The sequence below is a fragment of the Bradyrhizobium sp. 138 genome (assembly GCF_023074075.1).
Lineage (GTDB): Bacteria > Pseudomonadota > Alphaproteobacteria > Rhizobiales > Xanthobacteraceae > Bradyrhizobium.
The window spans coordinates 57,672-115,342 of record NZ_JADPKT010000071.1 but is presented as its reverse complement, the minus strand read 5'-3'; the positions used below and the strand labels follow the sequence as shown (position 1 = coordinate 115,342).

Genomic DNA, 57,671 nt, shown 5'->3' with positions numbered 1-57,671 from the left:
TTATCATGATCTCGGACAGGCCGTGCCGGACGGCTTTCTGCCGCGCTTGAAGTCGCAGGTGCTGACGACGTTCGCAGCGTCGCTTCAGCCGGTCCCCGGCATTGCGGGCGTGATGTCCGATTTGTCCGTGCCGTTTTGCGTGGCCTCATCCAGCGACTTTGACCGCGTCGCGCTCTCTCTCGGCGTCACCGGACTGCGGGCACATTTCGGGAATCGGATCTACACCGCGCAAATGGTCAGGCACGGCAAGCCTGCGCCCGATCTCTTTCTCCTCGCGGCGGAGAAGATGGGGGTGCAACCTGCGCGCACCCTGGTGATCGAGGACAGCGTCAGCGGCGTGGAGGCGGGCAAGGCGGCCGGCATGACCGTCTGGGGATTTGTCGGCGGCAGCCATTATCGCGGACGCGACGGCCGCGCTATATTGTCCGGCGCGGGGGCCGACCGGGTGTTCGCGCGCATGATCGATTTCTGGGAGGCGTGAGGCCGTATGGCCGGCGAGAACGACAGATCGCGACTCGACGATGCCGCCCGCGCTGGCTGGCTCTATTTCATTGCCGGTCACACCCAGGACGAGATCGCAAGGATGCTCCAGGTCTCGCGCGCCTCGGCGCAGCGGCTGGTCTCGCTGTGCCTCGCCGAGCGCCTCATCACCTTCCGGCTCGAGCATCCGATCGCCGCCTGCATGGAATTGGCGGCGCGCCTGAAGGAACGCTTTGATCTCGTCCATTGCGAGGTGGTGCCGGCCGACGCTGCTGCGCCGCAGGCCACTGCGGGCATTGCCGAGCGTTGCGCCAATCTGCTCGATTCGACGCTGCGTTCGGAGACGCCCGTGATCGTCGCGCTCGGCACGGGCCGGGCGGTGCGCGCCGCGGTCGAGCGCGTCACGCCGATCGACCGGCCTAACCACCAGATCGTCTCCCTGGTCGGCAATATCTCCGCCGACGGCTCGGCGAGCTTCTACGACACCGTCGGCCGGCTCGCAGACCGCACCGGCGCGCGGCATTATCCGATGCCGCTGCCGTTCCTGATGTCGTCCGAGGACGAGCGCAACAAGATGGTCCGCATCGAGCCGATCGCCAAGGTGAAGGCGGTCGCGGCCAAGGCGGATCTGCGGCTCGTCGGCATCGGCCAGATGGACCAGAAGGCGCAGGTTCACATCGACGGCTTCGTGACCCGCGACGAATTGTTCGAGATGATGCGGCTGGGCGCCATCGGCGAGATCACCGGCTGGGCCTATGATTCCAAGGGACGTCTGCTCAAGTCCGGCACCAACAAGCGCCTGACTAGCATCCCGCCGGAAGTGCCGGCGAAGACCACGACGATCGGTGCCGCGGTGGGCGCGGCCAAGGTGGTGGCGATCGCGGCGGCGCTGAGCGGGGGGCTGATCAACGGGTTGATCACCGACGAGACGACGGCAAAGGCGATCCTGGAGCGGTAGGGGTAAGACGGCGCCCCAATGGTGCTGCGCTCCTCTCCCGCTTGCGGACCCCGCTTGCGGGAGAGGGTTGGGGAGAGGGTCTGTCCGTTGGCAAGACTCCCCAAGAGGAGATAGCCCTCACCCGTATCGCATCTTCAATGCGATACGACCTCTCCCGCAAGCGGGAGAGGTGGAGCAAGCCGTTGGCGCCGGTTTCGAACAACTGCCGCCACTCCGCAGCGCCCGCATCCATCCCCTCCCGCACCGCAGCACTCATAAGTTGCGCAAATGCCCGCGCGCCTGCTTGACAACCGCCATTCCTCCGTTGAACATACGCCCAACGCGTGGGCATATGCTCAAAACGCGAGTTGAGGGAGGTCACCGTGAAACATGTCCTGGGCGCCGTCTGCGGCGCGTCTGCACTTTTGCTGGCCGTCCCCGCGATGGCCGAAACGACCCTGACGATCGCCACCGTCAACAATGGCGACATGATCCGCATGCAGGGGCTGACGGCCGAATTCACCAAGAAGAACCCCGACATTTCGGTGAAATGGGTGACGCTCGAGGAGAACGTGCTGCGCCAGCGCGTCACCACCGACATTGCGACCAAGGGCGGTCAGTTCGACGTGCTCACCATCGGCACCTATGAGGTGCCGATCTGGGCCAAGAAGGGCTGGCTGGTACCGCTCGCCAATCTCGGCGGCGATTACGACGTCGCCGACCTCCTGCCCAAGATCAAGGATGCGGTCTCCGTCGACGGCAAGCTCTATGCCGCGCCGTTCTATGGCGAGAGCTCGATGGTGATGTATCGCACCGATTTGTTCGAGAAGGCCGGCCTGAAGATGCCGGAGAAGCCGACCTGGGATTTCGTGATCGATGCGGCCAAGAAGCTGACCGACAAGAGCGCCGGCACCTACGGCATTTGCCTGCGCGGCAAGGCCGGCTGGGGCGAGAACATGGCGTTCCTCTCGGCGATGGCCAATTCCTACGGCGCGCGCTGGTTCGACGAGAAGTGGCAGCCGCAGTTCAACACGCCGGAATGGAAGACGACGCTGACGACTTACGTCAATCTGATGAAGGAGGCCGGCCCTCCCGGCGCGAGCTCCAACGGCTTCAACGAGAATCTGGCACTGTTCAATGCCGGCAAGTGCGCGATGTGGATCGACGCCACAGTGGCGGCATCCTTCGTCACCAACCCGAAGGACTCCAAGGTCGCCGACAAGGTCGGCTTCGCGCTGGCGCCCAACACCGGGCTCGGCAAGAACGCCAACTGGCTGTGGGCCTGGAATCTGGCCATCCCCGCCGGCTCCAAGAAGACGGAAGCGGCCGAGAAGTTCATCGCCTGGGCGACGAGCAAGGACTACACCAAGCTCGTCGCGTCGAAGGAGGGCTGGGCCAACGTGCCGCCGGGCACGCGGACCTCGCTCTACCAGAACCCCGACTATCTGAAGGTCGCCCCGTTCGCGAAGCTGACGCTGGCTTCGATCGACGCGGCCGATCCGAACAAGCCGACGGTGAAGCCGGTGCCTTACGTCGGTGTGCAATACGCCGCGATCCCCGAATTCCAGGGCATCGGCACCCAGGTCGGTCAGCAATTCTCGGCCGCGCTAGCGGGATCGATGACGGTCGATGCCGCGCTCACCGCGGCGCAATCGGCGACCGAACGCGAGATGAAGCGCGCCGGCTACATCAAGTGAACCCGAGCTCTGCCTCCTGAGCTCCGACTTGCGGCCATCCAAAGTCATGGATGGCCGCCTTCTTCCCGCCAGCGGAGAAGCGTTGATGGCAACCCGGCAGACGCAGTTCCTTGCGCGCTCGCTCCTGACGCCGGCCGTCGGGCTGCTGTTCATCTGGATGATCGTTCCGCTGGCGCTGACGATCTATTTCTCCACGCTGCATTACAGCCTGCTCGATCCCGGCTCGGAGTCGTTCGTGGGTCTGGAGAACTTCCGCTACTTCCTCACCGATCCCGCGTTCCTCGCTTCGCTCCAGAACACGCTGGTGCTGGTCGGCTCGGTGCTCGCGCTGACCATCCTGCTCGGTATTCCGCTGGCGCTGTTGATGGATCAGCCGGTGATCGGACGCAATTTCGTGCGGCTGATGGTGATTGCGCCGTTTTTCGTGATGCCGACGGTCAGCGCGCTGGTCTGGAAGAACCTGCTGATGCACCCGGTGTCCGGCCTGTTCGCCTGGCTGGCCGCTCTGTTCGGCCTGACGCCGATCGACTGGTTCAACGATGTGCCGCTGTTTGCGGTGATCCTGATCGTGACCTGGCAATGGCTGCCATTCGCGACGCTGATCCTGCTGACGGCGCTGCAATCGCTCGACGAGGAGCAGAAGGAGGCCGCCGAGATGGACGGCGCCAGCGCCGTGTCGACCTTCATCTACATCACGCTGCCGCATCTCGCGCGGCCCATCACGGTGGTGATCCTGATCGAGACCATCTTCCTGCTCACCGTGTTCGCCGAGATTTTCGTCACGACCGGCGGCGGGCCGGGCCTGCAGACCACCAACATCGCCTTCCTGATCTATTCGCAGGCGCTGATCCAATTCGACGTCGGCAGCGCCTCCGCAGGCGGCCTCGTCGCGGTGGTGATTGCCAACATCGTCGCCTTCTTCCTGGTCCGCATCGTCGGCCGCAATCTGGAGGCGTGACACATGGCACGGATGGCGACGACGCGGCGGGTGGTGGTCTCGACGATCGGGGCGTGGTTCTTCGGCTTCCTGATCTTCTTCCCGATCCTGTGGATGATGCTGGCGAGCTTCAAGACCGAGCTCGAGGCTTTCGCCATCCCGCCATCGTTCCTGTTCTTCCACTGGACCACGGAGAACTACGCGACCGTGCAGGAGCGCAGCGACTATGTCCACCACGCGATGAATTCGATCATCATCGCCGGCGGCTCGACGCTGATTGCGCTGTTGATCGCCATTCCGGCGGCCTGGTCGATGGCGTTCTCGCCGACCAAGCGCACCAAGGACATCCTGCTCTGGATGCTCTCGACCAAGATGATGCCGCCGGTCGGCGTGCTGGTGCCGATCTACCTGATCTACAAGAGCTTCGGTCTGCTCGATTCCCGCATCGGCCTCGTCTTCATCCTCTGCCTCGGAAATCTGCCGATCGTGATCTGGATGCTCTTCACTTATTTCAAGGAAATCCCGCGCGACATCCTCGAAGCTGCGCGCATGGACGGCGCCACCATCGGCCGCGAGCTGGTCTACGTGCTGACGCCCATGGCGATCCCGGGGCTGGCCTCGACGCTGCTGCTCAATTTGATCCTCGCCTGGAACGAGGCGTTCTGGACGCTCAATTTGTCCACCTCGAACGCTGCGCCGCTCACCACGTTCATCGCTTCGTATTCCAGCCCGGAAGGGCTGTTCTGGGCAAAATTGTCGGCGGCCTCGACGCTGGCGATCGCGCCCATTCTCGTCCTCGGTTGGTTCAGCCAGAAGCAGCTCGTGCGCGGGCTCACTTTCGGCGCGGTGAAGTAGAGGGGCTGCCGGATCATGGGTCAGATCACACTTCAGGGCGTGCAAAAATCCTTCGGCCCCGTGCACATCATCAAGGGCGCCGACCTCGATATCGCTGACGGCTCCTTCGTGGTCTTCGTCGGCCCCTCCGGCTGCGGCAAGACCACGCTCTTGCGATTGATCGCGGGGCTAGAGGACGTCACCGGCGGCAGCATCCTGATCGACGGCAAGAACGTCGTCGACACGCCGCCCGCCAAGCGCGGCCTGTCGATGGTGTTCCAGTCTTACGCGCTCTATCCGCATATGAGCGTGCGCGGCAATATCGGCTTCGGCCTGAAGATGGCGGGCCTTGCCAAGGACGAGATCAACCGCAAGGTCGAGGCGGCCGCAGCGACGCTCAACCTCACGCCTTATCTTGATCGCAAGCCGCGCGAGCTATCCGGCGGCCAGCGCCAGCGTGTGGCGATCGGCCGCGCCATCGTGCGCGAGCCCAAGGCGTTCCTGTTCGATGAACCGTTGTCCAACCTCGATGCCGCGCTACGTGTGCAGATGCGCATCGAGGTGACCAGGCTGCAGAAGCAGCTCGGCACCACCGCGATCTATGTCACCCACGACCAAGTCGAGGCCATGACCATGGCCGACAAGATCGTCGTGCTCAATGGCGGCAAGATCGAGCAATATGGGTCGCCGCTGGAACTCTACGAGCGGCCCGCCAACCTCTTCGTCGCTGGCTTCATCGGCTCGCCCAAGATGAATTTCGTCACTGGAGAGCTCGCCAAACAGCAAGGCGCGGCGACGATCGGCGTGCGACCGGAGCATCTGAAGATCGAGTGCGAGGGCGCCAGCGGCTGGCCGGGAACCATCGCCGTCGCCGAGCATCTCGGCAGTGACACCTTTCTCTATGTCGATGCCGGCGCGCTCGGCATGCTGACGGCGCGCTATATCGGGGAATTGAGCCTGCATGCCGGCGACCGCGTGTCGCTGCTGCCGGACCCCGCGCGCATCCATCGCTTCGACGAGGGCGGCAACGCGCTTCGAGGCTGACAAGAAACGGCAAGAAGACGGCAAGAAACGGAAAGACCATCATGTACCTGGAAAAATTCAAGCTGAGCGGCAAGACCGCGTTCATCACCGGCGGCGGGCAGGGCATTGGGCTGGCCTGCGCCGAAGCGCTGGCTGAGGCCGGCGCCAGGGTCATCATCGGCGACCGCGACAGCAAGGTCGCCGACAGCGCGAAAGCCAGCCTGAAGGCGAAGGGCTTTGACATCGAGACCGCGATCATGGACGTCACCGACACCAAGCGCGTGGCGGAGGTCGCGAACGATCTCGTCGCCCGTCACGGCAAGGTCGACATTCTCGTCAACAATGCCGGCATTGCTCGCAGCGAAACCCCCGCCGAGACGGTCACCGATGAGCACTGGCTGAACGTCATCGACGTCAACCTCAACGGCACCTTCTGGTGCTGCCGCGAATTCGGCAAGCACATGCTCAAGGCCAAGAGCGGCGCCATCGTCAATGTCGGCTCGATGTCCGGCTTCATCGTCAACAAGCCGCAGGAGCAGTGTTTCTACAACGCTTCCAAGGCCGGTGTGCATCATCTGACCAAATCGCTGGCTGCCGAATGGGGCGCGCGCGGCATCCGCGTCAATGCGGTGGCGCCGACCTATATCGAGACGCCGCTCAACGCTTTCGTGAAGAGCAACGCCAAGATGTACGACGCCTGGATCGGTGGAACCCCGATGGCGCGGATGGGGCAGGTCGAGGAGATCGCCTCCGTCGTGCTGTTCCTGAGCTCGGAAGCCGCGAGCCTGATGACCGGCAGCATCGTGCTGGTGGATGGCGGCTACACTTGCTGGTAGGCTTGCGTCAAAACTGACGAAGCTGGAGCGACAATGCCGCGAGCGTATATCGGCGTCGACGTGGGGACCACGAGCACGCGGGCAGGGGTGTTTGACGAGGCCGGGACTCTGCTCGCGACCGCGCGGCACCCGATCAGGATCTGGCACGAGGCCGGCGACATCGTCGAGCAGTCATCCCAGGACATCTGGGACGCCTGCACGACCTCGGTGCGGGCGGCGATGGCGGAAGCAGCCATCGCGCCCGACAGCGTCGGCGGCATCGGCTTTGACGCCACCTGTTCGCTGGTTGTCCTCGATAAGCAGGGCGGGCCACTCACCGTCAGCGTGTCCGGCGACAAGCAGCGTAATGTCATCGTCTGGATGGATCATCGTGCCATCGCCGAGGCGCGGCTGATCAACGAGACCGAGGATGCCGTGTTGCGCTATGTCGGCGGCTCGATCTCGCCCGAGATGGAGATGCCGAAGCTGCTATGGCTGAAGCGGCACCTTCGCGGGAGCTTTGACGGCGCCGGCCACTTCTTTGATCTCTCGGATTATCTGACTTGGCGTGCGACGGGTTCGCTGCAGCGCTCGACCTGCACCGTCACCTGCAAATGGAACTATCTCGCCCATGACGGCGGCGGCTGGAGCGCGCAATTCTTCAAACGCATCGGCCTGTCGGATTTCGTCAACGAGAAATATGTTCGCGTCGGCACCGAGATCGTCGCCCCCGGCACGCGGCTCGGCACGGGTCTCACCCGCGCGGCCGCGGCCGAGCTTGGCCTGTCGCCGGGCATACCGGTCGGTGCCTCGCTGATCGACGCCCATGCCGGCGGCATCGGCGCGATTGGCGGACGCGACGGTGGGGGCGGGGCGAGCGATGTCTGCGACCGGCTCGCCTACATCATGGGAACGTCGGCCTGCATCATGGCAACGACGAAGGACCCGTGCTTCGTGCCGGGCGTGTGGGGACCTTATTATTCCGGCATGGTTCCGGACTTCTGGCTCAACGAGGGCGGCCAGTCTGCCGCGGGCGCGGCGATCGACCATCTCCTCAAGTCGCATCCGGGCCATGCCGAGGCGAGCGCGGCGGCACGCAGCGAGGGCGTCGACCTCATCGACTTCCTTGAGCGTCGCATCATCGCGCGTGCCGGCGATGCCAGTCGTGCCGCGCTGCTCGCCCGGGATATCCATGTGCTTCCTGAGTTCATCGGCAACCGCTCGCCCTACGCAGACCCCGATACGCGCGCGGTGATCGCGGGGCTTGATCTCGACACTGATATCGCCTCGATGGAGCGGCTGTTCGTCGCCGGCCTGTGTGGGCTGGCCTATGGACTTGCCGAGGTGATCGAGGCCTTTGCCGCGCATGGCGTGCGCTCCAGCATCATGATCATGGGCGGCGGCGCCAGTCGCAGTCCGCTGGCACGGCAGATCATGGCCGACACGACAGGGCTCACCGTTGCGCTGCCGCAGACGAAGGAACCGGTGCTGCTCGGTGCTGCGATGTTAGGCGCGGTGGCCGGCGGTGCCTATGCCTCGATCGGCGAGACCATGGCAAAAATGTCGGCGCTGGGACGCAAGAGCGAACCGACCGCGCCTGACATGGCGGCGTTTCACACGCGCAAGCGCGAGGTCTACAAGCTGCTGCGCGAAGTCGATCGCGGCAGCCGCGCGGCGATGCGCGACATCGCGAGAGGTTGAAGACATGCTGATTGCCTGCGGCGATGCGCTGATCGATTTCGTCCCGACGCGAAACGCCGAGGGGCGCGAGGCAGTGATGCCTGCGGTCGGCGGATCGTGCCTGAACGTTGCGATCGGCATGGCGCGGCTCGGCGCGCCGACCGGGTTCGTCGGCGGCATCTCGACCGATCTGTTCGGGCAGATGATCGCCGATCACGCCGCAGCCTCCGACGTCGACCTCAGCCTCGCCACCCGCAGCGACCTTCAGACCACGCTCGCCTTTGTCCGCATCGTCGCGGGCGAGTCGCATTATGCCTTCTACGATGCCGAGACCGCGACGCGAAACTGGGCCTACCGGCGCGGGTCCCTTCCCTTCGATACGGTTGAGGCCGTTCATGTCGGCTCGACCACGCTCGTCAACGACCAGGGCGCCGCCGAGACCAAAGCGCTGATCGCGGATGCGCGATCCTCCTCGACGATCTCCTTCGATCCGAACTGCCGGCCCAATCTGGTCAAGGACAAGCCGGCCTATCTGGCGCGCATGGCCGAGTTCGCCGGCAGCGCCGATCTCATCAAGATGTCGGACGTGGACTTCGCCTACCTCTTCGGCGACGAGCGTTACGAGCAGCGAGCGAGCGCGCTGCTGGGGCAGGGTGCGAGCCTCGTCGTCATCACCCGCGGCAACAACGGCGCAATCGCGTGGCACGCGGGGGCAGGAGCGATCGAGGTCACCTCGCCCCAGGTCGAGGTCGCCGACACCATCGGCGCCGGCGACAGCTTTCAGGCGGCGCTGCTGTTCGCCCTGCACAAGCAGGGAAGGCTCACCCGGCCGCAGCTGAAGACCATCAGTGCCGATGAGCTCCGCCGCGCGCTGTCCTTTGCCGCCAATTGCGCCGGCCTGACCTGCACCCGCCCGGGGGCAGATCCGCCGTGGAGCCGCGAGGTCACCTGGTCCTTGTAGTCCCTCACAGCGGCGCGACGGCCTTCTCGGCGCATTTGAGGAAAGTTCGGATCAGCGGACTCTGAGAATCCCGCCGCCAGCAGACTGCGATATCGATGGAATCGGTGGCGTCGCGCAGCGGCCTGAACACGATGCCGCGTGGCGCGCCGAGCTGCGCGCAAGCTGGCAGGATGGCGAGACCTTCACCGGCCAGAACCAGGCTCATCGCCGAATGCACCGTCTCCACCCGGCTCGCAATCGGCATCACGATTTGATGCCGCCGCAGCAAGGCCGCGACCGCGGAGGAGGCGGGGTCGTGGTCTGGCCACGGCAGCGCGATCAGCGGGCGGCCCTGCAATTTCGCCATCGGCACCGCGCCGAGGCGGGCGAGCGGTGAGCGGATCGGCATCGCCAGCATGAACGGCTCCGCGCCGATCCGCGCCACCTGGATCTCAGGGTGATGGATCGCCGGCATGCACAGCGCGACCGTGACGCTGCGGTCGAGCAGCCGCGCCTCGCGGGTCGAGGCGCTAAGCTCGGCGAAGTCGAGGTCGACGCCGGGAATCGAGCGGCGCAGCTCGGGGATCAGGCGCGGCAGCACCGCATTGGCCAACACGAACATGTAGCCGACCGACAGCCGGCCGCGCTTGCCGGCGGCGACCGCGCGCGCGGCTTCGGCGCCGTCAGCAGCCAGTGCCAGCGCCTCGCTCGCGCGCGCCAGGAGCGCTTGGCCAGCCTCGGTCAGGTCCATGCCACGGGTGCCGCGGCGGAACAGCGGCGCGCCGATCTCGGCTTCCAGCTTGCGAATCTGGACGGAAAGCGGCGGCTGCGCCATCCGCAGCCGCTCGGCGGCCTTGCCGACGCTGCGCGCCTCGGCGACGGCGACAAAATAGCGGAGCCGGCGAAGATCCATTGGCATACCGAAAACATATGGGTTGAGGATCAAAATGGTATTGGACGGCGAGTTAACAAAACTGTCATTCTGGCTGTCAATGGCTGGGCCAACGGGGGCTCGCCCCGGAGCGCGATGTCACGATGAACGGCGATCCCTGCCTCTTGTCCGCAACCGAACTGCGCGGACTCATCGCCGCAAGGAAGATTTCCCCCGTCGAGATCACCCGTGCCGTGCTCGCGCGCGCCGAGGCGCTGCAGCCCGAGCTGAACTGCTTCATCACGCTCTGTGGCGACGAGGCGATCACGCAGGCGCGGGCGGCGGAGCGCAAGGTGATGGCGGGCGAGGCGCTCGGCCTGCTCCATGGCATTCCCGTCACCGTCAAGGACATCGTCAACACCAGGGGCTTGAAGACTACCTTCGGCGCCGTTCCCTACAAGGACAACGTGCCGACCGAGGATGCCATCGCGGTGGCGCGGCTGCGCAGTGCGGGCGCGATCCTGATCGGCAAGACCACGACGCCGGAATTCGGCAGCAAGTGCCTGACCGATTCACCGCTGTTTGGCCGCACCCGCAATGCATGGGACGCGTGCCGTTCCTCCGGTGGCTCCAGCGGGGGCGCGGCTGTTGCGGTTGCCAGCGGCATCGCGCCGCTCGCGATCGCGACCGACGGCGGCGGCTCGACGCGAATTCCCGCCGCCTGCAACGGCGTGGTTGGCTTGAAGCAGAGCAACGGCGTGATCCCGCACAGCCAGGCGCTGGACGTGTTCGGCAACCAGACCTACGTCACGCCGACCACCCGCACCGTCGCCGACACCGCGCTGATGATGCAGGCGATGGCGGGCGAGGACGCCTGTGATCCCTGGTCGATCGGCGTTCCCGTGCCTGATTTCGTCGGCACGGCTGGCGCGCGCGGCGATCTGCGTGGCCAGCGGATTCTGTACTGCCTGACGCCGCCCGGCCGCCCGGTGTCCGCCGAGGTCGCCCGCAGTTTCAAGGCGACCCTCGACCGGCTGGCAGGGTTAGGGGCCGAGCTCGAGGAATTCTCCGGCGAAGGTTTCGACATCGAGCCGATCTGGCGCGCCATCAACCACACCGTCTGGCGCACGCGCTTTGCAAAACTCGCAGCCGAGCACAAGGATGAGATGAGCGAGGCTTTCCTGAAGCAGCTCGCGCTCGCCACCGACGTCAGCGGCGTCGACTACCAGGAGGCGATGTTCGCGCGCACCGCGCTGTTCCGCCGGGTGCAATCGCTGCTTGCGCGCGGGCACGTCTTGGCGATGCCGACCCTGACGCGCACCGCGCTGCCGATCAACCAGGATTTGTTCGGCAGCATCGAGATCGACGGCAAGCATTTCGACAGTGTCCGGCCGAACTGGTTTCCCTGGACCATGCCGTTCAACATGACCGGCCATCCCGCCGTCAGCCTGCCCTCGGGGTTCGGCCGCGACGGCCTGCCGATCGGGCTCCAGCTCGTCGGCCGCTTCCGTGCCGACGCCGAATTGCTGCGCGTGAGCGCACTGTTCGAGGCTTCTGCCGACCTTCTGTCCCGCTGGCCGGCTTGAGGAGATGGGCATGCAGCAAAGAGCTTGCCTCGGGCGCCCGGACATGTTGATCGTGTCGCAGCTGAGCCCTGAAGCCGAGCGCGCATGAGCGTCTTTGTCCTCCGACGTGTCCTGACCTTGCTGGCGACGCTGATCGGCGCCTCGCTGATCATCTTCCTTGTGCTCGACGCGCTTCCCGGTAACGCCGCGCAGATGCTGATGGGCGCCGATGCCTCGCCGGACGCGGTCCGTGCGCTCACCGTCAAGCTCGGGCTCGACCAGCCGCTGGCGGTTCGTTATTTGCAGTGGATCAAAGGCCTCCTCGTCGGCGATCTCGGCACCTCTTATGTCTACGGCACGCCGGTGGCCAGCCTGATCGCCGAGCGGCTGGTGCTGACGATCCCGCTCGCCATCATGGCCATGACGATCACGGTCACGCTGGCGCTCTCGGCCGGCATCTACACCGCCGCCAATCACAACAAGCTTGGCGACGTCGGTGTGATGTCGCTGACGCAGGTCGGCATCGCGCTGCCGAATTTCTGGTTCGCGATCCTGCTGGTCCTCTTGTTCTCCGTGCGGCTGCAATGGCTCTCGGCCGGCGGCTTCGCGGGCTGGGAGGACGGCATCTGGCTCGGCGTGAAGTCGCTGCTGCTGCCGGCGATCTCGCTCGCGGTGGTGCAGGCGGCGATTCTCGCGCGCGTCACCCGCTCGGCCGTGCTGGAGGTGCTGCGCGAGGATTTCGTCCGCACCGCACGCGCAAAGGGGCTCGGCAAGCGCGAAGTGCTGTGGAGCCACGTGCTGCGCAATGCGATGATTCCCGTCATGACGGTGATGGGACTGCAATTCGCCAATCTGCTGGCCGGCACCATCGTGATCGAGAACGTGTTCTACCTGCCGGGCCTCGGCCGCCTGATCTTCCAGTCGATCGCCAACCGCGACCTCATCGTGGTGCGCAACTGCGTGATGCTGCTCGCGACCATGGTCGTCATCGTCAATTTCGTCGTCGACGTGCTCTACGCCTTCATCGATCCCCGGATCAAGGTCCACGACCTGTGAGCGAGCCCCTAACCATTGACGTGCCGCTCGCAACGCGCCCGCTGCCGGCCCGCACGTTCTGGCGCCGCGCGTTGCGCCACCGCAGCTTCGTGATCGGTGGTGCGCTGAGCCTATTGGTGCTTGCCTCCGCGATGCTGTCGCTAGTGTGGACGCCGTGGTCGCCCTACGAGATCGACATCGCTGCAAAACTCCGGCCGCCCTCGGCATCGCACTGGCTCGGCACCGATTCTTTCGGCCGCGATATCGTATCGCTGCTGCTCGCCGGCGCCCGCTCCACCATCATGGTCGGTATCATCGCCGTCAGCATCGGTCTGACCTTCGGCGTCACGCTCGGCTTGACCGCGTCGGCCCGGCGCGGCTGGACCGAAGAGATCATCATGCGCTTCTCCGATTTCACCTTCGCCTTTCCGGCCGTGCTGTCCGCGATCATGCTCGCCGCGGTGGCGGGGCCGGGCATGGTGACCTCGATCGTCGCGATCGGCATCTTCCAGATCCCGACGCTGACACGGCTGACGCGCGGCTCGGCCAACGCGATCTGGGCGCGCGAATTCGTGCTGGCCGCGCGCGCCGCGGGCAAGGGCAAATTCCGCATCACCATCGAGCACGTTTTGCCCAACATCCTGTCGATCCTGATCGTGCAGGTCACCATCCAGTTCGCGCTTGCCATCCTTGCCGAAGCCGCCTTGTCCTATCTCGGCCTCGGCACGCAGCCGCCGCAGCCGTCGTGGGGGCGGATGCTGAACGATGCGCAGACGCTGCTGTTCCAGTCGCCGATGCTCGCGGTTTATCCGGGCGCTGCGATCGCGATCGCGGTGCTCGGCCTCAATCTTCTCGGCGACGGATTGCGCGATCTGCTCGATCCCAGACTGGCGCGGGAGCGATGACGATGGGTGAGCGCTCCAACATGCCGCTGATTGAGGTCACCAATCTCGGCGTCCGCCTCAATACCAGCCGCGGGCCGGCACACGCCGTGCGCGGCGTCAGCTTCGCCTTGAAGCGCGGCGAGACGCTCGGCCTCGTCGGCGAATCCGGCTGCGGCAAGTCGGTCACCGCGATGTCGCTGATGGGGCTGCTGCCTGACAGCGCCGTGGTCTCGGGCAGCATCAAGCTCGACGGCAACGAGATCGCGCTGTTGCCGGACGCGGATTATTGCCGCCTGCGCGGCAACCGCATCAGCATGATCTTCCAGGAGCCGATGACCGCGCTCAATCCGATGCACACGATCGGGCATCAGGTCGCTGAGCCACTGCGGCGTCACAAGAAGCATACGGCGGCACAGGCGCGCAACGAGGCGATCGCCTTGCTCGATCGCGTCGGGCTGCCCGACCCGGCGCGGCGCGTCGATGCCTATCCACACCAGTTTTCCGGCGGCCAGCGCCAGCGCATCACCATCGCCATGGCGCTCGCCTGCGAGCCCGATTTGTTGATCGCGGACGAGCCGACCACCGCGCTCGACGTCACCATCCAGGGCCAGATCCTCGACCTCATCGCCGACCTCGTCGAGGAGCGCGGCATGTCGATGATCCTGATCTCGCACGACCTCGGCGTCATCGCCGAGAATGTGCAGCGCATGATGGTGATGTATGGCGGCACCGTCGTCGAGAGCGGGCCGACCGACGAGGTGTTCCGGCGGATGGGACATCCCTATACGCAGGGCCTGTTCCGTGCCCGTCCCAAGCTCGGCGCGCGCAAGGGGACGCGGTTGAAGACGATATCGGGCACCGTGCCGGAGCTCGCCGATCTGCCCTCGGGGTGCACCTTCTCCGACCGATGTCCCCTCGTGATCGATCAGTGCCGCGCCGCGCTGCCGGCGATGGTCGACGTCGGACCCGGACACTTCGTACGTTGCATCAGGACGGATGTCTCGATGGCAGAACGCATCGGAGCACTGACCGCATGAGCACCGCGCCGCTTCTCGACGTGAAGGATCTCGAACAGCGCTACGCCCTGCCGCGGGAAAGCCTGTTTCGCCCGCCGGGGCAGGTGCGTGCGCTCAATGGCGTGACCGTGCAGGTTGCCGCGGGAAAGAGCCTCGGCGTCGTCGGCGAATCCGGTTCGGGCAAGTCGACCTTCGCGCGGCTGGTGATGGCGTTGGAGCGGCCGACATCGGGGCAGGTCGCGCTGCTCGGCCGCGATCTCAATCGCATCTCTGCCGACGAGCTGCGTCGCGCCCGCCGCGATTTCCAGATGGTGTTCCAGGATCCCTACGGCTCGCTCGATCCGCGCCAGACCATCGCGCGCATCGTCGCCGAGCCGCTGACGGTGCTGGAGGGGGCCGATCGCGCCACGTTCCGTGAACGCGTCGCCGCGGCGCTGCGCCAGGTGGGTCTGCGCGATGCCGACATGGACAAATATCCGCACGAATTCTCCGGCGGTCAGCGTCAGCGCATTGCCATTGCGCGCGCGCTGATCACCCAGCCCAAGCTGATCGTCGCCGACGAGCCGGTCTCCGCGCTCGACGTCTCCGTGCAGGCCCAGGTGCTGAACCTGATGCAGGACCTCCAGGAGCAATTCGGCCTGAGCTTCATCCTGATCAGCCATGACCTCGCCGTCGTCGACTATCTCTGTGACGAGATCGCGGTGATGTATCTCGGCCGCATCGTCGAGCAGGGCCGGCCCGAAGATCTGTTCGAGCATTGCGCCCATCCCTACACGCGGGCGCTGCTGGAGGCGGTGCCGCGGGCACGTGCCGGTGGCGGCCGGCGGCGGCGCGGGGGCCAGGCGATCGCCTCGCAATCGGCGGCCACGACCGGATGCCCCTATGTCACGCGCTGTCCGCTCGCCGACCAGCATTGCCGCGAGGTTCCGCCTGAGTTACGCAAGATGGGCGAGGGACACCTTGCCGCCTGCCACAAGGCCGAGGCCGTGATGGCGTTGCCGCAGGCGGGCATGGAGGGTTAGTGTTCGAAGCAGGATTGGCGTAGGCTTAAGAACGGAACAGGGCCGGGGAGTTACGAGATGTTCAGGAAACTATCGATCGTCGCCTTTGCCGCCGCGCTCGTCGCGGCGCCTTTGCCCGTGCTGGCGCAGAGCAAGAAGGACAGCGTCGTCATGGCGATGGCGCTGGAGCCGCCGGGGCTCGATCCGACCAACGCGGCCGCTGCCGCGATCGCCGAGGTCACGCTCTACAACATCTACGAGACCCTGACCAAGATCAACGAGGACGGCTCCGTCTCGCCGCTGCTGGCCGAGAGCTGGACCGCCTCGCCTGACCTGAAGACCTATACGTTCAAGCTGCGCAAGGGCGTCAAATTCCACAATGGCGAGGCGTTCGATTCCGCCGCGGTGAAGTTCTCGTTCGAGCGCAACGCGGCGCCGACCAGTACCAACAAGGACAAGAGCCTGTACCAGGCTTTCGAGAAGGTCGAGGCGCCCGACGCCGACACGATCGTGATCACGATGAAATATGGCGAGCCGAACCTGCCGTTCCTGCTCGGGCAGGCGGGCGGCTCGATCGTCGAGCCGAAGAGCGCTGCCACCAATATCACGCAGCCGGTCGGCACCGGTCCCTATCAGCTCGGCGCCTGGGCCAAGGGCTCCTCGATCACGCTGACCAAGTGGGCCGACTACCGCAACGCCGCCGCGGTCAAGCTGTCCAAGGTGACCATCCGCTTCATCTCGGAGCCGGCGGCGCAGACCGCCGCGCTGCTGTCGGGCGACGTCGATGCATTCCCGCGCGTCGCCGCACAGCGCGCCTTGGCACAGTTCAAGGCCGATCCGCGCTTCACGGTGCTGGTCGGCGGCTCCAGGGCCAAGACCATCGTCGCGATCAACCACCGCAAGAAGCCGCTCGACGACGTCCGCGTCCGCCGCGCCATCCTCGCCGCGATCGATCGCAAGGCGATGATTGATGGCGCCGTCGACGGTTTCGGCACGCCGATCGGCAGCTTCTACGTGCCGGGCGCGCTCGGCTATGTCGACACCACAGGCGTCAACCCCTACGATCCCGAGAAGGCCAAGAAGCTGCTCACTGAAGCCGGCGTCACCACGCCGCTCGAATTGTCGCTGAAGCTGCCGCCGCCGTCCTATGCGCGGCAGGGCGGCGAGATCGCCGCAGCGCAGCTCGCCAAGGTCGGCATCGTCGCCAAGATCGAGAACGTCGAATGGGCGCAATGGCTGTCGCAGGTGTTCGCCGGCAACGGTCCGCACAATTTCGATCTCACCATCATCAGCCATGTCGAGCCGTTCGACCTCGTCAAGATCACCGAGGCGGACTACTATCTCGGCTACAACAACACCGCGTACAACGCACTCTACAAGCAGATCGTGTCGACGCCCGACGAGGCCGCCCGCGCAAAACTGCTCGGCGACGCCCAGCGCATGCTCGCGACCGACGCCGTCTCCGCCTACCTGTACCAGCCGCAGCTGATCACCATCACCAACAAGAAGCTGAAGGGTGTCTGGAAGGACGTGCCGCAATACGAGAACGATTTCTCGACGTGGTATTGGGAGTAGGGCGGGGCGCAGCACGCGGCCTCAAAAACCAAAACTGAAAAACAACCCCATGCACAGTAGCCGGGCGTAGTGATTTCAATGACTTGCGCGTTGCATGCTGCAAGGGCTGGCGCGGTGCGCTGGGACGTTGACCCGTCGGGCAAAACACGGGCAACATAGCATCATCGCGGCCTGATGGTTCGGGACGCGCCGTCAGGCGAGGCAGCCGTGAAGAAGCCATCGCGCCGCGATGCCGGCATCATCGCGGCGGCCGTCAGCGCCGAGCCGGGCACCCCAAAACTCGACAATGCATCGATGAGCGATATCGCTCAGGCCCTGGCCACTGGGCAGATCGATGCGACGGCGCTGACCAAATCCTACCTCGCGCGCATTGCAGCCTACGACCGCGGCGGGCCCGCGCTCAACGCCGTGCGCGCGCTCAATCCCGATGCGCTCGCGATCGCAGGCAAGCTCGATGGCACAAGACCATCGGCCCAGCGACCGCTGGCCGGCATCCCGATCCTGGTGAAGGACAACATCGCCACCGGCGACAAGCAGCCGACGACGGCGGGCTCGCTGGCGCTGGAGGGCGCGCATGCAAGGGACGACGCCACGATCGTCAAGCTGCTGCGCGACGCCGGCGCGGTGGTCCTCGGCAAGGCGAACCTCACCGAATTTTCCAACATGCTCGCGATCGACATGTCCCATGGCTACTCCTCGCTGGGCGGCCAGGTGAAGAATCCCTACGCGCCGACGCTGGTGGACGATGACGCCATCCCGGTCGTGTCCCCGGGCGGCTCGAGCGCGGGTTCGGCGGTCGCCGTGGCGGCCGGTCTGTGCGCGGCCGCTGTTGGCACCGAGACCTCGGGCTCGCTGCTGTTCCCGGCCAGCCAGAATGGCCTCGTCACCGTCAAGCCGACGGTCGGACTCGTCAGCCGCGCCGGCATCGTGCCGATCGCGCACAGCCAGGACACCGCGGGCCCGATGACGCGGACCGTGCGTGACGCCGCGATGCTGCTGAACGTGTTGGCTGCGAGAGACCCGCTCGACCCCGTGACGGAGCGGCAGCGACGGCCGGCTGACTACACGGCCGGCCTCACGCGCGATGCGATGAAGGGCGCGCGTATCGGCGTGCCGAGCGACCACGCCGACCCGCTGAACGACTGCTATTACGGCAAGCTGCCACCGAGGTCGGCCAAGGTGATGGCCGAAGCGATCGCGGTGCTTCAGGATCTCGGCGCCGTCATCGTGCGCGCCAACATGCCGACGCTTGGCTGGATCGGCGGGCCGGGCACGACCATGGCCGTGCTCAACCGCAATCCGCTGAGCCGCCACAAGGGCACGGTCGCAAGGCCGCCGGTCGTCTTCATCTACGAGCTGAAGCGCGATCTCGACCTTTACCTCAGGGACTGGGCAACCAACACCGAGATCAGAAGCATCGCCGATATCGTTGCCTTCAACGCGGCGCATGCGGAGAGGGCGCTACGCTTTGGCCAGGACCACTTCCTCGCCGCCAACATGACCAGGGGCGATTTGAGCGAGCGCGAATACAAATCGGCACGCGCGATGGATTTGCTTTCCGCCAAGACGCGCGGCATGGACGCCTACATGAACCGGCACAAGCTCGACGCGGTGCTGTTCCCCGGCGCTGCAGGCTGCGGGATCACCGCCAAGGCAGGCTATCCCAGTGTCATGGTGCCGGCCGGCTTCATCTCGGGATCGGATGGCAAGGACACGCCCGACTACCCGCTCGGCATCACCTTCGCAGGTCGCGCCTGGAGCGAGCACAAGCTGCTGCGTCTGGCCCACGCCTATGAGCAGGCCTCCAACATGCGCAAGCCGCCGCCGGGGTTGGCCGCGCTTTAGATTTCACGCCTCTCTTCGCGCTTGTCAGCGAGCAGGTGCTCCATGGGGCATGCGCTAACAATTCCGGATGCCTGCTTTCGACGGTGAGGCGGACACGCGGCCCCGCCCGCGGCATGCCGCCTTGTGACCCCTCAGGAGAAAGTTGTGCGTTGGTAGCAACGGCAACTATAGTGTGTCCATCGGATCCTGGGGGAGAACGTCATGAGCATCCGCACACAGCGCGATATCGTGTTTGGTCATGCTCTGCTACAACAAGGGCCGAGGACCGATGTCGGCTATGGCGCTCAAGCTCGACGCTTATCTACCGGCAGCTCCGGGCCCCACACCGGCGCCGGCGCTGGTACTTGCTCACGGCGGCGTTTTTCATCGCGGGTCGAAGGAGAACGACGCCTTCTCCGCCGGCATCGGGACCAGCACGGCAGTCGCCGAATATTGTCACCGCTTTGCGATGCTGGGCTTTCCCGCGTTCTCCGTGCAGTACCGGCTCGCGCAGATGGATCCAGAGCCGAGCGCCCAGCCGGTGCTGACGCAGCCGGACCAGGTGCCGATGTGCGCGTTACCGCGTTGCGTTCCGAGATGGGCCTGCCGCCGATGGAGCCGCGCGACATGGCAGGAATCATGGAATCCGCTTTTGACGACTTCACCGAGGCCGTACGCTTCATCAAGACGCACCACGGCGATTATGGCGTCGATCCTCAGCGAATTGTGCTCGGTGGGTTCTCGGCGGGCGGACGATGTGCCATTTATGCTGCTTACGGCAAGCGCATGGAGGCATCGGGAGTCATTTCCATCTCTGGCGCGTTAATGCCGGCAGATGCCGCGGCCTACCTGGCCCGGGGGAACGGCCTCCCGCTGCCGCCGCTACTGATGATCTCGGGCGAGCGAGATCTCGACTATGTCTGCGCGTTCGCGCCAGATGTCGAACGGAAGTTTCTGGCGGCCGGTAGACATGTGGAATGGGTTCAAGTGCCGGGTGCCAACCATTTCTACTCCTGCGAAAGCCAGACACGAGATGGCCGTACGGTGTTTGAGGTCATTCGCGACAGCCTCACGACCTGGGTCAGCACGGTGCCCTCGGCGGTCTGTACTGACAATGTCAAGAACGATCGTCAGCATTTGCCGATGGATTGGCGCGACATGGAGACGTTTTCTTTCGGCGATAGCCCCGACTTGGCAGACAGGCTCCTGGAGCTTGTTCTGTCGGGGACCAAGCGCGCAACCTGCTGGGCAGAAAGTCAGGGCCTGCTTTCGGCGGAGGTTGGAAAAATGATGGTGGTCCTGGACGGGTTCGGCGTTCCGAAAGCCATCCTCAAGACGGTTGAACTGACGAAGCGACGTTTCGATGAAGTGGATGAAGCGTTTGCTTATGACGAAGGTGAAGGTGATCGCTCTCTTCAATACTGGCGCGAGGCACATGAGCGATACTTCACGCGCCTTGGAAGGTACGCGCCCGACATGATGCTCTGGTGCGAGCGATTTGAGCTTGTCGAGCGAATTGGCGAGACTTGAGTCGTCGAATAGGAAGCTCTTCACTTGCGCTTGTGCCCTTCGCGTCAGCTCGCAGGATGGGTACTCGTAGGATGGGTAGAGCGAAAGCGAAACCCATCAATTCGTCCGTCGACGACGAGGCATGATGGGTATCGCAAGGGCTCAACCCATCCTACGCGTACCGTACCTCCTCGGAGTGCGCCATAGGACTTGCATGAGCAAATCCGGAAGGCCGTTTCGGAAAAGTAACGCGGACCTGCGCGCCCGCGTGCGGAACGTCGCCTTTGGACCCGTAGCCAACGTTTTTCACGGTCTATCGCGCTGGCAGATTGCCGGTCCCTATGATTTGATTGCCAGGGCGAACCGGGGTCGGGGGGATTGTCGGAATGAAGCGCCGGAAGTTCTTGCAGTTGGCTGGTGGAGCTTCGCTTGCGTGGCCGTCGCTCGCCCTGGCTCAACGGGGCGCAGGCCCGCCGCTGATAGCGTTCCTAACACCCTTCACAGAAGACATAGCGATTGAAAGGACAGCCGATCTACGCGCGGGGCTCAAGCAAGTCGGGCTTGTCGAAGGTATTGACTATGCGCTTGCATTACGTTTCGCCAATGGCGAGGTGTCGCGAGTGCCCGAGCTTACGAGAGAGCTGGCCGCGTTGAAGCCTCGGGTCTTTGTGATTGCAGCGTCGATGAGTGGGCTGAACACTGCCCGCAAGGAAGCACCTGATACCCCGCTGGTCATTACCGGTTTTGCTGCCGACCCTATCGCAATGGGCTTTGCTGAAAGCTATGCGAGACCGGGCGGAATGATTACGGGCAACACCATGAACGCTGTGGGCGGCGAAGAGGCCCTCACCACGAAGCGCATCGGATTCTTCAAGGAGTTGGTGCCAAACTTGACGCGGCTCGGAATGATTCACTTCGCGGACAGCGTAAACCCGGTTGCCGCTGCGAATTTGGCTCTGCCCGAGCGCAACGCGTTGCGCAAGACGTCAGCGCATTTTGGCTTCGAGTTTCTGAGCTACGAAATCCGAACGCTCGATGACCTCGACGGCGCGGTGTCGGCGGGCCTGCGAAGCGACGTCACCGCTTTCTACATTTCGGGCGACCCGAGGATGAACACCAATATTCCTCGTGTTGTGGCGTCTCTGGCAAAGTCCGGAAAGCCAAGCTGCGGCGTTTATCCCTTTTGGGCACAACGCGGATTGTTGATGTCATATTCAAACGATCTGCACGACATGCTTCGGCGAGCAGGCTTTCAGGTCGCAAAGATCATTCAGGGCGCCAAGCCCGGGGAGCTGCCATTTGAGCAAGCGGTCAAATATACGCTGGCCATCAACGTGAAGACAGCAAGACAGCTCGGGATCACCCCGCCGCCAACACTATTGGCAGCGGCCGACGAACTGATCGAGTAAAAAGTGATCGACTAGCACGATGAAGGCAACCGCGCCGCAGGGACATTGAACGTTTGGGACCCTCATGCGTTAGTCGCCGGATGACGGCCGGATGCACCATCCGGCATGACAGTGCTGCCACGGAGTTCGGTTCTTGCTCAGGCTTTACAGGTGGCCGTCCGACGACTGGCAAAGTATCGGCGCGGAAATACCCTCGGAGATCATCTGGGTCGATCTCCTGAACGCGACCGATGAGGAAAAGCAGTTTGTCGAACGGTTGCTCGGCATCCGCGTTCCCTCGGAAGAGTCCCTCAGCGAGATCGAGGCGTCGAGCCGCCTGATCCTCGATCACGGCACGCTCTATCTCAGCTCGCCGGCGGTCCGGCACACTGAGGACAATGGGGCCGAGATCACGCCCGTGGGGTTCGTCATCGGCCCGCATGTGCTGGTGACGGTGCGCTTTGCCGAGCTGCCGATCTTCGACGACGTCGGCAAGAGCATCGGCTCCGACGACAGCCTGGAGAACGGCATGTGCGTGTTCACCAGCCTGCTCGAAGCCATGATCGACCGTGGCGGCGATGTTCTGGAGCATCTCGGCGGCAAGGTCGACAGGCTCTCTCGAGGCGTTTTCAAGGGTGGCCTCGTTCACACCAAGCGGCCGGTACGCTCCAGCCGCAGGATGCGCGAGGCGTTGGAGAACATCGGCGAGCTGGCCGATCGCCTCGCCAAGGCGCGCGATGTCTTGCTCGGCGTTGGCCGCGTCGCGTCGTTCGCGGGCGATGTCGGCAGTGAATGGATCACGGCAGCGTCGAAGAAGCGTCTCGAAGCCGTGTCGAAGGATGTGATTTCACTCAGCGATTACGAGACGCGGCTGTCCGACAAGATCCAGCTGCTGCTCGATGCCGTGCTCGGCTTCATCAACATCCAGCAGAACGAGCTGTTCAAGATTTTGACCGTCGTGTCCGTCGTCGGCGTGCCGCCGACCATCCTGGTCGGCATCTGGGGCATGAACTTCAAGCACATACCCGAACTCGACTGGAGCTTCGGCTATCCGCTGGCCTGGCTCGCGATCATCGCCAGCGGCGTGCTGCCGCTGATCTGGTTCAAGCGGCGCGGCTGGTTCGATTGAGAACGGGTAGGGTGGGTTAGGCTCGCGGCTGCGCGAAGCGCATCCGCGAGACGTAACCCACCATCTTTGTCTGAGCGGTGGCCGAAGGTGGTGGGTTACGCCTCGCCGACTGCGCTTTGCGCAGCCGGCAAGGCTAACCCACCCTACGCATGGCCGTTGTTCGTTGGATCATGCCGCTTCTGCCTCGACACGGCCGATCCAGTCGCGGGCCAGCGTGACATCGGCTTGCGACAATTGGTGGCCTGCCGGAAGGATCCTGTGGCTCACGTCCGCGCCAGCCTGCGACAGCAGCGCCGCGAGCCGTGCCGAATTGCCGGCCGGCACGATTGGATCGCCTTGCCCGGACAACAGCAGCACGGGCTTGCCCGCAAGATCGGCTGCTGGCGGATCCGACAGCGGCACCATGGCGCGCAGCAGGATCGCGCCGGCAAGCACGTCCGGCTGCAGCAACAACAACGCGGCTGCGATGTTGGCGCCGTTGGAGAAGCCGACCGCGACAGGTGCGGCGATGCCGTATTGCTCTCGCGCATCCGCGACGAAGTCGCCGAGCTCGCGCGCGCGACGGCGCAAATCCTCCTCATCGAATACGCCTTCGGCCAGACGGCGGAAGAAGCGCGGCATGCCGTGCTCGAGCACGCGGCCGCGCGGCGAGAGCAGGGCGGCGCCTGATGAGATCATCTTGCCGAGCTCGAGCAGGTCGTTCTCGTCGCCGCCGGTGCCGTGAAGCAGCAGCAGCGGAGGGGAGCCCGAGCGGGTCGCGGGCTCGAAGCGATGGATGAATGCAGTCTTGGTCATGACGCGGTCTCTTCCAAATTGGGCAGCACGTCCTCGATCTGCTTGCGGTGCTGCTCGAGGAAAACAGGCAGCTTGAGATCACGGCCCAGCGTCGCGACGGGTTCGTCGACGGCGAAGCCGGGGATGTCGGTCGCGATCTCGAACAGCACGCCGCCGGGCTCGCGGAAATAGATCGAGCGGAAGTAGTTGCGGTCCCTCTGCTCGGTCGGATGCAGGCCGTGATTGGAGACGAGCTTTTGCGCCATCTTGCCCTGCTCGGCATCATCAGCCGCGCGGAACGCGATGTGATGCACCGAGCCGCCGCCCTGATGTCCCCGCAGAAATCCCTTGGCCTCGTAGATGTCGACGACGCTGCCTTCGACGTCACCCGGCGCCTTGAAGCGGATCACCGAGCCCTCGCGTCCAGTCTCCTTGAAGCCGAACACGTCGGTGAGGACGGCAGCCGTCTTCGCCGCGCTGTCGAGCAGCAAGGTCACGCCGTGGAAGCCGCGGATGGCGTGCTCGGCCGGTACGTCGCCGTTGCTCCATCCGGCTTCGCTCTCGGCACCTGATACCCCGACCAGCGCGAGCGCCATGCCATCGGGATCGGTGAACGGCAGCACGGATTCGCCAAAGCGCTTCTCTAGCGCCTCGTAGGCAATGCCCTTCTCGGTAAAACGCTGGGTCCAGTAGCCGAGCGAACGCTGCGGCACGCGGAAGGCGGTCTGGTGGGTCTCGCCGACGCCGCGGCGGCCGGGGGCGACGCCAGCCCAGGGGAAGAAGGTCAGGATGGTGCCGGGCCGGCCGGTCTCATCGCCGTAGTAGAAGTGATAGGTGCCGGGATCGTCGAAATTGACCGTCTTCTTGACGAAGCGCAGGCCGAGATCCCGCGTGTAGAAGCCGAAATTGCGGATGGGGTCGCCGGCGATCGCGGTGACATGGTGCAGTCCAGACATGGTCGTCCTCCAAAGTTCGGGGAGCGTCTTGCTCTGGCCGGAAATATCGTTCCGCTTTGGATTGGAGACAATCCATGCAAATATGACGGCTATGTCTACGATTTGGAAACAATCGGCGGAAGCCCTTGGATAAGCTCGGCAGCCTGCGGGCCTTCGTGAAAGTGGTCGAAAGCGGCAGCTTTGCCGAGGCGGGGCGGCAGTTGCGGCTGTCGCGCTCGGCGATCAGCAAATACATCGCCGACCTCGAGGAGAGCCTCGGCGTCCAGCTTTTGAACCGGACCACGCGGCATGCCAGCCCGACCGAGAATGGCCAGCGCTATTTCGAGCGCGCGCTCGTCATCCTCTCGGAGGTCGAGGCGGCCGACCAGGCGGTGACGCAGGCCCAGTCGGCGCCGCGCGGGCTGCTCCGCGTCAACGCGCCGATGTCATTCGGCACCATGCGGCTCGGGCCCGTGCTCGCCGATTTCATGGCGCGCTATGGCGAGCTTCAGCTCCAGATCGTACTCAGCGACGACCTGCTCGATCCCGTGCAGGACGGCTTTGATGTGACCTTGCGGATCGCGGAGCTCGAATCGTCGAGCTTGATCGCGCGGAAAATCATGCCGGTAGCGCGCATGATCTGCGCTTCGCCGGATTATCTCGCACGTCACGGCACGCCAAAACATCCGCAGGATTTGCGCGAGCATGCTTCGCTGACGTACGGCTTCCTGCTGACCGGCAATCAGTGGAAGCTGACCGGCACTGACGGCGATCACTGGATCCAGCCGGCCTGGTCGCTCTGCGTCAACAATGCCGAGGTGCTGCGCGACGTCGCGATCAAGGGCAGGGGACTTGCGCTGCTACCGGAGTTCATCGCCGCCGATGCCTTGCGGAAAGGCGAGCTACGCACGGTGCTGGACGACTATTCCGCGCCGCCGCTCGCACTCTATGCGGTGTATCCACCGACGCGGCATCTGTCGCTGAAGGTGCGGCTGTTCATCGATTTTCTCGTCGAGCGCTTTGGTCGCGAGGAGGGCGCGGCCGCGGCTTGAGGCCTGAGCATTGATTTGCGGTGACGTCCGTATCACGGACGGACGCGGTCGCTCCACTGGTCTCGATCGTAGGCCTGCAGGATGCGGACAAAATCAGCCATGCTGGATTGATCCGGGTTCTCGGTCATAGTCGCAACCTGAGTATCGGATGCAGGCTGGCTCCCTTGCCAAAACCGCATGACGAGATCGGCGATGTTTCTCATGGCGTACTCTCTGCAGCCAAGTGTGACAGTAGACACCAAGTACTGGAGCGGCATTGTGCCGTTCGATCCAGAGACAGGCCGGCGGGCGTTACGCCGCCGGACTTGCCCTGCAACTGCCGGCTCGCGGGGCCGGTTCCATTGCTTCTCACTGTGCTTTCATAGCTAGCACGGAGCATTTGGTCGCCGCCATTGTGCGCGGGTATGACGTGACCATACTGACGTAGGGTCAGCTCCTCGAACGCTGTTCGGCAGGCTGAAGCAGGTCGTCCAGCGCGCTCAGCGAGGCGTCTCGAAGTGCGGCGAGTTCGCGGGCGGCGTCCTCACGCTCGGTCAGGGACATTGAGGGCGCCGCCAGCTCGATCTCACGGCTGCGATCGAACAGGCGGACCAGCCCGAGTGCGCTGGCAGCACTGCCGAGTTGATGCGCGGATCGCGCCAGCCGGTTGGAATCGCCGGCCGCCGCTGCTCTGTCTATGTCCTCGATCAACTTTGCGCTCGTCTCGTCCAGCAAGTGATGGAGCTCTGCGATTTGCGCGGCACCGAGCAGCTCCCGCTGGTCGTCGAGGAAATGCCGGTCAATCAATGCGCCCGTGGACGGTTGCACTGCCGCCGGCTCGACCTCCGGATCGTCCTCGATCGCCTCGCGCAGCGCATTGATCAGGATCGGCTTGCTGACGACCTTGGCGATGCCGGCGCCGGCGAGCCGCTCGCGGGCATTGGCGGACACGTCGGCGGTCACGGCGATGATGCGCGGCATCTTCGGCAGACCGAGCTTGCCGATCCGCGAGGCTGCCTCGACGCCGTCCATGTCGGGCATGTGCAGATCCATCAGGATGATTTCGAACGCCTGATCGCGGGCGAGGGCGACGGCCGACGCGCCGTTTCTTGCAATGGCGGGGAGATGGCCGAGCCTCTTCAGGATCGCCTCGCCGACTTCGCAATTGACGGGATCGTCATCGACCAGGAGCACGCGGAGTTGCCGCGACGGTAGCGGACGCGCGCCTTGCGCGATGCCGCTCGCGGCGAGACCAAGCGGCACTTGAAGCGTGAACGTGCTGCCCGCGCCCGGCGTGCTCGCAACCGTCAGATCGCCGTGCATCAGGCGGGCGAGGCGCCGCGCGATCGCAAGGCCAAGGCCGGTGCCGCCGAACCGACGCGCGATGCTGTCGTCCGCCTGCACGAAATCCTCGAAGATCCGCTCGTGCATGTCGGGGGCGATGCCGATGCCGGTGTCGCGAACGGTGATGCGCAGCAGGACATGATCCTCGTGCTGCTCGCCGGCCGCGTTCACGGCGATCCCGCCCGATGGCGTGAACTTGATGGCGTTGCCGATCAGATTGAGCAGGATGCGATTGAGCCTGACAGGATCGCCGTGCACGGCGGTGTTGACCGACGCGTCGCAGGCGAGGTCGAAGCTCAGTCCCTTGCCGAAGGCCTGGGGGCGCATCAGTTCGGCGGCCGCGTCGATGAGCTGGTCGAGGCGGAAATTGCGCGGCTCCAGGGTTTCGGTGCTGGCCTCCAGGCGGGCATATTCCAGCACGGCGTCGACCAGAGCGATCAGCGTTTCGCCCGACGCCGCGGCGGTCGCGAGGTGGCGCCGCTGTGCTTCGCCGAGGCGGCCGTCGTCGAGCAATTGCAGCACGCCCATCACGCCGTTCAGCGGCGTACGCAGCTCGTGGCTGACCACGGCGAGGAAGCGCGATTTGGTTTCGTTGGCCGCCACCGCCGCGCTGCGCGCGCGCTCGGCGGCATCGTGCTCGGCCAGGGCGTGATCGCGCGCCTTTTCGAGCTCGGAGGTGCGCTCGATCACCTTACGTTCGAGCGTGGCGTAGGAGTCGCGCAGGTGCGCGGCCATGCGGTTGAACTGGTCGCCGAGCGCTTCGAGCTCATCGCCGGACTTGATCGCGAGCCGCAGGCCGAGATCTCCGCTCCCGATCCGCCGCGCGCCTTGCGTCAGGAGCTGGATTGGTCCCGTCATGCGCCGGCTGAGAAAGAGCGACACCAGCACCGCACCGGCCAAGAGGACGACGAGGAGGAAGCTCGAACGGCCGATCGATGCGTAAATCGGCGCATAGGCCTCGCTAAGCGGCAGCTCGACAAACACCAGCCAGCCGAGCGAGGGCACGGTTGCATAGGTCGAGAGCACGCGCTGACCGGTCAGATCCTCCTTGACCAATCCGCCTGAAGGCGGTCCGACGCCATCGAGCGCGGCGCGGACGTCCGCATGGCCGGAGAGATCGCTGCGCTGCAATGCCCGCCACAAATCGGGATGCGCGATCAGGACCCCCATGCGATTGACGACATAGGCCTTGCCGGTGTTGCCGACCCTGATCCCTGCGACGAGGTCCCAGATGAAACGCAGGTTGACCTCGGCGACGATCACATTCGGATTGCGGCCGGTGCCGCGCGTGGCGAGCGTCATGAACGGCTCGGTGTCGGCCAAGAAGTAGACCGGCCCGTAATAGGCCCGGCTTTCATTGGCACCGCGAAAGGCGGGCGAGGCGGAGAGGTCGGCCTTGCTGCCGATCCTGTCGGCGACACGGCGGGACACGCGCACCTGCTCGAGCCCTCGCGAGTCCAGCTCGGCGATTTCAGCGATCGCCGGCGAGAGGCGCAGGAGACGGATCGCGTTCAGGCGCTCGTCTTCGTTGGTCGACAGCTCCGGCGGCAGGCGCGAGAGCCATCTGATCTGGTTCTCGATCTGGCCGATGAAATGGCCGATCTGAATCGCCGCGGACGCTGCCTGCTCGCGCTGGGTTGCCGCCAGAAGCTGCTTCTGCTCGCGATAGGAGAACCAGACGTCGAAGCCGGTGTTGATGGCGAGTGCGGCGAAGGCGAGGGCGACGATCGAATAGAGATATTTGCGGAACAGCCGGCCGGGAGGCGTCCGTAAAGGTCCCTGGTCGGCCGTCTCGTTCACTCGCGGATCTCGTCGGCGCGCGCGAGCAGGCTGAACGGCAGCGTCAATCCCAGCGTGCGGGCGACGGTGCGGTTGATCAGCAGCTCGTATTTCCGCGGCGATTGCACCGGAAGATCACCTGCCTTGGTGCCGCGCAGGATGAGATCGACGTAGTCGGCCGAGCGCACTTCCAACGTCGGCCCGTAGCTCATCAACCCGCCCGCATCCATGAAGTAATGGAACGGATAGATCGTGGGCACGCTATATTTGTCGGCTGCCGCGACGACCGCCTTGCGGTTGACCACGAGGAAGCTGTCGACCAGGGCGACCATCGCCGCCTTGGGCGCTTCGGCAAAGCGGGCGACGGCTTCGTCGATCTCCGCGGGCGCGTTGACGGGAGCGGGGATCGCGGACACGCCGCATGCCGCGGCCTCTTGCTCGATCGAGTCGAGGAAGAAGCGCCCGGCCCGGGGTGTGGTCGCGGGATTGAACAGGATGCCGACACGCGTGACGTCAGGCACGGCCTCGCGGATCAGCTGAAGCCATTTTCCGCCCATCTCGGCGGTGCTGTTGGTGAAGCCGGTGACGTTGCCGCCGGGATGCGCGAGGCTTGCGACGAAGCCGTTGCCGATGGGATCGTTGGCCGTGGCGAAAACGATCGGGACGGTCTTGGTGGCGGCAAGGACGGCTGCGGTTTCGATCGTCGATCCCGTCAGGATCACGTCCGGCTTGAGGTCGAGCAACTCCTGAATCGCCGCCTTAAGCCTGTCCGGTGCGCCGAAGGTCGAACGGAGCTCGAGGCGGAAGTTGACGCCTTCGACCCAGCCGCGCTGCCTCAGGCCGACGATGAGGCCGCCAAGGCGGGAGGTCGGGCTGTCGGTCATGCTGCGTCTGGTCAGCTCATCGTCGAGCGGCAATGCGGTCAGCGAGGCGACGATGCGCATGCGATCCGGCGTCGCGCCGAGCGCGATCCATCCCGCAGCGGTTGCTCCGGCAAGGCCAATGAAGCCGCGGCGATTGACCGCGAAAGCGGAACGCCGTTCGGTCATGGATTTCTTTGCATGATGGCTTGCCCCAATTCGGATGCTTAGCGCGAACGGCCCGCATCCACAATTGATGAAAAAATGCGCTTATGAATGCTCATTCGCAGCGTTTGGCAGCCCGATACCGTATTCCTACGCTGCCAGAGAGTCGCTGTTTCGAGTCTTGTCTCCTCCGTGACGCCTGTAACGTCTTGTGGCGTTGCAACATTCTCCGTCCCGGTTGCGACGACGGTTCGGGGAAGTCGATTTCGCAGCTGCCGATTTTTGAAGCGTTGTTTCAAGTTGTTTCAAAGGTTTTCGATGCGCAAGATCTATCTCATTCCGGCCGTCGTCGGCCTGCTCACCTCCGTTGCTGCCGGGCCGCTCGCGGCCCAGGGCGCCGTGCCGAAGCAGAAGGCTGCACCGGCACCCAGGGCCGCTGCGGCCGGTGCTCCCTCTGCAGCCGGCACGCCCGTGGCCGCCGGGGCGCCGTCGGCCGAGGCGCCAGGAGCGGAGGACAAGTCCAAAGCGATCGACGGCTTCCGCTCCGCCAAGTTCGGCATGAACGAGGCCGATGTGCGCGCGGCGATGACGAAGGATTTCAACGTCAAGCCCGACGCCATCAAGGCGCAGGACAACGCCGCCGAGCTGACGCACAGCATCCTGATGTCCGTTCCGGACCTGCTTCCGAACGGCGGGACCGCCGAGCTCTCCTACGTGTTCGGCTACAAGTCCAAATCGCTGATCCAGGTCGGCGCCGTCTGGTCGAAGGGAACCGATACGGCGATGACGCCGGAGAAGCTGTTCTCCAACGCCAACATCCTGCGCGCTCATTTCATGGGCGAAGGCTTCAAGCCCGACTCCATCGCGGTCAACATGCCCGTCGCCGGCGGCATCGTGATGTTCCGCGGCAGCGACGCCAAGGACCGCTCGGTGATCCTGCTGCTTCAGGGCACGTTCGAAAACAAGGAGAACAACCAGCGTGTGCTGACGCCGACCAGCCTGCTGCTGTTCTACGTGGCCGACGCCAAGAGCCCCGACATCTTCAAGCTGCCGCCCGGCCAGTTCTGAACAGGATCTGACATGCGCGGGCCGGCTGCGAGGCGAGACAAGGACGAACCGGGCTTGCGCGGACTTGCGCGCTTCCGTTCGATGTCGCTGCTCTGCGCGATGCAGATGGTCTTCCTGCCGGTCTACAGCGTCCGCGTTCAGGCGCAGACGGCGAACGTCATCGTTCCCGACGGCCGCACCGGGACGAGCTTGCAGACCTCCGGCAGCGTCACCAATGTCACGACGTCGACGGTCTCGGGCAACAACGCCTTCAACTCGTTCTCGCAGTTCAGCGTCGGGCAGGGCAACACCGTCAATCTGCAACTGCCGACCGGCACGCGAAACCTCGTCAACATCGTTCGTGACGCGCCGGTCTACGTCAACGGCACGCTGAACTCCTACATGAACGGCGCGATCGGCGGCAACGTCTACTTCGTCGATCCCAAGGGCTTCGTGGTCGGCCGCAGTGGCGTGGTCAATGTCGGCAGCCTCAACGTCTCGACGCCGACGCGCGAATTCACCGACAGCTTGATCGGTCCGGGAGGGGCGATCAACGGCACGGCGGTCGGTAATCTGATGGCGGGCTCGTTCCCCGTCTCGCCGGATGGCAACATCCGCATCTTCGGCCGCGTCAACGCGCAGGATGGCGTGCGGCTGACCGGGCAGAACGTCTTCGTCGGCGGGGCCAGCCAGCGCGACATCGCCAATCTCGACCATGCCGCGAAGTTCGCAGCCTCCGTCAATTCGAAGGGCCTGCGCAGCGCCAGCGCGATCACGGTGAGCAACGGCTCGATTCATATCGGCGCCGTCAACAATGCGCGCGTCAACGGCCGCCTGACCGCACGCAGCAAGACCTCGACGCCGAGCAACATCACCGTTCAAGCCGGCAACAATATCGAGATCGGCAAGAACGCCAGGCTCAATATCGCGAGCAAGACCAGCGATGCCGGCGAGATCCGCCTGAAGGCGGCCCAGAACCTGACCGTGGCGGGCGGGGCCAAGTTCAACGCCAGTGCGAAGACCGGAAATGCCGGCCTCGTCGACTTCAGTGCGAACGGGGTCATCGACATCGGCCAGGGCATCAAGGTCAATCTCAGCGCGGAGAGCGGCAAGGCGGGCACGCTGCTGATCGACCCGACCGACCTGGTGGTCGGCGATGCCGCCCAGGGCGACACCGGCGTGACGCTGTCGAACAGCTCTGTCGTGGCTGCGCTCGCCGGTCTCAGCGCCGGTGCCAACTACCTCATCCAGGCGGATCATTCCATCACGCTCGCCGCGCATGCGGTGATCGATGCCCGTCGTGTCGATGGCTCCGGCCATTCGACCGGCAACGCCAACAACGTCATCATCGAGGCGCCGAACATCGATATCAAGAATGGGGCGCAGATCCTCGCCCAGGCGGTCAATTACGGCGGAACCAACTACACCGACGGAAATGTGACGCTGACGGCAACGGCAAGCGACATCAAGCTGGCCGGCCAGGCCACCGCCGCCACCGCGATCACGGTCGACGGCAAGATCACCGGCGGCACGATCTCAATCAGCGCGACGTCGACGGCCGTGTCGAGTTTCCTGAACGGCTCGCTGGCCGGCGATTTCGCGCTTGTCGGCGCGACGCTTGCGGGCTCGCTGCTCGGACTCAATGGCGGCTATGTCGCGGCCAGCGCCACGGCGACCATCAACATCAACAGCCATGCGGACATCAACGGCCGCGGCGATGTCACCATTTCCGCGCGTGCATCGGAGACGGCCTCGGATCCGGCCGTCGCGTCCACCTTGCTCGGCAGCCTCACGCCGGTCGCGGCCGGCGTCGTCGTCGGCAAGATCGACGGCACCGCCACGACCAACGTGGCCTCGGGCACGACGATCAACGCCGGCGGTAACCTCGAGATCAAGGCGCTCAATGATGCGACCATCGCCGTCTCTGCCCTCGCGGCATCGACGAGCGCGCAGATCGTCCCGACGGTGGCCTATTCCAAGGGGGCGGTGACCACGATCGCCAACGTCGAGAGCGGCGCGCATCTTGCGGCGGGCACGGTGAACACGAGCGGCAGCACCTTGAAGGTACGCGCGATCAACAACAATTCGTTCTCGACCAGCGCGACGTCGGTTGCCGCACCCGGATTGGGGGCGAGCGGCGCCGTCGGCGGCGCGTTCGCCATCAGCGACATCACGACGTCCGTGACCGCGACGCTCGGCGCATCGCTCGGAACCGATACCGCCAACCGGATGAACGGTTCCGTTCTAGTCGAGGCGACGTCCGACACGACGAGCAATTCCACGATGGCTTCGTCCATCGCCGGCCTGCCGGCGCTGATCGCGGCGATCGAGAGAGGACTGCGTTCCGTCACCGCGCCGACGTCGATCATCCAGGACCACATGTCCTCGCTGGTGCCGCTGAACTTCAATTTCAAGGCCGCAGGCGCGCTTTCCCTGGCCAACAGCACGCAGAGTGCGACCGCTGCGATCGCGCAAAATCCGAGCGGCGGCGCGCCGAGCATCTATGCCAGCGGCAACGTCGCCGTCGCCAGCAACGTCATCGATCGCGGCGTTCGCAGCAATGCGACCGCCAGCGCAATCACCAAGGACGTGGTGTCCGGCGAGAGCACGGCCATCAGCGCGGCCGTCGCCTGGGGCAATTTCACCCACAACTCGAACGCTTATGTCGGCAACGGAACCCTGATCAACGCGGCGAACATCGCCGTTGACGCCACCACCGAATTGCCCATCACCAACACCTGGCTGAAATGGGACGGGCTCGGCGCGGTTCTGAGCCACCTCAACGGCAGTCTCGGCGTCGGCGGCAACATCCTGACCAGCTATGCCAATGCCACGGCGGACGCCGGCGACACGATCGGCATCTCCGGTTCCCTCAACCACTTCGTCGTGAACAACAATACGACGGCGTGGGTCGCGGGTAGCGCCAGCCTGACGGCGACGTGCACGAGCGCGACTTGCGGCAGCAGCTGGGCGGCCGGCATGGACAATGGCGACGTCCACACCTATGACGCCACGATTCAGATCGCGGCGACCACGACCACGGCGTCGATCGACGCCGCCGGCAATGTCGGCACGCTCGGCTTCCTGACCGGCAACACGTCGGGCGGCTCTTCGGTTGGCGGCGCGCTCAATCTCGTCCAGTTCAACACCAACACCATTGCCGGCGTCTCGGACCGCGCCACGCTCCGGGCGGCGGACGACATCGCCGTCAACGCGATCACGTCGGACCAGTTCGTCGCCGTCGCGCCGTCGTCCGGCAAGGCCGCGGGCGCGCTGGCGCTGAACGGCATCACCTCGCTCGGCTTCCTGAACAACACGACGCATGCGTCGATATCGAGCCAGGCCACCGTCTTTGCCCCGACCGTCGGCATCCTGGCGCAGCAGGATCTATCGGTCGTGACGCTTGCCGGCGCGATGAGCCGCAACACGAGCGGAGGTTCGGCGGTTGGATTGGCGGTCGCCTATTTGGGAGCCAATACCGACACCTCCGCCTATATCGGCGATAACCATTCCGACATTCGCCCAGGCCCGTTCAGCGCCAACGATCCGTTCGCCGGTACGAGCGGCGGGAGCGGCGCGGTCAATGTCGATAATCTGACGATCAGCGCGACCACGTCCGGCCGCATCACCGCGGCCGCCGTCGCGGCATCGATCTCCGAGCCGGCCGCATCCAGCTTCTCCGACAAGGCGGGCGCTGCCGGAGCCGGCGCGACCGGGGGAACTGCGGGCGTTACGACGGCTGCGAGCAAGATCGGCTCGACTTCGGGATCGAGCACCGACGGCTTCAGCATCGATCTGGCCGGAAGCTCGTCGATCAGCGACGTTTCGCTCGGCACCAGCGCCTACATCAGGAACGCGACGGTCAACAAGTACACGACGACCAGCACCGTGGTGACGAACACAATCGTTCAGGCGCTCAACGACACCATGCTCAACAATGGGTCCGGCTCCGCAGCGCTCAATCTGGCCGGAGCATCCGCTCAAGGGGCCGCGATCGGCGGCGCGATCGCCGCGGCGATGTCGAACAATGCGACGCTCGCCTATATCTACGGCACCACCCTGAACAACCAGAGTTCGGTGACGGTGCAGGCGCTCAATGGCGGCTCGGAGACCGTCGTCGCCATCGGCGTGGCGGGATCGAAATCCAATGCGGCGTCGCTGTCTGCCTCCGTCGGCATCGTCACGGACAGTGCCAAGGCCTATATCGAGAGCTCGACGATCACGGGTCAGTCCACCGGCGTCAATCGTGCGCTCGAGGTCGATGCCTACCAGACCACGAACATCGCGATCGGTGGCGGCTCGCTCTACATCTCGGGTGGCCAAGCCGGCGTCGGCATCGGGCTGACCTATGCCTCGATCGCCGATCCCACGGGCGGCAACGCGACTGATGCGCATATCCGCAGCACGTCGGTCGCCAACTACGACACCCTGCTGGTGATGGCCGACAGCGCCAGCGTGATCGCGGCCGGTGCGGCCTCGGGCGGGGCAGGGTCCAACGGGCTTGCCGGCGCGATCGTGGTCAGCGAGATCACGCCGACGACCACGGCCTATATCAACAGCGGCGCGACCGTGAGCATCAATGTCGGCCGCGTGACGGTTCTGGCGGACAGCGGCGCCGTGTCGGCGCTGGATACCGCGCTCGGCAACCTCGTCAAGAAGTCGAACAACAATCTTCTCGCCTCGGACACCTGCACGGTCGCGGGCGGCACGGGCGGGCAGAACTGCATCGACTTCAGCGCGGCTGCGCTCAACGACGGCACAGGCAACGGTCCGGGCGCCAGCATCGTCTCCGTTGCGGGCCTGATTCAGGCCGGCAAGAACAACGTCGGGGCCTCGATCGTCTACAACACCATCGCGACCACGCATTCGGCCTATATCGCCAACGTCCTGATGTCGGCGGGCAGTAACGGCAATGTCAGTGTGAGCGCGGTCGACTCCTCGAAGATCCAGGCGGTCACGATCGGCTTTGGTCTTGCGACCGGACAGTTCGCGGGCGTCGGCGGCACCACGATCAGCAGCATCTCCAATACTGTCTCGGCGGCCATTGGCAACAGCCTTTCAAGCACGACGCAATCGAGCGTCACGGCCAAAAACGTGTCCGTCACCGCGACCGACAATTCCAGCATCACCGGAACCGCCGCCATCGCGAGTGCCTCAACGCAGGGAAGCGCCGCCGGTCTCGCGCTCGTCTACAGCAGCATCGCCAACAATGTCAGCGCCGGCGTCACCGGCTCCAAGCTGATCGCCTCGGGCAATGTCGGGGTCGGCGCGAATTCGAACGCCAATATCTCGACGGTCGCCGTCGGTGTTGCGATGTCCTCGCAGGTTGGCCTCGCCGGTTCGGTCGCCACCAATCTGATGGGGACCAACGTCACCGCCAGCATCACCGCCGCCGGTACCAACGGCATCAACGGTGCTGACGTCACCGCCACAAACAATGTCGGCGTGATCGCCGGCAACAACGACAAGGCGGCGGTGTTCGCCGGCGCCCTTTCGATCAGCAAGGGCGCCGCCGGCGGCGCGGGTTCGCTGGTGACCAACCAGATCACCGGAACCACCGCAGCCTATATCAGCGGTGCCAACACCAAGGTCGATGCGCTTGGAACCAGCAGCACCGATACGCTGTCGGTCAATAACGGCACGCTCGTCCACGCCTTCGATCTCGGCACCGCCCATGCGCCGACCGACACCACGCCCGATCTCTCCGAGAACCAGGACAGCGTGCGCGGCCTTGCCGTGGTGGCAAGCTCGCACCAGGCCGTCGTGACCAATGTCGCCTCGCTTGCCGCGAGTTCCAGCATCGCGATCATGATCAACCCCATCACCAACGTGATGAGCGGGGCGACGCGAGCCTATATCGACAGCGCGGCCATCGACACGCGCCTGACCTCATCGACGCTCAAGCCGCAGATCGAGGTCGGCGCGTCGAGCTTCTCCTATTCCGGCGCGTTCGGCGCCGGCATCGCCTACGGCAGCACCGGCGGTGGTGGCGCGACGATCATCTCGACGACGATGTCACGCGAGACCTTCGCCTATATCACCAATGCCACGGTCGGCGGCGTGCAGTCGTCGAGCGAGACGGTCGGCGCCGTCACCGTGAAGGCCAATGCGGAGCAGGATGCGTCGTCGATCGCGATCGGCTTCAACACCGGCTCCGTCGGGCTCAACGTCTTCCAGGCGACCACGGAAGCCTATGTCGACGGCGGCGCGGTGACGGCCTCGTCGCTGACCGTCAACGCCAACAACACCACCGGCATTTTCTCTGCGAACGGCTCCGGCGCTTACGGCAGCCAGGCCGCGATCGGCGCGGCGTTCCTGGTCCAGGTCTCTTCGAACCGGACCCTGGCCTATGTCGGCGACGAGTTCCACTATCAGGGCAACGGCGCCGCACACACGACCGCGCTCAATCTGAGCGGCGCGCTCGACGTCGAGGCCAAGACCAAGAACCGTTTCGAGGCCTATGCGATCGGCGGCGCGCTTTCGACCGGGACGGCGGCGATCGCCGGCATGGCCAACATCGAGGTCGCCAACAACACCACCATCGCCGGCGTCTACGACACCACGCTGCAGGGGGTGACGGGCGGTACGGCCGGCGCGGTGACGATCAACGCCAACGAAGACGTGGCGATCAAGGAGATCGCAGGCGCACTTGCGGTCGGCGCCAGCGGGGCAGGGGTCGGCGTTGGTGCTGCGGCCAACGTCATCGTGTTCAAGAGCCGGACCATCGCCGAGAGCTGGAACAGCAATCTGAACTCGGTGGGCGCCATCAACGTCACTGCGCTCAGCACCAAGGAGGTGCTGTCCTACGCGGTCACGGCCGGCATCGGCGGCAGCGTCGGCATCGGCGCGGCCGTCGGCGTCATCATCATCGGCACCAACACCGCCGATGCCGACACCCAGGGCCAGCAGACCGGTCAGCTCAATCAGGGCGGCAGCGGCACTATCGCGTCCGTCAACAGTGGCACCAGCAACACCCACGGCAGCAACGCCGTTGCGAGCGGCACGGCCGGCAATCCGAACAGTGCCAATGTCAGCTCGACCTACGACGTCAGCAACGTGCTGAGTGGCGGCAACGACGTCGTGGTCGCGCAGATCGCGGGCGGCAACGTCACGGGCTCGCAGGTCAATGTCGCGGCGACCAGCGCCAATGCGGCCAAGATGTATCTGCTCGGCGCGGGCTTTGCCAAGAATGTCGGCATCGGCGCCGGCATCGGCTACACCAGCGTCAACAGCAGCGTGCTGGCCAATCTGAGCGCGATCGTGTCCGCGCCGTCCGTGACCGTTGCAGCGGTCGTGAAGAACGCCAGCACCGGGCCTTATGCCGGCAAGACCATCGACACCGAGGCGATCGCGGGCGGCGCGGCGCTTTATTTCGGCGCGCAGGCAGCCGTGGCGGTCGGCAATGTCACCAACACCGTGACGGCCCAGCTCGGCGGCCAAGTAACCGGCACGGGCGGCACGGGTGTCGCCGTCATGGCGCAGGACTCTACGACCCAGACCGTCTTCACAGGCGGCGTCACCGCCGGTGCCGCAGCGGTCGGCGCGTCGGTCGCGACGACCGGACGATCGAGCTCGGTCGCTGCGAAGGTTCTGGACGATGCCACGATCAATGCCTCGACGCTGGCGGTGGGCGCGGCTGGAGCCGGCACGTTGTCGACGACCGCAACGGCGCTGGGCGGCGGCATCCTCGCCGGCGTCGGCGCGGATGCGGAGGCGCACGAGAATTCGAGCGTGACCGCCGAGATCGGCGCGGGTTCCTCGATCACCACGTCCGCGACCGGTGCCGGCACGCTGGTGACGGCATCGATCACGCCCAATCTGTCGAGCGAGGCGATCGGCGTCTCGGTGGGTGGTGGTGCGGTCGGCGTCGCCATCGCCCAGTCGACGGTCGGAGCTACTGTTACGGCCGATGTCGGCGACAACGCCATCTTCTCGGGCGGCGCGCTCGCCGTGACCGCGATGGCGCTCGTCCCGATCATCGGTACGCAGACCAATACTGACGGAAGCACGACGACGATCTATGGCACGACGACCTACGCCAAGGCGCTTGCCGGCGGCGGCGGTTCGCTGATCGGCGCGCAGGGCAGTTACGCCAAAGCCTCCCAGAACGCGACCGTCAGCGCCTATGGCGGAACCGGGATCGAGCTTCCGAACGCCGATGTGCTCATCGCGGCTCAGAACGACAGCGCTCAATACGCCGAGGCGACTGGCCTTTCGAGCGGTTTCCTGGCCCTGGGCGCGACCGTTGCTCAGACCTCCTCGAACGCGCACACCTATGCCTATCTGGGCGCCCCTGCGGACATGGATAGCCTCAATCACGCCAACTACACCGGCATCCTCGAGATCACCGCCACGGGCAAGGATACCAACGTCTCCAACGCGACGGTCGGTGCGGGCGGCACCTACGCCGGCGCCGCGGCGGTCGCCACGACCAGCTCGACCGCAGTCACCAATGCGCGGTTCGACGGCGCTACGACCGACGACACGCTCTATTTCGGCGGCCTCAGCGTCAGGGCCACGCACACCACCAATTATGCCTCCAACGGCGACGCCTACCAGGCGTCCACGGCCGGCGTCTCCGCCGGCAAGGCGCAGAATGACGTCACCTCGACCACCACCGCCGAGATCGGAACGCATCTGATCATCAATACGGATGGCGGCGATATCGCTGTCATTTCAAACGACATCGTCAACCAGGCCGGCGGCGGTGCGCGTTCCGGGTCCGGCGGCTCGTTCTCGGGTGCCGCTGCGCTGAGCGATTCCACGGTCACCCAGACCGTCACCACCAATATCGGTGCCGGGACGATCCTGAGTCTCAACGGTGATCCGCGAACCTCGACGGGCGTGATCGATATCGAGGCCTACAACACGCTGAACACCAGGGATACGGCGAGCCTCGCCACCGCCAGCTTCTTCGCCGGCGGCGGCGCGGAATCCAACATGACGGCGAACGCCACGCTCGCGGTCAACATCAATGCCCGCGAACTCTTCAGCGTCGGCAAGATCTTCATCGGCACGGCTGCGAAGATGGCGGCATCGAACAATGCCAATGCCAGCCTCTACGGCGCGATCGCCGGCGTCGGCGCCAGCACCAATACCTGGGTCCACGCCAACCAGGACGTTACCGTCGGTAGCGGCACGACCATCCAGGCCTGGCGCGACATCAACATCTTCGCCGGCATGTCTGGCGATACCATCACCTTCAGCAGCATCCAGGCGACGGCGACGACGGTCGTCTACAACAACACCGTGATTCCGATCTCGACCCTGTACCGCGGCACGGCCAATGCCGGCGGCGACAGCACCCTGACGTTCTCCGACGGCTCGCGGGTGCTCGGTGTCCGCGACATCTATCTGGGCGCGACGCAGGGTCAGGTGACCGCGTCCGGCAACGGCAGCAACTACAATCCGTATCTGGACATCTTCAGCGCCAAGAACAGCGACAACCACAGCCACACCAGCGGAACCGGCGACGTCGCGCTCAACGGCCTCGTGGTGGCGGGCATCAATAGCGACGTGCTCATCACGATCGATCTCGGTGCAAGCGCGCCGACCCTGAGCACGACGAGCCCATACTCGTCGCTGTCCTCCACGCTCGAATACGTCGCCGACGTCGATCACTTCAGTCCGGTGAAGAGCTGGAACCACCAGACGGTGCAGTACACGACCGTCGGCGGCTTCAATCCCTACCAGAACATCGTGAACCAGCTCGGCACGCTCACCGGCCTGACCGATACGCAAATCCGGGCCGCGCTCGCGGCGTCGACGTCGACACATCCCGCCACGATGACGCCGTCGGGGGCCGATCCGACCGGCGACATCCAGCGTCAGATCAACGCCTTGATCCAGCAGGCGCCATATACCTCCGATGCCGGCGGCAACGCCTTCGCCTTCGGCGACATGCTGGTGTCCGCAGGCAATGTCTCGATCCTGGCGCAGAAGCTGACCGGAAACAGCCTCGCCGGTCATTCGGCGCCAGCGGTCATCGCGCGCGGCTCGCCCATGATCAAGGTCGAGAACCGCGGCCTCGACTTCATGGACTTCGCGAACCTCACCGTCACCAATGTGACCGGCGGAAACATCACCTACCGCCAGATCGACCATGTCGACCCGGATTCCCATTCCAACGTGACCTTCACCGCCATGCCGAGCGCGACGCCGATCATCGACATCTCGGCGACCTACAACCGCGTTGATCCCAGCACCGGGCTCGGCGTCGACGACAACGGCAACCAGCTGACCCGCAAGCCCGACATCTACTTCGACGGCATCGTCACCAACGAGAACGGTCTGCTCAAGATCACCAGCCAGCTCGGCAGCGTCGTGGCGTCGCAGTCGCTCAATGCCGCGACCATCCAGATGGTGGCGCCCAACGGCTCGTTCATCTTCCTCGGCGGCATCGGCAGCTTCTACAACTCCAACCACGACGTCACCGCGCAATGGGCCGGTGTCCAGTACAAGCCGGCCAGCAACGACACCCTGACGGCCGTGATGGCGGCGGCGACCTTCCTCGGCGCCTATGGCGAGTACAGTACCAGCCCGCATATCGGCGCAGGAGGCAATCACCCGTATTTCTACTACTGCTGCGTCGATGGGAATACCGGCGTTCAGCAGACGGCCGCCAACAGCACGGTCTTCACCGCGCGCATGCTGATGACCTATTACGACGGCCTGTCGCTCTATTCGGCGATCTTCCTGCCGATGGGCAACGGCACGCCCAACGGAGGCGGCGGCAGCGTGGGCAGCCCCGCCACGCTCGCGGCGATGGAAGGGCCGACGGTCCAACCAATCGTCACCGCCCCCTGGGAACGAGACACCTATGCCGGCCAGGGCGTCTTCAGCAACACGACTTACGATTACACCACGACCTCGACGGATGCCCAGGGCAACACCGTCACCACCAACCACACGGCCAGGTTCTACTCGCCGTTCCATTGCTCGGGCTGCGGGGCCTATTTCCAGGTCGTCAATATCCAGAACGACGTGATCACGCCGAGGACTGCGAACACCAACGCGAGCACGAACTGGGCCTCGACCACGCCCTCTGGCCACCAGAACCCGGCGAACGCGCCCTTCATCCTCGGCCAGGCGATCATCATTTCGGCGGGTGTCATCAACGTCAACGGCCTCATCCAGAGCGGCACGAGCAGCAACTACTCGGTCGACATCGGCAGCGGCGCGTTGTCTGCCATCAACGACCTCAAGAGCAACAGCGCGGCCTTTTCCCAGGCCCAGGCCAACGCGCGGAACGGCAGCTATTACGACATCACGGCAGCTGCCGCGCCGCTGGTCGCCAGCGATATCAAGATCGGCGTGCGGTACAACGCGCTCACCGACCAGATCTTCGTGAACGGCGTGGTGCAGGGCTCCGGCGGCTACGTCTATCTGAACGGCAAGATCATCTCGACCTCGACCGACGGCACGTCCCAGGGCACCATCGCGGTCAAGGGTGGTGCGGGCACGATCACGGTCAACAACACAACCGGGCTCCAGCTCGTCACCAACACCATCAACACCGGCGTCAGCGCGCCCAGCGTCATCCAGATCGTCGATCAGCTCCAGCAGCAGACGACGTGGTACGTCTACAACCCGTCCGCGTCGGGCAGCCAGCAGGTGTCGACGTACAGGACGGCCGGCGTCAATGCGAGCGCGTACACCGGCGCGATGTTGACCGGCATGAGCGGAACGGCGGGCATCCAGTACGCCGTCAAGCCCAACATGTACTACCAGTGGGTCGATACGGCGACGCTCGATCGTCCGGCGACCAGCACGCAGTTCGACTATGGCTGGCACTACACGCCCAATGCGGCGACCGGGGAAAACTGGACCCGCACCATCAGTCTGGTTGAGAACGTGATGCAAGCCACGGGCGGGGGCGGCAATACCGGCCAATTGCAGACGGCCAATTTCCAGGAAGTGATCACGGCGACCGGCAGCTATCACAACGCTGGCTACAACACGGGCGCTGGCAAGTGCTGTGGTGCGGACGCCCATTTCGACTGGTTTCAGCAGATCTACGATCACCTGACCCTGACGCTGACCAACACGGTCAAGGCGTCGAACCCGATCAATATCCAGTTCAGCGGCGGCGGTGCGAGCACGGTCAATGTCAGCTCGAACTCCGGAATCGTCGTCAACGGCCCGATCAACAACCTCTCGGGTGATACGACGGTCATCGCCACCGGCGCCAATTCGGCCATCACGTCCGGCGCGAGCGGCAACAATCCGATGATCTCGGGCAAGAACGTCACGCTGCAGGCCGATGGCGGCATCGGCTCGCGCGGCACGAACGGTGTTCCGGTCCAGGTGCAGGTCTACGGCGGCAATCTGACCGCCAGCTCAATCGATCGCGACATCGCGATCGCGGCCGTCGGCTCGCTCTCGATCAACCAGGTCGCCGTCAATTCGGGTGTCGTCGGCCGCGCGCCGCAGGGCAGCGTCTTCATCTCGGCGACAGGCGACATCAACTCGGCGGCCGCTTACAACGTCGCCACCCCCGTCGTGATCGGCAAGAATGTCGAGATCAACTCCACCGCGGGTGCGATCGGCGCGACGAGCGCCGTGGTCAACGGCGCGTCCACCCTGACCAACATCAATCCTCTGGTGATCCAGGCGACGGGCACCACGCAGACCAACGGCACCGTCGACGGCGGCGTTCTCGACAGCGCTTCCGCCAACGGCACCTACATCGTCCAGTCCAAGGGCGATTTGCGTCTCGGCAGGATCCAGTCGACCGGCGGCCCGGTCTTCCTCGAGGCCGCCGGCTCCGACGGCAACCAGGCCAGCATCCTCAACGGCCGGGCGGCGGTCGGTCTCACGCCGGCGCAGAGCCAGCATCTCCAGGATGTCTGGGCGAGCCTCGACCTGCTGAGCGGCAACGCCGCCACCAACGCCGTCAACAGTTACCAATCCATGGTGACGTCGGCCTATAACGACTACTTCCAGCTCAAGAACATCGCGTTCCCGAACAGCAGCACCTACGCTCCGACGTCGGTCGGCCTGACGGTGCTGCGGGCGCAGGTTGCGGCCAAGCTCGGCATCGATCCCGCCAACGTCACCGCGACGCAGATGAAGACCGAAGCCACGACCCGGTTCCTGCGGGATCAGTTCCTGCTCGGCCAGATCACCACCGACCAGCTCAAGAGCTCGCTGACGACCTTGCTCGGCAGCGCGCCCACAGATCCGCTGGGGACGCTGTTCGGCAGCTCGCTGTCCTCGACCCTGTTCACCAAGCTTTTCGATGGCGTCTCGACGGCCAATCAGCGCCTGCCGAGCAGCGCTGCGCTGCAGACCGCGCTCAATGCCTACAACGCGAGCTACAGCTACACGCTTGCATCGACCGAGCGGGTCTACGGCATCATCACCGCGGGCGCACAGTGGACGCAGAGCCAGCTGGCCTACACCGTGTCGTCGTCGTCGATCGGCGCGGCGCCGCCGCCGATTGACGAGAACGTCATCGCCAATGTCAGCGCCAACCAGATCATGCTCTATGCGCCGCGCGGCTCGGTCGGCAATTCCGTGGCGCCCCAAACCTTCACCTTCACCAGCGTCGATGCTTCGTCGCTGACGACGGAGCAGCGGGCATTGCTGTCCTCGGCCGGCCCCGGTCAGCTCACCGTCGGCGCGGTGACGGACCCGACGAGCCATGTCACGACCTATACGGTCAGCCTGTCGCAGCAGAACCTCGTCGTGGTCGACAACCCGATCGCGATATCGGCCAAGGCGCTGACCAATATCTATCTCGGCAGCAAGAACAGTCTCATGCTCGGCGGCGTGACCGCCAATTACGGCCCGATCACGGCGGCGCAGGCCAACGGCATCGAGGTGACCGGCCGCGGCGACGTCAAGCTCGACGCCGTCACCAGCATCTCCGCCAATGTGGGTGGCGCGGTGATCTCGGGTGACATCGCCAACCTGACCCTGATCGCCGAGCGCGGCAATGTCGGTGCCCCCGGGGCCGCCGGCAGCAATCCTGCCAACAATTCCAATGCGCTTCAGATCGCCTTCGCCGATCCAGGCCACGACCAGCTCGACCAGGTCTCGTCGGCACAGGGCATCTATGTGAAGCAGACCACCGGCGATCTCATCCTCGGCAACATCTCCGCCGGCAATGCGATCCAGCTCGCCGCGGCCGGCAGCATCTACGCCGAGGCCGATTTTACGGACCGCAGCGCGATCCACATCCTCGGCACCGACCTCGACTTGCGCGCCGGCGGCAATATCGGCTTCAACGGCTCGTCCTTCCAGCCGCTGCAGGTGAACATCTCCGGCGCGGTGAGCGGCACGGCGGTCGGCGACGTCAGCATTCTCGCCGTCACCGGCGATCTCGCGGTCGGCAGGAGCGGCGCCTATGGGTCGCTGACGGCCGGCGGCGCCCTGACGCTGAACGTGGCGCGCGGCGCGCTCGCCATCAACACCAGCATCAGCAGCGGCGGCCTGATGCAGCTGCTCGCCAATCGCGGCATGACCTTTGCGACCGGTACCGGCGCGGCGCCGGTGGTTGCGACCAGCAGCTCGGACGGCGTGACGCTGGTGGCCGCGACGCTGTCGATGGGCGCCTATTCGGCCATCAACGCGCCCGGCCTGATCTCGGTGACGACGACCGGTGATGCGACGATCGGCCAGCTGAATTCGTCGCTGTCCTACGCGGCCGCCTCGAACACGCCCTCGATCATCGTCACCGCCGGCGGTCTCGCGTCGCTCGGAGCGATCGTCGACAATGGCGACGGCCAGACCAAGTTCATCGTGTCCGGCGCCGGCGCTGAAGTGTCGCTGAGCGCATCGAACGGCATCGGCAGCGCGGCGGGCCGTTTCACCACCAACGCCGCGCGGCTGTCGGCCAGCGCGAGCGCCGGCAGCATCTACCTGAAGGCGCTGACCGACACCGAGGTGAGCCTGTTGTCCGCAGTGAAGGGCAGCGTGGACATCATCGGCACCGGCGGTTTGACGCTGAACCAAGTGGTGGCGGGCACAGCGACCGGCGCGAGCGGCAGCTTTAGCGCGATCGCGAACAACGGCAGCATGTTGATCGGCACCGCCGACAGCAGCGGCTCGCAAACGGTCCATGCCAGCCAGAACGTGACCTTCAAGTCGCTCGCGGCCACCGGCAATATTGGGGATGTCGGCAGCATCAGCGTCACCGCCGACAACGGCTTCATCCTGGCGCAGACGGTCACATCGGGCAGCGCGACCACGCTGGGCTCGGTCTCGGCCCATGGCTCGGCGACGCTGCTGGCCGCCACGACCATCACCGGCAACACGCTTGCCGCCACGACCGGTGCGGGCCTGCTGACCGCCGCCGGCCCGATCAACTGGAACGTCCTCAACGTCGGCACGACGCTGCGCGTGACCGCGAGCCAGGGCAGCATCATCTTGCAGACCGCGCAGAGCGGCGGCACGCAGACCCTTCACGCGCGCGACAACGTCATCTTCAACGCGCTGACCGCGACGGGCATCAACGGCGATGCCGGCAACATCAACGTCACCGCCGACACCGGCTTCGTCCTGGCGCAGACTGTGATGTCGGGCGGCGTGGCCACGCTCGGCTCAGCCTCGGCCCATGGCTCGGCGACGTTGCTGGCCGCCACGACGATCACCGGCAACACGCTTGCCGCCACCACCGGCTCCGGGCTGCTGACGGCCAACGGCGGTCTGGTCAACTGGAACACCCTCAACGTCGGCACGACTCTGGGCGTGACCGCGAGCCAGGGCAGCATCACCTTGCAGACCGCGCAGAGCGGCGGCACGCAAACCCTTCACGCCCGCAACAACGTCACCTTCAACGCGCTGACCGCGACGGGCATCAATGGCGACGCCGGCAACATCAACGTCACCGCGGACAATGGTTTCATCCTCGCGCAGACTGTGACATCAGGCGGCGTCCCGACACTCGGTTCGGTCTCGGCCCATGGCTCCGCGAAGTTGATCGCCGCAGGCACCAACACCGGCCATAACCTCACGGCCGCGACCGGCAACGCAGTCCTCAGCGGCACGGTCGTTCATTGGGATAATCTCACGGCCGGCGGCACGCTCGATGTCACCGCGACGGCCGGAGGGATCACCGTCGGCACCGCCAGCAGCGGCGGCACGCAGACCCTGCATGCTCTAAACGACATCGTCTTCAGCCAGCTCACCACGACGGGTATCCCGGGCGATGCCGGCGACCTCGACGTCAAGTCCGACACCGGCTCGCTCCGCGGCGGATCGATCTCCGCCAATGGCGATACGCATTTCGAGGTGGCCGGATCGGTCTCGCTCGACCGGGTCAGCGGCAACGTCGTCAAGATGACCTCGTCGGGCGACCTGACGATCAATTGGGTGAGCGTCGTGCGGGAGCTCGACCTCGCGGCTGACACGATCAACGTCAAGGGCGAGCAGATCCGCTCGAACCCGGCGATCCCGCTGATCCTGAACGTCACCGGCTATAACGGCGGCGTCGCGAAGTCGGCCAACATCTCGATCGACCCTGACAGCATCATCGTCAATCAGTTCAGGGTGGTGGACGCGACCTTCTGGACGGATGCGCCTTCTGTCTCGATCCTGAACGGCTATGTCCCGGGCCAGCTGATGCTCACCACGGCCAACGCGCAGGTGCTGCTCAACAACCGCACGCCGGTGCCGTCCAATTGGCCGACGCTGCAGCTCTACCAGCCCGGCGGCGTGTTCACCCTGAGCCAGGCCGGCAACGCCAATGTCAGCAATGCCTATGTGGTGTTCTATACCGGCAACATCTCGGCGACCGTGACCAATTACGGCCCGACCCATACCTGCTGCAACGACTTCACCGGCGCCAGCATGGTGCGCAACATCGCGGTCGATGGTGAGGGCAAAGAGAGCATCGAGACCTGGCTCGCCAAGAAGGACGGGGGGACGTTCTACCTGCTCGGTCTCTCCGGCCAGGCGCGGCTCGATGCGCTGCTGACGCCGCGGCCGGTCGAGGCGGTTGGCGCCGGTCCCGCCGTCAACATCGAGGGCCTCAGCGACATGCGCAAGCTGCGCCAGAAGGGGCAGCGTGCGGGACGTACGGGCTGGAAGGACGCAGTGATCGAGACGGCGAAGCCGGCAATTGGCCGTCTCGCAGAGGCATGGTAACTGGATTGGGGATGCGGATTCGGGGGACAGCATTGGCGGTCGGGCTGGCGGCGTCCTGCATCGCCTCCGCGCGCGCCCAGTCGATCAATCCGGGCGTGATCCAGAACGACGTCGACCGGCAGCGGCGGCAGCTCGAGCAGCAGAGTGCGCCGCCCAAGCTCACAGGGCCGGCGGTGATCGGCGGCGAGCGGGAAAAGTCCCAGCTGCTGAAGCCGGGCGGGCCGAAATTCCGATTGCGCAAGGTCACGTTCGACGAGTCCAAGTTCATCACGCCGGCTGAGCTCGACGAGATCGCGAAGAAGTATATCGGCAAGGATGTCGACATCGCCGCGCTGCTGCAGCTTGTCGCCGACATCAACGCCATCTACACCGCGCGCGGCATCGTCACGGGCATCGCGACGCTGCCCGAGCAGGACGCCAAGGGCGGAATCGTCCGCGTCAAGTTGACCGAAGGCCGTCTGCAGAAGACGACCGTCGAGGGCAATAAGCAGACTCGCACCGACTACATCCTTCAGCGCGTGAAGGAGCCCGAAGGCGAGGTGCTCGACGTTCCAAAACTCAACCGCGACGTGATCTGGTTCAACCGGACCAACCACGTGCAAATCAAGGCGCTGCTGCAGCCCGGCACGAGTTTTGGCCTCACCGACCTCCAGTTTGCGGTGATCGAGCCGCCGGTCGACACGTTGCAGCTCTTCACCGACAACCAGGGCTCCGAGAATACCGGACGCTGGGAGGGCGGGGCCTTCTACAAGCGCCACGGCCTGTTCGGCGTCGACGACCGCCTGACCTTCTACGGCGTCCGCTCCGACGGCAATCTCAACGGCAACGTTGCCTACAGCATCCCGGTCAATCCCTGGGGCGGCCGCGCCGGCGTCAGCTACACCGAGGGCAAGATCAAGATCATCCAGGGGCCGTTCGTCGCGCTCGACGTCACGGGACGCTCGAGCCAGGCCGCGGTCAATTTCAGCCAGCCGGTCTGGGCGACACAGGACTGGCTGGTGCTGCTCAACGCCGCCTTGACCGAGGGCAAGACGGTCAGTCGCTTCGCCACCGTCGCCGTCACCGACGATCACTACGACAAGACCACGGCGGGGGTCTCGGTGACCAAGTCCGGCGACACCTATTCGATCGCGGTCGCGCCGGCGGTGAATTACATCGCGTGGCATGATTACGTGCTCGGCAATAACCGCGCGTTCAACACCTATACCGGCTCGCTGGTCGCGACCAGCGCCGCGGGGCCGGCGAATTTCAGCGCCAATGTGCTGGCGAGCTGGCAATACACGCAGGAGAAGCTGCTGCCGGGCGATCAGATCTTCTCGATCGGCGGTCCCACCACCGTGCGCGGCTATCCCTCCAATGCCGCCTCCGGCGACAGCGGCTATTATTTCAACGCCGAGCTGCACTACAATTGGTCGCAATGGCTGAGGGGTTTCGACACCTATATCTTCACCGACTGGGGTGCGGTGTACTCGACCTTCCCTGGTGTCACCGAAATGGCGTCCGTCGGCGTCGGCTTCTCCTGGACCTATGCGCCATTCATGACGTTCGAGGCGAACTACGCGACCCCGTTGAAGATGGCGGTGTCGACCCAGAACCATTACGAAGCCTATGGCCGCGTCATCTTCCGGCCGCTGTTGATGTTCCAGAAGCCCGAAAGCCCCGCGCCCGTGGCGGCAGTGGCCGGCAGGAGCAAGTCGTAGTGGGAGGGCCTGAGGCTCTCTCCGTCGTCATTGCGAGGAGCTCTTGCGACGAAGCAATCCAGACCATTTTCCGCGGAAAGATTCTGGATTGCTTCGCTTCGCTCGCAATGACGGAGGATAGTCCGGCGTGCTAACGCCGCCGCGTGAACTCCTCCGGTCCGCGCCGATGCTCCCATTTCGCCTGCTCCAGCTCGGGCCGGTCGCATTCGGCTTCGGGATAGCCGATGCAGAGATAGGCGATGAACTTCCAGGTATCGGGCACGTCGAGAATGGCGTGGATACGATCCGGATTGAGGATCGAGACCCAGCCGATGCCGATGCTCTCGGCGCGCGCGGCGAGCCACATCGCAGTGATCGCGGCGACCACGGAATATTCTGTGGTCTCCGGCATCGTCGCGCGGCCGAGGCCGTGGCCGATGTCGCTGGCCTTGTCGGCGAACACGGCGAGGTGGCCGGGAGCTTGCTCCAGGCCCGACAGTTTCAGCGTGGCATAGCGCGCGGCGCGTTCGCCGGCATATGAACCCAAAGCGTCGGCGTTGCACGCCCTGAAATCGTCCGTCACGGCGCGGCGGCGCACGGCATCGTCGACGATGACGAAGCGCCAGGGTTGGCTCAGGCCGACCGAGGGCGACAGGCACGCGGTCTCGATCAGGCGGTCGATCGCGCCGGCCGGAAGCGGGTCAACTCGGAAGCGGCGCACGTCGCGCCGCCACACGAACAGCTCGCGCAAATGTTGGCGGAAGATGTCGTCGAACTCGACCATGAACTAGCGTCCCATCTGGAAGGCGGCGGCAACCAGCAGGATCAAGATCTCACCCAGCTGCTCGAACGCGCCGAGGATGTCGCCGGTCTGTCCGCCGATCTGACGGATGGCGAGTCGCGCCAGCATAAACCCGGCGAGCGATAGCAGGATCAAGCCGGCCAGTGCCTTGCCCGGCCCTAACGCGAGGGCGAGCGCGACCGTTCCAAGCGCGAACGCAATGGCGACGCTGCGGCCGGGTGGCGCTCCCGCACTCGCCGAAAGCCCGTCCGGCCGCGCCGGTGGCACCAGCGACATGAAAGCCGGCACGCCCGCGCGGGCCGCGACATGCGCGGCGCATAATGCGAGCGTGACGGCGAAGGGATTGGCGATCGTCGCGAGCGCGCTCCAGCGCAGGCCGAACGACAGGATCAGTGCGCAGACGCCATAGGTGCCGATCCGGCTGTCGCGCATGATCTCGAGCTTGCGCTCGCGCGTTCGCCCGCCACCGAGCCCATCGGCGGTGTCGGCAAGGCCATCTTCATGCAGCGCGCCGGTGATGAGAGCGGTCGTCGCCAAAGCGAGCAGGGCAGCAAGGTTCGGTGACAGCCCGAACCGGCTGGCAATCTTGTAGACCAGCGCGCCGGCAAGGCCGACCAAGAGTCCTGCGACGGGGAGGGCCCAGGTCGCGCGCGCGATCGCGCCGTCAGCCGCAGGCTTCGACGATGCCACAGGAAGGATCGTCACGAACGCTGCCGCCATCCTGAGATCGGCAATGATGTCCTTGAGAAGCTCGGCGCGCGGCATCATTTCAGCTTCATCGGCAGGCCGGCAACAACGAACTCAACTTCATCGGCAGCGGCCGCGATCGTCTGGTTCATGATCCCGGCGGCGTCACGAAAGCTGCGGGCCAGCGCGTTGTCGGGCACGATGCCGAGGCCGACTTCGTTGGTGACGAAAACGACGGGGCTTTTCAGACGAGGCAGGGTGCCCGCGAGTTTGCTCACCTCACGTTCCCAATCACGCTGCTCGTGCATCAGGTTGGAGAGCCACAGCGTCAGGCAATCCACCAGCCTTGCACCGCCGCCGTCGGTTGCGACCAGAACTTCGACGAGATCGAGTGGCACCTCGCGCTCGATCCAGTCGGTTCCGCGCCGCGCGCGATGCCTGGCGATCCGCGCCTCCATCTCGATGTCGAGCGCCTCGGCCGTCGCGACATAGACGGGCTGGCCGGGAAAGGCGCGCGTGCGCAATTCCGCACGCTTGCTCTTGCCCGATCGCGCTCCGCCCGTGATCAAGATGACGGCCATCAAACTCTCCTGTGGGCCTGACTAATCACCAAACGCGGCCAAAGACAAAGCCGAAATCAGGCGGCTGGGGGCTTGCGCTCGCGCCTTCCTTTGCGCAACAGGGGCGGGACAGGAGGCAGGATTGGTTTTTGCGGGCGCGATGGTGGTGGCGATGGTGGTGGATGCCCTCTCGGGCTGGCCGTCGTGGCTGTTCGCGCGGATCGGCCATCCCGTGACCTGGCTGGGCCGGGTGATCGGCGCCATGGATCGCGGTTGGAATCGCGCCTCCGATCCGCCGGCGCTCCGCCGCGCTGCTGGCATCGCCGGAGCACTGCTGGTGATTGCGCTTTCCGTTGTGATCGGTTGGGCGGTCCAGTGCTTGCTTCCCTCGGGTTGGGTCCAGGTCGTGATTGTGGGTGTCCTGGCCTGGCCTCTGGTCGCGCTGCGTTCATTGCATGATCATGTGGCTGCGGTCGCAAAGCCGTTGAGCGCCGGCGACATCACCGGAGCGCGCGAGGCGGTCTCGCGTATCGTCGGCCGTGATCCCGCAGTGCTCGATGAAGCCGGAATCGCCCGCGCGGCGATCGAGAGCCTTGCGGAGAATGCGTCCGACGGCATCGTGGCGCCGGTTTTCTGGGGCGCGCTGTTCGGCCTGCCCGGCATCCTCGGCTACAAGGCGATCAACACGCTGGACTCCATGATCGGCCATCGCAGCGAACGGCATGAGGCCTTCGGTTGGGCCGCGGCGCGCATCGATGATGTCGCCAACTTCATTCCGGCGCGGCTGACCGGATTCATGTTCGTGCTGCTGACACCGCACCGGTCGGAGGCGCTGGCGTGCATGACGCGCGATGCGCGCCGTCACCGTTCGCCCAATGCCGGCTGGCCCGAAGCGGCCATGGCGGGCGGGCTCGGTGTGCGGCTCAGCGGCCCCCGCATCTATCACGGCAGCGTCACCGACGAGCCCTGGCTGAACGAGGGTGCGCGCGATCCGCATGCCGCAGATATCGACGAAGCACTGACGGTCTACCGCCGCGCCATGCTGCTACTCGCAGGCCTGCTTGCGATCCTGGCCTTCGCGTGAAAGAACGAGGCATGCGCGAGCACGGTGGAAATCTCGATCTGGCCCAGCAGCGTTTTGGCGGACGCGCGGAGGATTGGATCGATCTGTCGACCGGCATCAACCGGCTACCTTACCCCGTCGGCGAGGTGAGCGCGCGCGCGTGGAGTGCGCTGCCCTCGCGCGCCGAGATCGACGCCTTGCATCAGGCCGCGCAGCACGCCTATCGTACGAGCGCGCCGATTGTTGCACTTGGCGGCGCGCAGGCGGCTATCCAATTGCTGCCGCAACTCGCGGCCCCCCGCCGCGCACGCATTCTCGCGCCGACCTATAATGAATATGCCGGTGTGCTGACGGCCGCGGGTTGGCAGGTGCAGGAGATCGGGGAGCTCGACGCGCTGGAAGGCGCGGACCTCGCTATCGTCGTCAATCCCAACAATCCCGATGGCCGGCGTCATGCGCCAAAGGATTTGCTGACATTGCTGCCGCGCGTCGGCCGTCTCGTGATCGACGAGAGCTTTGCCGACACGGTTCCGCAATTGTCACTTGCGGGCGAAGCGGATCGTCCGGGACTGCTGGTCCTGCGCTCCTTCGGAAAATTTTATGGACTGGCCGGGCTGCGGCTCGGGTTCGCAATCGGTGATGTGGTCGACATCGACAAGCTCGCCGCGACGTCGGGCCCATGGCCGGTGTCGGGCGTTGCGATCACGATTGGCTGCCGCGCCTTGCGCGATGATACCTGGGCCAAGGCCACATCCGCGCGGCTTGCGCGCGACTGCGTCCGCCTCGACGCGATGGCACTGGCGCATGGCTGGCAGCTGCTTGGCGGGACGCCGCTTTTTCGGCTCTACGAGGCACCTGATGCGCTTGCCGCGCAGGAGAAGCTCGCGCGCGCGCAAATCTGGTCGCGTGTGTTCGCGCAAAAGCCGACATGGCTACGCCTCGGGCTTCCCGGCAGCGAATCCGAATGGACGCGCCTTGGCGAAGTCCTAGCGCGCTAGCGCGAGCAGGCCTTCGACGTCGAGATGCTTTTCGATGTGATCGGCGAGGGCATCGAGCGTGCTTTCGACCCTGGCGTGATAGGGCACCTCGCCTGCGGGAATGTCGAGCTTTGCCAGGAACGCTCTGCGGAAATCATCCGACGTGAACAGGCCGTGCAAATAGCTGCCCTGCACGCGGCCATCCCTGGAGATCGCGCCTTCCGGCTCGCCGTTCAGTTTCGCAAATGGCTGCGCGCGATCGGGCCCGTCGGTGTGGCCGATATGGATCTCGTAGGCGTCGATTGGCTGGTCCGTCGCGGCATGCATGGCGGAGACGCGTGTCAGCGTCTTCTGCGGGCTCATCACCGTCTCGACATCCAGAAGCCCGAGGCCGGGTGTGTCGCCCGCAGGACCTTCGATTCCTTCCGGGTCCGCAACGCTGCGCCCGAGCATCTGATAGCCGCCGCAGAGGCCGAGCACATGGCCGCCCCTGCGGTGATGCGCGAGCAGATCGATGTCCCAGCCCTGCGCCCGCAGAAAGGCGAGGTCGCCGCGGGTGGCTTTTGAGCCCGGGATGATGACAAGCCTTGCGTCACCGGGGATGGCTTCGCCCGGACGCACCATCACGAGATCGACGCCCGCTTCGAGCTTGAGCGGATCGAGATCGTCGAAATTGGCGATCCGCGACAGCGCGAGGCAGGCGATCTTGCATTGACCCGGCTTGCGCGCGTCGCTCAGGCCCAGCGCATCTTCGGCCGGCAGCTCGCCGGCGCGGGCGAACCAGGGCAGCACGCCGAAGCCGCGCCAGGCGGTTTTTTCTTCGATCAGTCTGTAGCCGTCGTCGAACAAGGTGGGATCGCCGCGGAACTTGTTGATGACAAAACCCCGGATCATCGCGGCATCGTCAGGATCGATCACCGTCTTGATGCCGACGAGCTGGGCGATGACGCCGCCGCGGTCGATGTCGCCGACCAGCACGACCGGCACGTCGGCCTTGCGGGCAAAGCCCATATTGGCGATGTCGGCCTTGCGCAAATTCACCTCGGCCGGACTGCCGGCGCCCTCGACCAGCACGAGGTCGGCGCGCGCCTTCAGGCGCTCGAAACTTTCCAGCACCGCGCCCATCAGCGACGGCTTCATCGCCGCATAGTCGCGCGCACGCGCCGTCGCGATGCGTTTGCCCTGCACGACCACCTGCGCGCCGACATCGGTCTCGGGCTTGAGCAGCACCGGGTTCATGTCGGTGTGCGGCTCGACGCCGGCCGCGAGCGCCTGCAGCGCCTGGGCGCGGCCGATCTCGCCCCCATCGACGGTAACGGCCGCGTTGTTCGACATGTTCTGCGGCTTGAACGGCAGCACCCGCAGGCCGCGGCGCGTAAAGACGCGTGCGAGACCGGCGACGATGAGCGACTTGCCCACGTCCGAGCCGGCCCCCTGGATCATCAGCGCGCGTGCCATCGAATTTCAGAACTCGACGCCGGCCTGCGCCTTGATGCCGGAACGGAACGGGTGCTTGACCAGCGTCATCTCGGTGACGAGATCGGCGATCTCGATCAGCTCGTCCTTCGCGTTGCGCCCGGTGAGCACGACATGCGTCATCGCAGGTTTCTGCGTCGTCAGGAATTCGACCACTTCGGCGATGTCGAGATAGTCGTAGCGCAGCGCGATGTTGATCTCGTCCAGCACCACCATGCGCAAGCGCTCATCAAGGATCAGCTCCTTGGCCTTCTCCCAGCCGGCGCGCGCGGCGGCGATGTCGCGGGCGCGGTCCTGCGTCTCCCAGGTGAAGCCTTCGCCCATCGCATGGAACTGGCAGAGCTCGCCGAAATGGCCGGTGAGCAGGCGGCGCTCGCCGGTGTCCCAGGCGCCCTTGATGAACTGCACGACCGCGCAGGGAAAGCCATGCGCAACGCAGCGGACGATCATGCCGAAGGCCGAGGACGACTTGCCCTTGCCGGCGCCGGTGTGGACGATGATCAGTCCCTTTTCGCCGCTCTTGGTCGCCATGATCTTGTCGCGGGCGGCCTTCTTCTTCGCCATTTTCGCGGCGTGGCGGGCGTCGGTTTCCTCGGCGGTTTGGATATCCGGTTCAGGTGTCATCGGTCCCGGTCCTTCGGCTTGACAAGAGGCGGCCACGGGCAAATGGTGGCCCGGCGTTGGTTCCTGTCCTATGACAGGCGAAGAGGGAATGCGATAGGGTCCGAATCGGCAAGATTTGGGTCCAAACTGCAGCCGCCCCCGCGACCGTGACCGGAGAGATGCCCGAAGCCACTGATTCCCTCAGGGAATCGGGAAGGCGGGGATCGAAGGGCCAAAACCCTGCTCCGCAAGCCGGGAGACCTGCCAGCGCGGACGAGTTTTGGACCGGCGGACGGGGTGTTCCGCGACGGGGAAACGGGCCTTCTGGAGAATGGTCCGTGTGCCTCATCGCCTCCCGCTGTTATCTGGAAGAGGCGATGACCGTCACACTTCACGTCTGCATCACCTGCCGCGCTGGCGAGACGCCTGGCGAGGGCGAGACGACGCCCGGAAAACGCCTGCATGGTGCGATCCTCGACGCCGGCGTGCCCGATGGCGTCAATGTGGTTCCCGTCGAATGCCTGTCGGCCTGCAGCCAGGGCTGCTCGGTCGCGCTGAGCGCGCCCGGCCGCTGGTCCTATGTCTATGGCCGGCTCTCGGATGCCAACGCGCAGGACGTGGTCGCGGGCGCTGTGGCCTATGCGGCGGCGCCCGACGGAATCGTGCCCTGGCGCAGCCGTCCCGAAATCTTCCGCAAGCAATCGCTTGCCCGCATTCCCCCTGTTGCCGTCGTGCCGGAGGCCGCCGAATGAACTCACTCGCAAAAGTCCCGGTGACGGTGGTCACCGGTTTTCTCGGCTCCGGCAAGACCACGTTGATCCAGCATCTGCTGAGCAATGCAAACGGCAAGAAGCTTGCGGTGCTCGTCAACGAGTTCGGCAGCGAGGGCGTCGACGGCGAGATTCTGAAGTCCTGCGCCGACGCGAACTGCCCGGAAGAGAACATCGTCGAGCTCGCCAATGGCTGCATCTGCTGCACCGTCGCGGACGATTTCATTCCGACCATGGAAAAACTGCTAGCGCGCCCGGTGCGGCCCGATCACATCCTGATCGAGACCTCGGGCCTGGCATTGCCGAAGCCGCTGTTGAAGGCGTTCGACTGGCCGGAGATCCGCTCGCGCATCACGGTCGACGGCGTGATCGCGCTGGCCGATGCCGAGGCTGTCGCAGCCGGCCGCTTTGCTCCCGATCCCGACGCTGTCGAGGCGCAACGCGCGGCGGACGAGAATCTCGATCATGAGACGCCGCTGTCGGAAGTGTTCGAGGACCAGATCGCCTGCGCCGACATCGTGTTGCTGACCAAGGCCGATCTTGCGGGCAGCGCAGGGATCGAAGCCGCCAAGGCTGCGATCACCGCCGAGATGCCGCGCCGCGTGCCGATGCTTCCCGTCACCGACGGCGCGATCGACGCGCGCCTCATCCTCGGCCTCGGCGCCGCCGCCGAGAACGATCTTGCCGCACGTCCCTCGCATCATGACGGCGAGGAGGAGCACGAGCACGATGACTTTGCCTCGGTCGTGATCGATCTGCCTGAAGTGGCTGACATCGATGCGCTGGTCGCGTCGGTGCAGAAGCTGGCGCGCGAGCAGAACGTGCTGCGGGCCAAGGGATATATCGCGGTCGCGGGCAAGCCGATGCGCCTCTTGCTGCAAGCGGTCG

At 65.3% G+C, this 57,671-nt stretch carries 38 protein-coding genes and 1 riboswitch (2 of these 39 cut by a window edge); of the genes, 27 read left to right on the top strand and 11 right to left on the bottom strand.

Annotated elements, in window-relative coordinates; translation table 11 throughout:
- The 9 genes from IVA79_RS23910 to IVA79_RS23870 all read left to right on the top strand — a co-directional run.
- On the top strand, positions 1-481 hold the 3' portion of the coding sequence (locus tag IVA79_RS23910; protein ID WP_247557420.1) for an HAD family hydrolase. 182 nt of this gene lie to the left of the window's left edge; 481 of the gene's 663 nt are visible here — the last part of the coding sequence; its start codon lies off the left edge, out of view; the stop codon is at positions 479-481.
- A 6-nt stretch (positions 482-487) separates the two neighbouring features.
- A complete protein-coding gene (locus tag IVA79_RS23905) occupies positions 488-1,438 on the top strand; it encodes a sugar-binding domain-containing protein (protein WP_247557418.1) in 951 nt (316 codons plus the stop codon).
- A gap of 362 nt (positions 1,439-1,800) precedes the next feature.
- Entirely contained in the window at positions 1,801-3,114 is a 1,314-nt protein-coding gene (locus IVA79_RS23900) for a sugar ABC transporter substrate-binding protein (protein ID WP_247557415.1), read from the top strand.
- Positions 3,115-3,199: 85 nt separating this feature from the next.
- The gene (locus tag IVA79_RS23895; protein ID WP_247557412.1) at positions 3,200-4,072 is read left to right on the top strand and encodes a sugar ABC transporter permease; all 873 of its coding nucleotides are present in this window, start codon (positions 3,200-3,202) and stop codon (positions 4,070-4,072) included.
- Between the two features lie 3 nt (positions 4,073-4,075).
- A complete protein-coding gene (locus IVA79_RS23890; RefSeq protein WP_247557409.1) occupies positions 4,076-4,906 on the top strand; it encodes a carbohydrate ABC transporter permease in 831 nt (276 codons plus the stop codon).
- 15 nt (positions 4,907-4,921) lie between these two features.
- Positions 4,922-5,929, top strand: a complete 1,008-nt coding sequence (locus IVA79_RS23885; RefSeq protein ID WP_247557406.1) for an ABC transporter ATP-binding protein — start codon at positions 4,922-4,924, stop codon at positions 5,927-5,929.
- A gap of 41 nt (positions 5,930-5,970) precedes the next feature.
- Entirely contained in the window at positions 5,971-6,744 is a 774-nt protein-coding gene (locus tag IVA79_RS23880; protein WP_247557402.1) for an SDR family oxidoreductase, read from the top strand.
- 33 nt (positions 6,745-6,777) lie between these two features.
- Complete coding sequence (locus IVA79_RS23875) at positions 6,778-8,424, top strand: FGGY-family carbohydrate kinase (RefSeq protein ID WP_247557399.1); 1,647 nt, start codon at positions 6,778-6,780, stop codon at positions 8,422-8,424.
- A gap of 4 nt (positions 8,425-8,428) precedes the next feature.
- Positions 8,429-9,364 (top strand): carbohydrate kinase, encoded by a 936-nt coding sequence (locus tag IVA79_RS23870; protein ID WP_247557396.1) that lies wholly within the window; start codon positions 8,429-8,431, stop codon positions 9,362-9,364.
- Positions 9,365-9,368: 4 nt separating this feature from the next.
- Here the strand turns inward: IVA79_RS23870 and IVA79_RS23865 are convergent, their stop codons facing one another.
- Positions 9,369-10,256, bottom strand: a complete 888-nt coding sequence (locus IVA79_RS23865) for a LysR substrate-binding domain-containing protein (RefSeq protein ID WP_247557394.1) — start codon at positions 10,254-10,256, stop codon at positions 9,369-9,371.
- A gap of 122 nt (positions 10,257-10,378) precedes the next feature.
- Between IVA79_RS23865 and IVA79_RS23860 the strand changes: the two genes are divergently transcribed.
- The 10 genes from IVA79_RS23860 to IVA79_RS23810 all read left to right on the top strand — a co-directional run bounded on the left by IVA79_RS23860 (position 10,379) and on the right by IVA79_RS23810 (position 23,140).
- A complete protein-coding gene (locus IVA79_RS23860) occupies positions 10,379-11,800 on the top strand; it encodes an amidase family protein (protein ID WP_247557391.1) in 1,422 nt (473 codons plus the stop codon).
- A gap of 84 nt (positions 11,801-11,884) precedes the next feature.
- Positions 11,885-12,835, top strand: a complete 951-nt coding sequence (locus IVA79_RS23855; RefSeq protein WP_247557388.1) for an ABC transporter permease — start codon at positions 11,885-11,887, stop codon at positions 12,833-12,835.
- A complete protein-coding gene (locus IVA79_RS23850; RefSeq protein WP_247557385.1) occupies positions 12,832-13,719 on the top strand; it encodes an ABC transporter permease in 888 nt (295 codons plus the stop codon). The genes IVA79_RS23855 and IVA79_RS23850 overlap by 4 nt, the downstream gene beginning before the upstream one ends.
- Before the next feature lie 2 nt (positions 13,720-13,721).
- Positions 13,722-14,735 carry an ABC transporter ATP-binding protein gene (locus IVA79_RS23845; RefSeq protein ID WP_247557383.1) on the top strand — a complete coding sequence of 338 codons (1,014 nt, stop codon included), beginning with the start codon at positions 13,722-13,724 and terminating at the stop codon, positions 14,733-14,735.
- On the top strand, positions 14,732-15,736 hold the full coding sequence (locus IVA79_RS23840; protein WP_247557380.1) for an oligopeptide/dipeptide ABC transporter ATP-binding protein: 1,005 nt from the start codon (positions 14,732-14,734) through the stop codon (positions 15,734-15,736). The genes IVA79_RS23845 and IVA79_RS23840 overlap by 4 nt, the downstream gene beginning before the upstream one ends.
- 57 nt (positions 15,737-15,793) lie before the next feature.
- A complete protein-coding gene (locus IVA79_RS23835; protein ID WP_247557377.1) occupies positions 15,794-17,290 on the top strand; it encodes an ABC transporter substrate-binding protein in 1,497 nt (498 codons plus the stop codon).
- A gap of 207 nt (positions 17,291-17,497) precedes the next feature.
- Positions 17,498-19,135: an amidase family protein gene (locus tag IVA79_RS23830; protein WP_247557374.1), complete on the top strand. Its 1,638-nt coding sequence runs from the start codon at positions 17,498-17,500 to the stop codon at positions 19,133-19,135.
- A 549-nt stretch (positions 19,136-19,684) separates the two neighbouring features.
- Positions 19,685-20,644 carry an ASCH domain-containing protein gene (locus IVA79_RS37040; protein ID WP_346658204.1) on the top strand — a complete coding sequence of 320 codons (960 nt, stop codon included), beginning with the start codon at positions 19,685-19,687 and terminating at the stop codon, positions 20,642-20,644.
- Positions 20,645-21,009: 365 nt separating this feature from the next.
- Positions 21,010-22,032, top strand: a complete 1,023-nt coding sequence (locus tag IVA79_RS23815) for an ABC transporter substrate-binding protein (RefSeq protein WP_247557371.1) — start codon at positions 21,010-21,012, stop codon at positions 22,030-22,032.
- Between the two features lie 133 nt (positions 22,033-22,165).
- Positions 22,166-23,140, top strand: a complete 975-nt coding sequence (locus tag IVA79_RS23810) for a magnesium transporter CorA family protein (protein ID WP_247557368.1) — start codon at positions 22,166-22,168, stop codon at positions 23,138-23,140.
- A 168-nt stretch (positions 23,141-23,308) separates the two neighbouring features.
- Here IVA79_RS23810 and IVA79_RS23805 read toward each other — a convergent pair whose 3' ends face one another.
- The gene (locus IVA79_RS23805; RefSeq protein WP_247557365.1) at positions 23,309-23,935 is read right to left on the bottom strand and encodes an alpha/beta hydrolase; all 627 of its coding nucleotides are present in this window, start codon (positions 23,933-23,935) and stop codon (positions 23,309-23,311) included.
- Positions 23,932-24,870, bottom strand: a complete 939-nt coding sequence (locus IVA79_RS23800; protein WP_247557360.1) for a ring-cleaving dioxygenase — start codon at positions 24,868-24,870, stop codon at positions 23,932-23,934. The genes IVA79_RS23805 and IVA79_RS23800 overlap by 4 nt, the downstream gene beginning before the upstream one ends.
- Positions 24,871-24,995: 125 nt before the next feature.
- On the opposite strand from IVA79_RS23800, the gene IVA79_RS23795 reads away from it, so the two are divergent.
- The gene (locus IVA79_RS23795) at positions 24,996-25,901 is read left to right on the top strand and encodes a LysR family transcriptional regulator (RefSeq protein WP_247557357.1); all 906 of its coding nucleotides are present in this window, start codon (positions 24,996-24,998) and stop codon (positions 25,899-25,901) included.
- 32 nt (positions 25,902-25,933) lie between these two features.
- On the opposite strand, the gene IVA79_RS23790 is transcribed toward IVA79_RS23795, so the two are convergent.
- From IVA79_RS23790 to IVA79_RS23780, 3 genes are all read right to left on the bottom strand, one after another.
- Entirely contained in the window at positions 25,934-26,104 is a 171-nt protein-coding gene (locus IVA79_RS23790) for a hypothetical protein (protein ID WP_247557352.1), read from the bottom strand.
- Positions 26,105-26,330: 226 nt separating this feature from the next.
- The gene (locus tag IVA79_RS23785; RefSeq protein WP_247557349.1) at positions 26,331-29,024 is read right to left on the bottom strand and encodes a hybrid sensor histidine kinase/response regulator; all 2,694 of its coding nucleotides are present in this window, start codon (positions 29,022-29,024) and stop codon (positions 26,331-26,333) included.
- Positions 29,021-30,052 (bottom strand): ABC transporter substrate-binding protein, encoded by a 1,032-nt coding sequence (locus IVA79_RS23780; protein ID WP_247557346.1) that lies wholly within the window; start codon positions 30,050-30,052, stop codon positions 29,021-29,023. Before IVA79_RS23780 ends, IVA79_RS23785 begins: the two co-directional genes overlap by 4 nt.
- A 294-nt stretch (positions 30,053-30,346) precedes the next feature.
- Here IVA79_RS23780 and IVA79_RS23775 point away from each other — a divergent pair, with 294 nt between their 5' ends.
- Genes IVA79_RS23775 through IVA79_RS23765 form a run of 3 tightly spaced genes read left to right on the top strand, consistent with a single transcriptional unit; the run spans position 30,347 to position 49,866 of the window.
- A complete protein-coding gene (locus tag IVA79_RS23775) occupies positions 30,347-31,096 on the top strand; it encodes a hypothetical protein (protein WP_247557343.1) in 750 nt (249 codons plus the stop codon).
- 12 nt (positions 31,097-31,108) lie between these two features.
- Positions 31,109-48,166, top strand: a complete 17,058-nt coding sequence (locus IVA79_RS23770) for a leukotoxin LktA family filamentous adhesin (RefSeq protein WP_247557340.1) — start codon at positions 31,109-31,111, stop codon at positions 48,164-48,166.
- An 11-nt stretch (positions 48,167-48,177) separates the two neighbouring features.
- Entirely contained in the window at positions 48,178-49,866 is a 1,689-nt protein-coding gene (locus IVA79_RS23765; protein WP_247557337.1) for a ShlB/FhaC/HecB family hemolysin secretion/activation protein, read from the top strand.
- Positions 49,867-49,996: 130 nt separating this feature from the next.
- Here the strand turns inward: IVA79_RS23765 and bluB are convergent, their stop codons facing one another.
- From bluB to cobU, 3 genes are read right to left on the bottom strand one after another with little or no spacing between them, the layout of a single operon-like run.
- Entirely contained in the window at positions 49,997-50,629 is a 633-nt protein-coding gene (gene bluB / locus IVA79_RS23760; RefSeq protein ID WP_247557333.1) for a 5,6-dimethylbenzimidazole synthase, read from the bottom strand.
- 3 nt (positions 50,630-50,632) lie between these two features.
- Positions 50,633-51,415 carry an adenosylcobinamide-GDP ribazoletransferase gene (gene cobS, locus IVA79_RS23755; protein WP_247557330.1) on the bottom strand — a complete coding sequence of 261 codons (783 nt, stop codon included), beginning with the start codon at positions 51,413-51,415 and terminating at the stop codon, positions 50,633-50,635.
- On the bottom strand, positions 51,412-51,915 hold the full coding sequence (gene cobU / locus IVA79_RS23750) for a bifunctional adenosylcobinamide kinase/adenosylcobinamide-phosphate guanylyltransferase (RefSeq protein WP_247557327.1): 504 nt from the start codon (positions 51,913-51,915) through the stop codon (positions 51,412-51,414). Before cobU ends, cobS begins: the two co-directional genes overlap by 4 nt.
- 121 nt (positions 51,916-52,036) lie before the next feature.
- Between cobU and cbiB the strand changes: the two genes are divergently transcribed.
- Complete coding sequence (gene cbiB / locus IVA79_RS23745; protein ID WP_247557324.1) at positions 52,037-52,978, top strand: adenosylcobinamide-phosphate synthase CbiB; 942 nt, start codon at positions 52,037-52,039, stop codon at positions 52,976-52,978.
- 11 nt (positions 52,979-52,989) lie between these two features.
- A complete protein-coding gene (gene cobD, locus IVA79_RS23740; RefSeq protein WP_247557321.1) occupies positions 52,990-53,955 on the top strand; it encodes a threonine-phosphate decarboxylase CobD in 966 nt (321 codons plus the stop codon).
- Here cobD and IVA79_RS23735 read toward each other — a convergent pair.
- Both IVA79_RS23735 and cobO read right to left on the bottom strand, forming a co-directional pair.
- Positions 53,944-55,392 carry a cobyric acid synthase gene (locus tag IVA79_RS23735; protein ID WP_247557318.1) on the bottom strand — a complete coding sequence of 483 codons (1,449 nt, stop codon included), beginning with the start codon at positions 55,390-55,392 and terminating at the stop codon, positions 53,944-53,946. The genes cobD and IVA79_RS23735 overlap by 12 nt on opposite strands.
- Before the next feature lie 6 nt (positions 55,393-55,398).
- The gene (cobO, locus tag IVA79_RS23730) at positions 55,399-56,034 is read right to left on the bottom strand and encodes a cob(I)yrinic acid a,c-diamide adenosyltransferase (protein ID WP_247557314.1); all 636 of its coding nucleotides are present in this window, start codon (positions 56,032-56,034) and stop codon (positions 55,399-55,401) included.
- Positions 56,035-56,074: 40 nt separating this feature from the next.
- A riboswitch (cobalamin riboswitch) is annotated at positions 56,075-56,297 on the top strand.
- A 93-nt stretch (positions 56,298-56,390) separates the two neighbouring features.
- On the opposite strand from cobO, the gene IVA79_RS23725 reads away from it, so the two are divergent.
- Positions 56,391-56,765 (top strand): DUF1636 domain-containing protein, encoded by a 375-nt coding sequence (locus tag IVA79_RS23725; protein ID WP_247557311.1) that lies wholly within the window; start codon positions 56,391-56,393, stop codon positions 56,763-56,765.
- Positions 56,762-57,671: the 5' portion of a cobalamin biosynthesis protein CobW gene (cobW, locus tag IVA79_RS23720; RefSeq protein WP_247557308.1), read on the top strand. 125 nt of this gene lie beyond the right edge of the window; only the first 910 of its 1,035 coding nucleotides appear in the window; the start codon lies at positions 56,762-56,764; the stop codon falls past the right edge of the window. Before IVA79_RS23725 ends, cobW begins: the two co-directional genes overlap by 4 nt.

Excerpts from the sequence above, each read along its gene's own strand:
- IVA79_RS23860 (WP_247557391.1), top strand. The coding sequence starts at position 10,379 with ATGAACGGCGATCCCTGCCTCTTGTCCGCAACCGAACTGCGCGGACTC.
- IVA79_RS23875 (WP_247557399.1), top strand. The coding sequence starts at position 6,778 with ATGCCGCGAGCGTATATCGGCGTCGACGTGGGGACCACGAGCACGCGG.
- cobO (WP_247557314.1), bottom strand. The coding sequence starts at position 56,034 with ATGACACCTGAACCGGATATCCAAACCGCCGAGGAAACCGACGCCCGC.
- IVA79_RS23835 (WP_247557377.1), top strand. The coding sequence starts at position 15,794 with ATGTTCAGGAAACTATCGATCGTCGCCTTTGCCGCCGCGCTCGTCGCG.
- IVA79_RS23905 (WP_247557418.1), top strand. The coding sequence starts at position 488 with ATGGCCGGCGAGAACGACAGATCGCGACTCGACGATGCCGCCCGCGCT.
- IVA79_RS23840 (WP_247557380.1), top strand. The coding sequence starts at position 14,732 with ATGAGCACCGCGCCGCTTCTCGACGTGAAGGATCTCGAACAGCGCTAC.
- cobD (WP_247557321.1), top strand. The coding sequence starts at position 52,990 with ATGCGCGAGCACGGTGGAAATCTCGATCTGGCCCAGCAGCGTTTTGGC.
- IVA79_RS23885 (WP_247557406.1), top strand. The coding sequence starts at position 4,922 with ATGGGTCAGATCACACTTCAGGGCGTGCAAAAATCCTTCGGCCCCGTG.
- IVA79_RS23775 (WP_247557343.1), top strand. The coding sequence starts at position 30,347 with ATGCGCAAGATCTATCTCATTCCGGCCGTCGTCGGCCTGCTCACCTCC.
- IVA79_RS23870 (WP_247557396.1), top strand. The coding sequence starts at position 8,429 with ATGCTGATTGCCTGCGGCGATGCGCTGATCGATTTCGTCCCGACGCGA.
- IVA79_RS23855 (WP_247557388.1), top strand. The coding sequence starts at position 11,885 with ATGAGCGTCTTTGTCCTCCGACGTGTCCTGACCTTGCTGGCGACGCTG.
- IVA79_RS23865 (WP_247557394.1), bottom strand. The coding sequence starts at position 10,256 with ATGGATCTTCGCCGGCTCCGCTATTTTGTCGCCGTCGCCGAGGCGCGC.
- IVA79_RS23815 (WP_247557371.1), top strand. The coding sequence starts at position 21,010 with ATGAAGCGCCGGAAGTTCTTGCAGTTGGCTGGTGGAGCTTCGCTTGCG.
- IVA79_RS23780 (WP_247557346.1), bottom strand. The coding sequence starts at position 30,052 with ATGACCGAACGGCGTTCCGCTTTCGCGGTCAATCGCCGCGGCTTCATT.
- IVA79_RS23880 (WP_247557402.1), top strand. The coding sequence starts at position 5,971 with ATGTACCTGGAAAAATTCAAGCTGAGCGGCAAGACCGCGTTCATCACC.
- IVA79_RS23725 (WP_247557311.1), top strand. The coding sequence starts at position 56,391 with ATGACCGTCACACTTCACGTCTGCATCACCTGCCGCGCTGGCGAGACG.
- IVA79_RS23845 (WP_247557383.1), top strand. The coding sequence starts at position 13,722 with ATGGGTGAGCGCTCCAACATGCCGCTGATTGAGGTCACCAATCTCGGC.
- IVA79_RS23800 (WP_247557360.1), bottom strand. The coding sequence starts at position 24,870 with ATGTCTGGACTGCACCATGTCACCGCGATCGCCGGCGACCCCATCCGC.
- IVA79_RS23770 (WP_247557340.1), top strand. The coding sequence starts at position 31,109 with ATGCGCGGGCCGGCTGCGAGGCGAGACAAGGACGAACCGGGCTTGCGC.
- IVA79_RS23805 (WP_247557365.1), bottom strand. The coding sequence starts at position 23,935 with ATGACCAAGACTGCATTCATCCATCGCTTCGAGCCCGCGACCCGCTCG.
- cobS (WP_247557330.1), bottom strand. The coding sequence starts at position 51,415 with ATGATGCCGCGCGCCGAGCTTCTCAAGGACATCATTGCCGATCTCAGG.
- IVA79_RS23765 (WP_247557337.1), top strand. The coding sequence starts at position 48,178 with ATGCGGATTCGGGGGACAGCATTGGCGGTCGGGCTGGCGGCGTCCTGC.
- IVA79_RS23895 (WP_247557412.1), top strand. The coding sequence starts at position 3,200 with ATGGCAACCCGGCAGACGCAGTTCCTTGCGCGCTCGCTCCTGACGCCG.
- cobU (WP_247557327.1), bottom strand. The coding sequence starts at position 51,915 with ATGGCCGTCATCTTGATCACGGGCGGAGCGCGATCGGGCAAGAGCAAG.
- IVA79_RS23790 (WP_247557352.1), bottom strand. The coding sequence starts at position 26,104 with ATGAGAAACATCGCCGATCTCGTCATGCGGTTTTGGCAAGGGAGCCAG.
- IVA79_RS23735 (WP_247557318.1), bottom strand. The coding sequence starts at position 55,392 with ATGGCACGCGCGCTGATGATCCAGGGGGCCGGCTCGGACGTGGGCAAG.
- bluB (WP_247557333.1), bottom strand. The coding sequence starts at position 50,629 with ATGGTCGAGTTCGACGACATCTTCCGCCAACATTTGCGCGAGCTGTTC.
- IVA79_RS23890 (WP_247557409.1), top strand. The coding sequence starts at position 4,076 with ATGGCACGGATGGCGACGACGCGGCGGGTGGTGGTCTCGACGATCGGG.